General features: G+C 43.7%; 43 protein-coding genes and 2 pseudogenes. 23 read left to right on the top strand and 22 right to left on the bottom strand.

What is annotated here, in order from left to right:
• Positions 1–141: 141 nt before the first annotated feature.
• Positions 142–384, bottom strand: a complete 243-nt coding sequence (locus CWC03_RS06295) for a hypothetical protein (RefSeq protein ID WP_010373953.1) — start codon at positions 382–384, stop codon at positions 142–144.
• Between the two features lie 173 nt (positions 385–557).
• Between CWC03_RS06295 and CWC03_RS06290 the strand changes: the two genes are divergently transcribed.
• Positions 558–1,118, top strand: a complete 561-nt coding sequence (locus CWC03_RS06290) for a TIGR00645 family protein (RefSeq protein ID WP_138581028.1) — start codon at positions 558–560, stop codon at positions 1,116–1,118.
• A 120-nt stretch (positions 1,119–1,238) separates the two neighbouring features.
• On the opposite strand, the gene CWC03_RS06285 is transcribed toward CWC03_RS06290, so the two are convergent.
• Genes CWC03_RS06285 through CWC03_RS06275 form a run of 3 tightly spaced genes read right to left on the bottom strand, consistent with a single transcriptional unit; the run spans position 1,239 to position 3,693 of the window.
• Positions 1,239–2,492, bottom strand: coding sequence for a hypothetical protein (locus CWC03_RS06285; protein ID WP_138581027.1), 1,254 nt, complete (start codon positions 2,490–2,492; stop codon positions 1,239–1,241).
• Positions 2,489–3,322 carry an ABC transporter ATP-binding protein gene (locus CWC03_RS06280; RefSeq protein WP_138581026.1) on the bottom strand — a complete coding sequence of 278 codons (834 nt, stop codon included), beginning with the start codon at positions 3,320–3,322 and terminating at the stop codon, positions 2,489–2,491. Before CWC03_RS06280 ends, CWC03_RS06285 begins: the two co-directional genes overlap by 4 nt.
• Positions 3,322–3,693, bottom strand: coding sequence for a GntR family transcriptional regulator (locus CWC03_RS06275; RefSeq protein WP_138581025.1), 372 nt, complete (start codon positions 3,691–3,693; stop codon positions 3,322–3,324). The genes CWC03_RS06280 and CWC03_RS06275 overlap by 1 nt, the downstream gene beginning before the upstream one ends.
• An 89-nt stretch (positions 3,694–3,782) precedes the next feature.
• Between CWC03_RS06275 and CWC03_RS06270 the strand changes: the two genes are divergently transcribed.
• The 6 genes from CWC03_RS06270 (at position 3,783) to CWC03_RS06245 (ending at position 11,916) form a co-directional block, all read left to right on the top strand.
• Positions 3,783–5,267, top strand: coding sequence for an alpha/beta hydrolase (locus CWC03_RS06270; RefSeq protein ID WP_138581024.1), 1,485 nt, complete (start codon positions 3,783–3,785; stop codon positions 5,265–5,267).
• 3 nt (positions 5,268–5,270) lie between these two features.
• Entirely contained in the window at positions 5,271–6,005 is a 735-nt protein-coding gene (locus tag CWC03_RS06265) for an ABC transporter ATP-binding protein (RefSeq protein WP_010373966.1), read from the top strand.
• Positions 6,002–7,138, top strand: coding sequence for an ABC transporter permease (locus tag CWC03_RS06260; RefSeq protein WP_138581023.1), 1,137 nt, complete (start codon positions 6,002–6,004; stop codon positions 7,136–7,138). Before CWC03_RS06265 ends, CWC03_RS06260 begins: the two co-directional genes overlap by 4 nt.
• A 163-nt stretch (positions 7,139–7,301) precedes the next feature.
• Positions 7,302–8,195 carry a tRNA 2-thiocytidine(32) synthetase TtcA gene (gene ttcA / locus CWC03_RS06255; protein ID WP_010373971.1) on the top strand — a complete coding sequence of 298 codons (894 nt, stop codon included), beginning with the start codon at positions 7,302–7,304 and terminating at the stop codon, positions 8,193–8,195.
• 296 nt (positions 8,196–8,491) lie between these two features.
• Entirely contained in the window at positions 8,492–10,645 is a 2,154-nt protein-coding gene (locus tag CWC03_RS06250; RefSeq protein WP_138581022.1) for a TonB-dependent siderophore receptor, read from the top strand.
• Positions 10,646–10,719: 74 nt separating this feature from the next.
• Positions 10,720–11,916, top strand: coding sequence for a PepSY-associated TM helix domain-containing protein (locus tag CWC03_RS06245; RefSeq protein ID WP_138581021.1), 1,197 nt, complete (start codon positions 10,720–10,722; stop codon positions 11,914–11,916).
• Positions 11,917–11,971: 55 nt separating this feature from the next.
• Here the strand turns inward: CWC03_RS06245 and uspE are convergent, their stop codons facing one another.
• The 10 genes from uspE to ccoN form a co-directional block, all read right to left on the bottom strand.
• Positions 11,972–12,895, bottom strand: a complete 924-nt coding sequence (gene uspE / locus CWC03_RS06240; protein WP_138581020.1) for a universal stress protein UspE — start codon at positions 12,893–12,895, stop codon at positions 11,972–11,974.
• Between the two features lie 117 nt (positions 12,896–13,012).
• A complete protein-coding gene (locus tag CWC03_RS06235) occupies positions 13,013–13,747 on the bottom strand; it encodes an FNR family transcription factor (RefSeq protein WP_095729526.1) in 735 nt (244 codons plus the stop codon).
• Positions 13,748–13,931: 184 nt separating this feature from the next.
• On the bottom strand, positions 13,932–14,603 hold the full coding sequence (locus CWC03_RS06230) for a sulfite exporter TauE/SafE family protein (RefSeq protein ID WP_138581019.1): 672 nt from the start codon (positions 14,601–14,603) through the stop codon (positions 13,932–13,934).
• 1 nt (position 14,604) lies between these two features.
• Positions 14,605–14,805: a cbb3-type cytochrome oxidase assembly protein CcoS gene (gene ccoS / locus CWC03_RS06225; RefSeq protein ID WP_138581018.1), complete on the bottom strand. Its 201-nt coding sequence runs from the start codon at positions 14,803–14,805 to the stop codon at positions 14,605–14,607.
• A complete protein-coding gene (locus CWC03_RS06220) occupies positions 14,802–17,177 on the bottom strand; it encodes a heavy metal translocating P-type ATPase (protein WP_138581017.1) in 2,376 nt (791 codons plus the stop codon). Before CWC03_RS06220 ends, ccoS begins: the two co-directional genes overlap by 4 nt.
• Positions 17,178–17,183: 6 nt before the next feature.
• Positions 17,184–17,675, bottom strand: a complete 492-nt coding sequence (locus CWC03_RS06215) for a FixH family protein (RefSeq protein ID WP_138581016.1) — start codon at positions 17,673–17,675, stop codon at positions 17,184–17,186.
• A gap of 118 nt (positions 17,676–17,793) precedes the next feature.
• A complete protein-coding gene (ccoP, locus tag CWC03_RS06210; protein WP_138581015.1) occupies positions 17,794–18,759 on the bottom strand; it encodes a cytochrome-c oxidase, cbb3-type subunit III in 966 nt (321 codons plus the stop codon).
• Positions 18,756–18,941 (bottom strand): cbb3-type cytochrome oxidase subunit 3, encoded by a 186-nt coding sequence (locus tag CWC03_RS06205; protein ID WP_010373992.1) that lies wholly within the window; start codon positions 18,939–18,941, stop codon positions 18,756–18,758. Before CWC03_RS06205 ends, ccoP begins: the two co-directional genes overlap by 4 nt.
• A 5-nt stretch (positions 18,942–18,946) precedes the next feature.
• Positions 18,947–19,621, bottom strand: a complete 675-nt coding sequence (ccoO, locus tag CWC03_RS06200; RefSeq protein WP_099028746.1) for a cytochrome-c oxidase, cbb3-type subunit II — start codon at positions 19,619–19,621, stop codon at positions 18,947–18,949.
• Between the two features lie 12 nt (positions 19,622–19,633).
• Positions 19,634–21,067, bottom strand: a complete 1,434-nt coding sequence (gene ccoN / locus CWC03_RS06195; RefSeq protein ID WP_010373997.1) for a cytochrome-c oxidase, cbb3-type subunit I — start codon at positions 21,065–21,067, stop codon at positions 19,634–19,636.
• A 306-nt stretch (positions 21,068–21,373) separates the two neighbouring features.
• Between ccoN and CWC03_RS06190 the strand changes: the two genes are divergently transcribed.
• Both CWC03_RS06190 and CWC03_RS06185 read left to right on the top strand, forming a co-directional pair.
• On the top strand, positions 21,374–21,808 hold the full coding sequence (locus CWC03_RS06190; RefSeq protein ID WP_138581014.1) for a hypothetical protein: 435 nt from the start codon (positions 21,374–21,376) through the stop codon (positions 21,806–21,808).
• Positions 21,805–22,281: a transcription elongation factor GreAB gene (locus CWC03_RS06185; RefSeq protein ID WP_138581013.1), complete on the top strand. Its 477-nt coding sequence runs from the start codon at positions 21,805–21,807 to the stop codon at positions 22,279–22,281. Before CWC03_RS06190 ends, CWC03_RS06185 begins: the two co-directional genes overlap by 4 nt.
• Positions 22,282–22,478: 197 nt before the next feature.
• On the opposite strand, the gene CWC03_RS06175 is transcribed toward CWC03_RS06185, so the two are convergent.
• Positions 22,479–23,471, bottom strand: coding sequence for a GlxA family transcriptional regulator (locus CWC03_RS06175; protein ID WP_138581012.1), 993 nt, complete (start codon positions 23,469–23,471; stop codon positions 22,479–22,481).
• Between the two features lie 117 nt (positions 23,472–23,588).
• On the opposite strand from CWC03_RS06175, the gene CWC03_RS06170 reads away from it, so the two are divergent.
• Positions 23,589–25,487: a beta-ketoacyl synthase gene (locus CWC03_RS06170; RefSeq protein WP_138581011.1), complete on the top strand. Its 1,899-nt coding sequence runs from the start codon at positions 23,589–23,591 to the stop codon at positions 25,485–25,487.
• On the opposite strand, the pseudogene CWC03_RS23925 reads toward CWC03_RS06170, so the two are convergent.
• Positions 25,409–25,655: pseudogene (locus CWC03_RS23925) on the bottom strand (hypothetical protein). The gene CWC03_RS06170 and the pseudogene CWC03_RS23925 sit on opposite strands and share 79 nt — an antisense overlap.
• 317 nt (positions 25,656–25,972) lie before the next feature.
• On the opposite strand from CWC03_RS23925, the pseudogene CWC03_RS06165 reads away from it, so the two are divergent.
• Positions 25,973–26,113, top strand: a pseudogene (locus CWC03_RS06165) (transposase); the annotation flags it as partial.
• A 100-nt stretch (positions 26,114–26,213) separates the two neighbouring features.
• On the opposite strand, the gene fghA reads toward CWC03_RS06165, so the two are convergent.
• Positions 26,214–27,056 (bottom strand): S-formylglutathione hydrolase, encoded by an 843-nt coding sequence (fghA, locus tag CWC03_RS06160; RefSeq protein WP_138581010.1) that lies wholly within the window; start codon positions 27,054–27,056, stop codon positions 26,214–26,216.
• Between the two features lie 56 nt (positions 27,057–27,112).
• Positions 27,113–28,234, bottom strand: coding sequence for an S-(hydroxymethyl)glutathione dehydrogenase/class III alcohol dehydrogenase (locus CWC03_RS06155; RefSeq protein ID WP_138581009.1), 1,122 nt, complete (start codon positions 28,232–28,234; stop codon positions 27,113–27,115).
• Between the two features lie 95 nt (positions 28,235–28,329).
• Between CWC03_RS06155 and CWC03_RS06150 the strand changes: the two genes are divergently transcribed.
• Positions 28,330–29,205 carry a LysR substrate-binding domain-containing protein gene (locus CWC03_RS06150; protein WP_138581008.1) on the top strand — a complete coding sequence of 292 codons (876 nt, stop codon included), beginning with the start codon at positions 28,330–28,332 and terminating at the stop codon, positions 29,203–29,205.
• Here the strand turns inward: CWC03_RS06150 and CWC03_RS06145 are convergent.
• Together CWC03_RS06145 and rne are read right to left on the bottom strand one after the other, a co-directional pair.
• Entirely contained in the window at positions 29,192–30,850 is a 1,659-nt protein-coding gene (locus CWC03_RS06145) for a SulP family inorganic anion transporter (protein WP_171040212.1), read from the bottom strand. The two genes, CWC03_RS06150 and CWC03_RS06145, sit on opposite strands and share 14 nt — an antisense overlap.
• 148 nt (positions 30,851–30,998) lie before the next feature.
• Positions 30,999–34,388, bottom strand: coding sequence for a ribonuclease E (gene rne / locus CWC03_RS06140; protein ID WP_138581007.1), 3,390 nt, complete (start codon positions 34,386–34,388; stop codon positions 30,999–31,001).
• A 611-nt stretch (positions 34,389–34,999) separates the two neighbouring features.
• Between rne and rluC the strand changes: the two genes are divergently transcribed.
• Both rluC and CWC03_RS06130 read left to right on the top strand, forming a co-directional pair.
• Positions 35,000–35,950, top strand: coding sequence for a 23S rRNA pseudouridine(955/2504/2580) synthase RluC (gene rluC, locus CWC03_RS06135; protein WP_010374006.1), 951 nt, complete (start codon positions 35,000–35,002; stop codon positions 35,948–35,950).
• Between the two features lies 1 nt (position 35,951).
• The gene (locus CWC03_RS06130; protein ID WP_138581006.1) at positions 35,952–36,596 is read left to right on the top strand and encodes an HAD family hydrolase; all 645 of its coding nucleotides are present in this window, start codon (positions 35,952–35,954) and stop codon (positions 36,594–36,596) included.
• Here the strand turns inward: CWC03_RS06130 and CWC03_RS06125 are convergent.
• Entirely contained in the window at positions 36,588–37,184 is a 597-nt protein-coding gene (locus CWC03_RS06125; RefSeq protein WP_138581005.1) for a Maf family protein, read from the bottom strand. The genes CWC03_RS06130 and CWC03_RS06125 overlap by 9 nt on opposite strands.
• Before the next feature lie 119 nt (positions 37,185–37,303).
• Between CWC03_RS06125 and yceD the strand changes: the two genes are divergently transcribed.
• The 9 genes from yceD (at position 37,304) to mltG (ending at position 44,434) form a co-directional block, all read left to right on the top strand.
• Positions 37,304–37,828, top strand: coding sequence for a 23S rRNA accumulation protein YceD (gene yceD, locus CWC03_RS06120; RefSeq protein ID WP_010374009.1), 525 nt, complete (start codon positions 37,304–37,306; stop codon positions 37,826–37,828).
• Positions 37,829–37,838: 10 nt separating this feature from the next.
• Positions 37,839–38,009, top strand: a complete 171-nt coding sequence (gene rpmF / locus CWC03_RS06115) for a 50S ribosomal protein L32 (RefSeq protein ID WP_010374010.1) — start codon at positions 37,839–37,841, stop codon at positions 38,007–38,009.
• 11 nt (positions 38,010–38,020) lie between these two features.
• Positions 38,021–39,067: a phosphate acyltransferase PlsX gene (gene plsX, locus CWC03_RS06110; RefSeq protein ID WP_010374011.1), complete on the top strand. Its 1,047-nt coding sequence runs from the start codon at positions 38,021–38,023 to the stop codon at positions 39,065–39,067.
• 53 nt (positions 39,068–39,120) lie between these two features.
• Positions 39,121–40,047, top strand: a complete 927-nt coding sequence (gene fabD / locus CWC03_RS06105) for an ACP S-malonyltransferase (protein ID WP_138581004.1) — start codon at positions 39,121–39,123, stop codon at positions 40,045–40,047.
• 13 nt (positions 40,048–40,060) lie between these two features.
• Positions 40,061–40,807 (top strand): 3-oxoacyl-ACP reductase FabG, encoded by a 747-nt coding sequence (gene fabG, locus CWC03_RS06100; RefSeq protein ID WP_130164254.1) that lies wholly within the window; start codon positions 40,061–40,063, stop codon positions 40,805–40,807.
• Positions 40,808–41,023: 216 nt separating this feature from the next.
• Positions 41,024–41,260: an acyl carrier protein gene (gene acpP / locus CWC03_RS06095; protein WP_010374019.1), complete on the top strand. Its 237-nt coding sequence runs from the start codon at positions 41,024–41,026 to the stop codon at positions 41,258–41,260.
• An 86-nt stretch (positions 41,261–41,346) separates the two neighbouring features.
• Positions 41,347–42,585: a beta-ketoacyl-ACP synthase II gene (gene fabF / locus CWC03_RS06090; RefSeq protein ID WP_138581003.1), complete on the top strand. Its 1,239-nt coding sequence runs from the start codon at positions 41,347–41,349 to the stop codon at positions 42,583–42,585.
• A 98-nt stretch (positions 42,586–42,683) separates the two neighbouring features.
• Entirely contained in the window at positions 42,684–43,457 is a 774-nt protein-coding gene (gene pabC, locus CWC03_RS06085) for an aminodeoxychorismate lyase (protein ID WP_171040211.1), read from the top strand.
• Between the two features lie 5 nt (positions 43,458–43,462).
• Complete coding sequence (gene mltG / locus CWC03_RS06080) at positions 43,463–44,434, top strand: endolytic transglycosylase MltG (protein ID WP_138581002.1); 972 nt, start codon at positions 43,463–43,465, stop codon at positions 44,432–44,434.
• Positions 44,435–44,488: 54 nt separating this feature from the next.
• Here mltG and CWC03_RS06075 read toward each other — a convergent pair whose 3' ends face one another.
• Complete coding sequence (locus CWC03_RS06075) at positions 44,489–45,097, bottom strand: MarC family protein (protein ID WP_138581001.1); 609 nt, start codon at positions 45,095–45,097, stop codon at positions 44,489–44,491.
• Positions 45,098–45,273 lie beyond the last annotated feature (176 nt).

The raw sequence follows: 45,273 nt of genomic DNA, 5'->3' as shown, positions 1-45,273 counted from the left end.
CTAATCAATTTGAAGGGTGAAATAGCATATTAGCTTCGTTAAAAATTTCTCATTTAGAACAACTAAATAGCAAAATTTTTGCCTTGCTACTAAAGCTATTTCCCCGCTTCAAGATAGATCATTTACTTAATACAACTGGTATTACTTAATGTTTACGTCTTTGACTTTTTGATAGCCAGTTGCTTCTAGCTCGTCGTTAACGCAATTCAAAACATATTTTTTCATTTCAGATGCTTGCACATCATCATCTTTTGCCCAATCAAGGCACATTTGAGTTAACTCTTGAACCAAATCTGCAGGCGCGACTGGTAACTCTTCATCGGCTTGTACTTGTACACAAGCAAAAAGAGATAGAGCGATTAGTGATGAAACTAAGGTTTTCATTCGTGTTACCTGTTAGTTGAAAGAACAAGCATGTTTTAAAGCAAAATTTAAAATAAGGAAAACGAATTAATTTTCTCTTTAAGAGCAGAAAATTGATTCAAATTTACTTCAATAAATAGTGAGAAATATAAGCGTTGATGCTACATTTATGGGTTCAATCAAACTTATTAAAGATGGTGAAAATCAAAAATATGGAGCAAGAAACTAAGTCTTCGGGTGAGCAATTTAATCGTTATGAATATCTATTAGAAAGAACCTTATTTAAAGGACGGTGGCTGTTAGCGCCGTTCTTTGTTGGCTTACTACTCGCGATTGTGTTGCTATTACTTAAGTTCTTTAAACAGCTTTATATGATGACCATCAGTGCGCTTACAGCGACAAATCAAGAGCTACTCATTGGTATCTTAACATTGGTTGATACAGCTTTACTGGCCGGGTTGTTGATCATCATTATTTTTAGTGGCTACGAGAACTTTGTTTCTAAGCTTAATGTCGAACCACAAGAAGACAAACCGACTTGGATGGGGAAGGTGGGCTTCTCAGGGCTTAAAATCAAGCTGATCAGCGCCATCGTAGCGATATCTGCCGTAGAGTTACTCAAGGTCTTTATTCATTCTCAAGATTTAACCAGTGAGCAGCTTGCTTGGAAAGTAGGTATACACATTACTTTCGTGATCTCTGGAGTGTTGTTTTCGGTCACTGACTTTATTAATAGTCGAACCCACACCCATTAAATATAGCGATCATAAAAGAGTGATAACGATTTATACTCACTATCACTCCTTTATTCTTACTAGCATCATCTCTGATGGCTCAAGTGCTATAGCGCCACGTCACTACGAGCGACATCCTTCTTAATCAAACCTCTTATTACTGTAAAAAAGTAGTGAGATGGCTATCACAACGTAACCTAACAATAGGTAAAGGGTGGTTGCTGATTGCTCATGATTTAACAGGTAAGATTTAAAAGCACTATGCAAAATGACTACGAACATGCAGGAAAGCGACAAAGCAAGAGCGCTTTTAATCATACTTCCTAGCGCTACGCAAAGAACAAATCCCGCTACAGAGCCTGTAAATATCACTAAGTAGAAAGCCGCAGTCTCGAATGCGGAAAGAAAGCTACAAATTAGCAACACTAGAAGTTGAAACAAGGATAGGCAAAAACCAAGTTTAACCGCAGAGGCGTGGTAAGCCTGCTTTATCGCTTTAAGACTTGAATAAATAGGGAGTAGGTATAGTTGATCCCATGTCATTTTTGTTTGTAGCTTGGACCAACAGACAAAAATAGCGACCATCAGAACAAGCATATCGGTAAAGCCGATAACAAAATGGAGTGTGACACCAAAAAAGCCACTTGCGACAATGGCTAATAGCCCAGAGACAAGCAATATCTGACAGGTTTGTATCAACAGATTACCTGCAAAATAGCTCATTGGCATAAAAAACTGTCTAAACCCCTGAGTGAGGAAATCTGGTGCAAAGGTATTGCTCGGGAGCCACCCAGTTTGAATATTATTTATGTAGGTTTGATATGCCAAATGATGCCATTGGCAGTGGTGAGTCCGTGTCACTAACAGGTATATTCCCATTAACATGAGGGGAACGGCAAGCAGTGCTAAAATTTGCGGGGTATCACCAAAAAACATGGCGAGCACGAGTGCGAGCATAAAAACGTAACTATTATGTTTGAAATACACACTATTTCGAATACATAGTAAAAAGAAACTACCGCCAAAACTTGTTGCAAACAACATGGCATAGGCAACTTCAGGTGCGGGGCGGTTGAGAAGAACAAGGGCATTGAGTAGGTAGCCAATGACCAGAATTACCGTACCTTGCAAGTATATGTGCTGCTTAATTGCTGGGAATAGTAAGGCGCTTTCCTGTGCTTGTAGCTTCACCAACTGCCAACAAAAAGCCATCCATAAGGCGCTGATTGAAAAGATCAAACTAAATGCTTGTATATTTTGATCTTCTATCAAAGTTAACCAAGGTGAAGCGATAGACGCTAAGAACCCTGGAATGAAAAAGTTTGCCGAACCGCACTCTCGCAACCAAAATCCGGAAAACCCTGTCCACCAATTGCGCTGAGTTAATGTACTCATGCGTGTAACTCCACAAAGAGCTGCTCAAGGTTGCTATGGCTTTGCCGTAGGTCTGCTGACCAGTTTGCACTGTCGTGAGCTTGATAAATGCTAAACCGTTCAGATTGGTGAAGTACGTTTCCGGATGGCAGTTTGCTTGTAAGGTGATGCGGAACAAGCCTAATTTGTTCTTTTAGTGTATCTAATTCGCCAGTAACTAAAACCTTACCATTTTTAATAATGGCAATATGACTCGCGACGCGCTCAACGTCAGATGTAATATGCGAGGAGAAAAGTACACCAGAGCCGGATTCAAGCGCTAACTCGAATAAGTCCGACATAAATTCTCGGCGTGCAATGGGGTCGAGGCTTGACACTGGCTCGTCAAGGATCAGTAACTTAGGTCGATACGACATCGCCATTATCAGCGCTAAGCTTTGTTGTTGGCCAACTGAAAGGTTACTTACTAGCTTGCTTTCGTCTAACTCGAAGCGAGAAAGCCATTCTTGCTCAAGCGTAATATCCCAATCCGGATAAAAGCTACGGTGCAGTGCTAGGGCATCTTTGACTTTAAAGCCTTGATAGCCACAGGGTTGTTGTGGCACATAGCCAATTTGGCTTTTGCACGTAGGGCTCAGCTCGAGGTTGCTACTATTGAGGCAGCTAACCTCACCACTATTTTGTGCGACTAACCCAAGTGCAATCCGTAGAAGTGTTGTTTTACCGGCCCCGTTTCGTCCTAGTAAACCCATAACCATGCCAGGTTCAATAATAAGATTTATGTCCTCAAGAACCGGCTTGTCGGTAAATTGTTTATGTATTTTAGTGAATTGTAGTAGTGGGCTTGTCATTATTCTTGTCCCCAATTTTTATCAATCAATGATATCAATTCAGCCTTACTGATCCCAAGCTGTTTCGCATCACTAATTAAAATATCTAGGTTTTTATGGAGTAGGTTATCGGTCTGTTGTGTAGTTTGTTGCGGTGCAACGCGTGTCGGTTGGCCGCGTCTTCGTTCAAGCCAACCTTGGTCGACAAGTTGCCCGATAGCCCGAGAGACGGTCATCGGATTTACCGAGAAGTGCTCAGCTAGCTTTCTTACAGAAGGTAGCTCTTCTCCGGCTTGCGCTTTACCAGACACAATTAAACGCACTACCTGATCAAATAGCTGCTTATAAATCGGCTCTGCGCTGTTGGGGTTGACATGAATAAGATCTAGCATTACTCTAATTCTACTGTATTAATACAATAATACACTGATACACTCACTTAAAGTTAGCATACTGACCGTGAGTCAACAAGGAAATAACTATGAAAAAGCCATTTAAGTTTAAGAAAAGCTTAGTAAAGCTAGCGCTGCTTCCTCTCATTTTAGGAGCTGCATTGTCATCACAAGCGGCAACATCAACCGCAGAATTATCCGCTTGTTATGCAAAAGGCCTCAGTGACAGAGCGCAATGCGGAAAAATCTCGCAACCATTAAGTGAAACCAAAACAGAACAAAAAATTGATATTCACTTTATGGTTATTCCAGCGATAAAGCAGCTTTACCCACAAGAAGCGATTATTGCGTTTGCAGGGGGGCCTGGGCAGTCAGCCACCGAAATTGCAGCAAATTTTGAAAGGATCCTTAAATACGCGAGAGAAAGCAGAGACATTATACTTGTTGACCAACGGGGAACCGGAAAATCTAATCTTTTACAATGCGATATGGATGATCTTGAGCAACAATTTGCGCTAAATGATACTTTGTTGGGTCTCGATTTTTACAAAGAAGATGCCCTTAAGTGTAAAGAAAAACTAGGCACAGATCTTTCCGATTATACGACGGTTGCAGCAGCAAAAGACTTTGATGCGGTACGAGACGCGCTTGGCTATAGCAAATTACACTTATATGGTGGCTCATATGGAACACGCATCGCACTTGAGTATATGAGACAGTTCCCCGATAGTGTTGCATCGGCCGTGTTAGATGGTCTTGCACCCAATAACCAAAGTTTAATGGCGATTGGCGGCGCGGTAGAAGACTCATTGAACGCTCTCTTTACACAATGTGAAGCTGATAAAAAGTGTGCAAATAGTTATCCGAATCTAAAGCAGCAATGGCAGAGCTTGCTTAATCAAGTAGAGCAAACGCCGATAGAGGCGTCTGTTCTTCATCCAAGAACCAGCAAACCGCTCGCGATGACGATGACTAAAATGAAGTTATATAGTGCGATTAGGATGGCGCTTTACTCTCATTCCTTCCGTGCATTGGTGCCGCTTGCTATTAGTGAAGCGACTAAAGGTAACCTGGCTCCACTCGTTGGCATGATGGCACCAAATGAAGATGGTCTTGGATTGGCCATGGGAATGCATCAGGCGATTGTATGTGGGGAGGATTGGCCGCGATTAACGGCCGCGGACAAAGCCAAATATAGTGAAAACTATATGGGTAAGATGATGATCACAGGATTAGATGCGACGTGCCCAATTTGGAAGGTGAGCCCGGTGCCAAGTAGTTACTATGAACCTGTTTCATCCGACATTCCAACCTTACTGCTTTCTGGCGGATTAGATCCAGCAACGCCTGCAAAGTGGGCAGAAGTTGCAATGGAAAAACTAAGCAATGCCACACACTTAGTTGCACCAACGGCTACGCACATTGTCGCAGGGCAAAGCTGTGCTAATAAGCTTATTGCTAAGTTTTACGATGAAAAGACAGTGGGAGACTTTGATACTAGCTGTCTTGAAGAAGATACACGCAAACAATTCTTTATGAACATCAATGGCCCAGCAACCGCTGATAAGGAGTAACTCATGATCCAAGTAGATAACTTATATAAAAAGATTGGTGAAGTGAACGCGCTAGACGGGCTGTCATTTACCGCTCGTGATGGTCAAATTACGGGACTATTGGGACCAAATGGAGCAGGTAAAACAACTTGTTTACGGACCGTATTTGGCCTGCTCCAAGCTGATCAAGGTATGGCGTCTATCGATAGTATTGATGTTGCCAAAGAGCCAACTCGAGCAAAACAACAATTAGGATTGTTCCCAGACCCGTGTGGACTCTACGAGCGCATGACACCGCGTGAATATACCCAATTTTACGCTGAACTAAGTGGCATGGACGCAAAATCGGCCGCTGCCGCGACACAAGAAGTGTTAGAAAAGCTACAAATGTTGGATATCGCGGATAGACGCTGTAAAGGCTTTTCACAAGGTCAAAGAATGAAAACGGCGTTGGCGCAGGCAATCGTGCATAAACCAACAAATATTGTACTTGATGAGCCAACACGTGGTTTAGATGTAATGAGTACCAGAGTATTACGAGATTTGTTGTTGATGCTTAAGGCGCAAGGTCACTGTGTCTTGTTTTCTAGCCATGTGATGCAAGAAGTTGCAGCCCTTTGCGATCATGTTGTGGTCATGGCGAAAGGCAAAGTGGTCGCGGAAGGTTCTCCACAAGCTCTATGTGAGCAAACAGGTAAAGCCTCGCTTGAGGAAGCTTTCATTACCCTAATCGGTACAGATGAAGGAATTGCAGCATGATGAAATTAATCTCAGTTTTATTTAAAAAAGAAGTGTTAGACGCAAGCCGTGACAAACGTTCGGTGATGGCTGGCCTTTACTATTGCATTGGTGCACCTATTCTAATGTGTGTATTATTTACCGTCATGTTTAAGCAAATGGCTTCGCCTGATGCACTCAAAATCACCATTAATAACGCAGAGAATGCGCCTAACTTAGTACAATTTTTAGCGAGTAAAGAAATTGAACATGGTGAAGGCGAAGAGGTTAAAGCCATTACCTTGGAGATCAGCGATGATTACCAAGAAAATATGATGCAAGGAAAGAGCGCGACGGTATTTATCATCGCTGATAAATCGGAGCAAAAGCTACGTTCATCAATTAACCGACTAGAGCGTAACCTCATGTTATATAACAGTGAAGTTGCTTCATTGCGGTTAGTCGCGCGTGGTATCGATCCGACAATTGCTCGTGCGATTGATGTCCAAACTCATGACCAAGCGACACCAACCTCGAAAGGGGGCTTCGTATTAGGTATCGCAACATTATCTATTATTATTTCACTATTTTATGCGGCGATGGGTATGGCAATTGACAGTAGTGCAGGGGAGCGAGAGCGCAACTCTTTACAGCTTTTACTTAGCCACCCGATCAGTACCATGCATATTGTGTTAGCTAAAGTGGGGGCAATCGCAGGTTTCTCTATTATTGCCCTAGTGTTAACCACCATAATATCAAAGTTTGCATATAATATGGTGCCTTGGGAGATGATGGGCTTTACGGTGGTCATAGGTCCTAAATTTATTGTTTCAGCAATTATTATTGGCCTGCCGATAGCCTTAATGTCTGCCAGTTTATTGATATTTATCTCTTTCTTGGCTAAATCATTTAAAGAAGCGCAATCTTATGTGGCGATGGCGTTGTTCATTCCGGTAATGATGAGCATGGCTACGACCTATGATATTGCTACCGACATTATGCAATGGATGCCGATCGCAGCGCAGCAAAACGCCATGATTGAAATCATTAAAGGCAATGCAATACCAGTACCGCAACTATTATTGTCGAGCGCGGTCACACTGGGGCTGTTTGCAATTTTCACTTACCTGAGCAGTCGCATGCTAAAAAGTGAAAAAGTGGTATTCGGCCTCTAATTTATTAGCTCCCAACAATGGCGCTCAGGACGGCGCCATTTTTGTATTTTACCTCATCTCAATTTCACGTATAATCGGCGCCCCATAATTGATGTAGTAATGTACTAGCGCGATAACGCCCACAGTACACAGTTGAGTAAGTATGAATACGGCACCTAACACCATGACAGAGCAAGATAATCGCAAAGAAGTTTTAGAGTTTAATAAGCTGCAAAAGCGTCTGCGCCGTAATGTCGGCAACGCCATCAAAGATTATAATATGATCGAAGAAGGCGATGTGGTGATGGCTTGTATCAGCGGTGGTAAGGATTCATTCGCCATGCTAGATATTTTACTTAGCCTAAAAAAGGCGGCACCAATTCACTTTGATGTGGTGGCGGTCAATCTGGATCAAAAGCAACCTGGATTCCCAGAACATATTTTGCCAGAGTACTTCGAAACGTTAGATATTCCTTATTACATCATCGATAAAGATACCTACTCAGTCGTAAAAGAAAAGGTACCAGAGGGTAAAACGACTTGTGGCCTTTGTTCACGATTACGTCGTGGTACTTTGTACTCATTTGCGGAAAAAATTGGTGCGACGAAAATCGCACTAGGTCACCACTTAGATGATATTGTTGAAACGCTGTTTTTAAACATGTTCTACGGCGCAAGAATGAAAGCGATGCCGCCAAAGCTACGCTCTGATGACGGTCGTAATGTGGTGATCCGCCCGCTCACTTATGCGCGTGAAAAAGATCTTATTCAATACGCTGAACATAAGGATTTTCCTATTATTCCGTGCAACCTATGTGGTTCACAAGAAAACCTGCAACGTCAAAACATTAAATCTATGTTGGTGGAGTGGGATAAGAAAACACCGGGTCGAGTAGAGAATATTTTCAAATCAATTCAGAATGTTAGCCCAAGCCAACTGGCTGACACGGAACTCTTTGACTTCGAAAGTTTGCCTCTAGATAGAGACGGTGAGCGTGAGGCTTATGACTTTAATGAAGCAGTGGTTTCCTCGACAAACATTGATGAATCATTGTTTATTGATGTAACCAATATTTAATTTTCAACAATGATTTCCCGGGCTAGGTCTGATAGGCCTAGTCTAAAAGTCAATAATTGGTACTCTACAACTTAACTACTTTTGCTCTCCAACAGATTAAAAACTTTTCACTTTAAATTACCTGTTAACTCTACGCACCTAATTTATAGATACGGCCGGAGAAACGATCTCAGTATGAGATATCTTGCTCTTAATTTTGCAAAAAACGCAATTAAATGCATCTAAGTTATTTTAAGTGTAATTAATAATTGTTATCATTTGCTTGCGCTTTAATAATAACCAAGTTGTGGCTCTAAATGAAAACAATATCAAAACTATCCCTTATCGCTTTGGCGATTATGTATCCGTCTTTGCATGCGTCAGCTCAGCAGCTAGTGTCAGAAGATAAGCTTAAAGACCAAGATATCGAAAAAATAACCGTCGTTAGTCGTACATTAAATTTATATCGTAATGGTGAATCTTCAACGGGAAAGCTTGCGGTTGACCCACTTAACTCGACCCAAATGGTGACCTCTCTCAATGCAAATCTGATCCGTGACTTAGCAGCAAGAGATGCCAAAGATCTCTATCGTAATATCGCGGGGGTCAGCCAATTTAGTTACGCGGGGGTGACTGCACGTGGCTTTCGCCAAGAAGAAATCTATTTTGATGGTCTAAGAGGCGACCCATATGTGGGGTTTAATGTCCCACAGCTATTTAATGTCGAGCGTGTCGACTTTTTAAAAGGTCCCGCCGGTATGCTGTATGGACCCGGAGCACCTGGTGGATTATTTAACTATATAACTAAAAAGCCGCAATCTGAGTTTAGTGCCAATACTCGTATTATCGCGGGCACAGATAGCCGCTATGGTGCTTCTGGTGAGGTGACTGGTGAAGTAGCACAAGCGCAAAGCATTCGCTTGGGGGCGTTTTATGAACAACAAGATACTTACCGCGATAATAGTGCCAGCGAAGTGGCAATTGTGGATGCAGATTACGCTTATGATTTTGATGATGCTCGTTTGATTTTGCAATACACGCACTACAAACAGGACTTGGACGCGAATCGCTTACGCGGTGTCCCCGCTGGCGATGACGGTGAATTTCTAACCACACCATCGTGGAATCATAATGAGCCTACAGACTTTTTAAATCTAACCTCAGATGTATTGCAAGCGAGTGTTGTTGGGGATTTAAGTCCATCACTAAGCTACAACGTTGCGCTCCGCTATATCGATAATGAACAAGAACAAAATTATCATGAACCAAGAGCACTCATCGATAGCAATAAAGATGGTCAAATCGATTTGGTCGCACGTGAGTTCCGAGATCAACTAAGAGCCCAGTCTCAGCTATCTTTTGCTGCTAACTTCGTTTATGAAACACAGGTGTTTGGCGCTGAGCAGCGTACCGCATTTGGACTAGATATATATTCAGGGCAAGAAGATGCGTTGTTGGGTCGAGCGTCAGCCTCTAATGACTTTGTCATACGTTACCTAAATGGTACCTCGTTAGACTCGGATATTTTGCCTTTGTCTCTCTACAATCCTAATTATGGAAAAACGCAGGCAAATCAATACGATGTGAAGTTTGCGCCAGAAAGTACAACAAAACAAAAGCGTAATGGCATGTATGCACTCAACGAGCTCGCCTGGGAGAAAGTAACGTTTGTAGCAGGCGTTCGTTATGACCAGTTTGAAGACAATGCCAATGGCAGTAAGTTTGATGATACCAATGTCAGCTTCAGAATTGGTGGTATCTACAAGCTATCTGATGATATCTCATTGTATTCACAGTGGGCTGATTCTTATGAACCTCAAGGCGTGTCCAGTCAGGATGAAAAAGCGGGTGGCCCATTTGAGCCAACGACGGGTGATATCATTGAAGTTGGGCTTAACGCTGAGTTATTTGACGGAAGTACATTGCTAAAAGTCGCTGGTTATCAGATAACAAGGCAAAACTTGCTACAAAATACAGGTACAGATCCTGAGAAAGATGGGGTTGATAATTTAGCGCCAATCGGAGAAATCACGAGTAAAGGCCTAGAAATCGAGCTAATCACCGACGTGACCCCTGACTGGGTAGTAAGTCTGGCCTATGCCTATAATGATGCGACTATCACCGCTGACAATGGCGCAGGTGGGATCCGCAATAGTGTTGGCGATAAATTTGCCAACGCCCCTGAAAATCAGTTTGGGGTGTGGACTCGATATCAGATCCCTGAGTGGAATCTGGCTTTCGCTGTTGGCGGTAACTATGTGGATGAGCAGCTTAGTTTATCTGGCCAAACACTAAATTCCTATTTCGTCGCTGACACCTCCATTATTTGGGAACTAGATAACTACAGTGTGCTATTCAGAGTTGAAAACGTACTCGATAAAGAATATGCAGAGTCGGGCTTTTTAGAGCGCACAGGACACTTTCCTGGTGAGCCACGAAATGCTTTCTTGGAGTTTACCTACAACTGGTAATGCTTAAGTTGACCTGAGGCTCGGTAAGTTATCCGAGCTTATGGGAATGAAAGTCGACCTTTAAGAGGATCAAGATGGCAGACAAAGCTAGACAAAGAAAGCGGCTACGCAAGCTATATGATTTACATGCCTGGGTAGGCTTTCAATTAGCGGCGGTCATGTTTGTGATCCTCGCAACGGGCACAATTGCAACCGTTTCAAATGAATTAGATTGGCTTGTTTTTGACGAAATGCGTGCGAGTCAAAAGCCCGAAGAGATAAAAGAGCAAACGGCGGCATCGTGGAGAAACATGTATGCGTCGATAGCTGAGCGCTATCCTGAAGGCCGTATTATTACGTTAGGCACAATGGGAAGTGACTACTTTACCTATCGTGCAAGGGTAGCTTTCGAGGCTAAAAGTGATAGGTATGTTCACGTCGACCAATGGACCCATGAAGTAACAGGTGATATTCCATTACTCACAATACAGCGCTTTTTTAGAGACTTGCATCGCTACCTATTTATGCCGGCAATGCCCGGACTACCAATTGTTACCGCTTTTGCATTCATTTTACTGATCTCTGTCTACACTGGACTGAAAACCACACGAAATTGGAAAGTTGCGCTTTGGCGTTTGAGAGTGGTACAAGATACAAGAGTATTTTTGAGTGACCTGCATAAGGTTTTTGGCTTATGGGGACTGTGGTTTACTGCGCTTATAATAATCACGGGTATTTGGTATCTATATGAGTTTTCTGCACGGGTAGCGGGTGTGAGTTTGGAGCCTCCGGCTCCAAAAGTTGAGCATATTACAGTGGTAGAAAACATTAACATGCTCTCTGCAAAGAGGTTTGAAAGCGCTTTTGAGAAGGCGCAGCTTGCCATTCCCAATTGGACGATAACAACAGTGCAATTGCCAAGAGCAGATAATGTGGTGCTGCGTTTTCAAGGAATGAGTGCAAACCCTTTACTTCGGGATAGAGCGCACAAGGTGTATATGGACCCAACAACGCTAGAGGTTGTAGCAATACAGCACCCCAAAAACATGGCGTGGGGAAATTATCTTAACGAGTATGCGGATCCATTACACTTTGGTTATTTTGCGGGGATCACTTCTAAGCTTATATGGTTTGTGTTTGGCCTTGCATTAACCGGGCTGTCGTTTACCGGCGTGATGATGACATACAAGCGCACTAAGTCTAAAAGTATAACGAGCGCACAGTTGGCAACGTTGCCGATATTTTGTTTATCAGCATTTTACTTTTACTTCTGGCTCGCCAGATATACATAAAGGGGATGTGCGACTATGTATTATAGCCGCACATTAAATTAACTTGCGCGCTGGCTCAGTCTTCTAATGGGGATTTATAGCCATCTGGCTTTAGTGCTAAGACATCACAGTCTAAGCTATCAATAACATGTTCAGCAGTATTGCCAACAAGCGCTGCACTCAGTCCAGTGCGACCAACAGTGCCAATTACCACCAGTTCAGCATCTTTGCCTTTGGCAACGTAGGGAATAACGTCCTCTGGTAAACCTTCTTTGATGATACAGTCGTTTCTATCTATTGAATAAGTTTCTGCGAGTGCAAACGTTTCGTCTTCATGGTGCTTTTTCACGGCTTCATTGTACTGCGATGGGTTAAACTCAGGAATTTCAATGGCAATATTAACAGGCGTTGCTGGATAGGTGTTTACAAGGCTCAATTTTGCATTGGCCAGCTCACATAAAAATTGAGCATCTGTAATGATACGTTTATTGAGTTGTCGGTGTTGCTCATTATCGCTGACAGAGTTTACAGCTGCAATAATGTTGCCTTGATCTGGCCAAGCGTGATCCTTAACCAGCAGTAGAGGAGCAGGGCATTTGCGAATTAAATGCCAGTCGGTTGGAGTGAAGATAACTGACTTTAGCGTATCGTGCTGATGGGTGGATTTAATGACCAAATCATAATCATGTGCAAGCACGGTTTTAATGATCGCTTCGTAGGGGCGATTGTGCCACAACACTTTAGTTTGGATACTCACATCGGAAAAGCCCTTAACCATTTCAGCAAGCCATGCTTCTCTGTCTTTGATCACCGCTTCACGCATTGCTTCACGCTCGTCTTTAGACAACATCGTGGTCATTTCATAGGAGAAGTCATAAATTGACATAAATGCAGTAATGGCTGCACCGGTACGCTTGGCAAGATTGATAGAGCGCTCTAAGCTATTTTGACGCTCTTTAGTTGGATCAATTACGGTGAGTATACTTTTGATTTTATCCACGACTATCTCCTTAAAACGGTATACAAATAAGATCAGAAGCTTTTCACCTCTGACCTTATTGAGTGTAACCGATCCTATCTAAGGATAAAGTCTTAACGATAAATAGTTTGTTCTAAATCAAGATGCAATCGCGGCAGTTTCAGCTAAGGCTGCAGCATCAATAATGGTAATAAACTTGCCTTCGACCTTGATTGTTCCGGCTTTTTGGAAACGGCTGAGTAAACGACTAATGGTTTCCACGGTAAGACCCAAGTAGTTACCAATTTCACCGCGCGTCATTGTAAAGCGGAACTCTTTACGAGAAAAACCACGCTCGCCAAAGCGGTTTGAAAGGTTATAGATAAAAGTTGCTAAGCGTTCTTCAGCAGTCTTTTTATTCAATAATAACAACATTTCTTGGTCGTAATTGATTTCACTGCTCATCAATCGCATGATCTGTTGCCGTAGCTTTGGCAGCTTACCGGCTAATTCATCGAGGGTGTCAAAAGGGATTTCGCACACCATGGAGGTTTCTAAAGCTTGTGCGAAGCTCTGGTGCTGCATTTTATTAATGGCATCAAAACCCACAAGATCGCCCGCAAGGTGAAATCCGGTGATCTGCTCGTCGCCTTGTTCAGACAGTGTGTAGCTCTTAAATGAGCCAGATCGAACGGCAAAGATGGCATTTAATGGCGTACCTGACTCGAAAAGAAAATCCCCTTTATGAAGCGGCTTTTTACGTTCAATGATCTCATCTAGCTTGTCCATTTCGCTGCCATTGAGTGAAAATGGGAGACAAAGCTGACTAATGCTACAGTTGTTGCAGCTAATTGTGCATTGGCTCTTTGAGCGGTTTTGATTACTTAAGTCCATAAAATTTCCATAAGTCTATGACGCACGTGAAGGCAACCCAGTATCAAAGCATAACGGTTTTGATACTACAGGTCACCACAAACTCATATGACACGCAAAAGAAGCTTGATTATCAATTGGAGCTCCTAATCTCAAAATGTTAATCACTCTTCTTAAATGATGAGTCTGCTTAGATAAGGATAGGTTAATGTACTAACTTATCAGTTGCAATAATAATTAAATAAACACCATACCAAATCAATAAATTACCCATAATGATACGAGTAACTACATGATTTATAAACTTTTGAAGTAGTTGCGCTGATTGCCCAATGGCGATAAGCGCAGGCATTGTACCCGTCCCAAAAGCGAGCATAATGAGGGCCCCTTCGAAAGGTGATTGGGCTTGTAATGTCCACGTTAAAGCTGAATAAACCAGGCCACAAGGTAGCCATCCCCACAGGGCTCCGTAGCAAAGAGCTTTGGTTTTTGTATTGACAGGGACCAAATGGCGATTGAGCTTAACAATATGTTGCCAAATCAAGCTTTTAGCAAACGACTCTAACCATTTTAAAGTGCTGGCTAAGCGCATTACGTAAATAGCGACAAGCACCATAAAAATCCCACTCATCAATTGTAGCGTATTGGCGATAGCTGTGTTTTGTTTTGCAAGACTTGCTCCAAGCAGGGCAACTAGACTGCCGGCAAGCGCATAGCTAGAGATACGTCCGATATTGTACAATAGGGTAACAGCCACTGCAGAAAGTTGTTTGCTCGCCAGTTGCAGTGAGCTGGCAATACCGCCGCACATCACTAAGCAGTGACCACTTCCCGCAAGCCCCATTACAAATGCGCTTAGCAAACTTATTTCATTCATGCTAGTTGTCGTTGTTACTCTTGTCAGTCTTCGGTTTCTCGGACTTATCAACCGCTTGCACTTTATCATCATCGAATAAGATGCTGTGACCCTGTTTATTCAAATCTGAAAATTGTTCGCTTTTTACTGCCCAAAAGAAAATGCCAATAGCAATAATGACGAATAAAATGGCGATAGGTATTAATACGTAGATGATACTCATAGCTTTAATAACCTTAATGAATTACCGATCACGATGATCGAGCTAGCTGACATGCCAATAACTGCTATCCAAGGTGGAATGAGGCCAAGTGCAGCGAGTGGCAAAATGGAGCCGTTATACAAAAGTGATATGGTTAAGTTTTGCTTTACTATTCTGCGCGTTTGTTTCGCTACTTGCTGAAGGGCTAGAATGGCATTCAAATCGCTATTTAACAACACCACATCAGCGGTATTCTTTGAGATATCAGCGCCGGTATCCATCGCAACTGACAAGTGAGCGCTATTGAATACTGGGCTGTCGTTGATGCCATCACCAACCATAGCGACAATCTCGCCTTGTTTGGACCAAGCCTCAACGGTTTGTTGCTTAATCTCTGGTGTGCAAGCGCTTTGGTAGCTATCTAATGCTAACTGCTGCGATAACTCTTTGCCTGCATTGGAGCTATCCCCAGTTAGCATGTGGCATGTAAGGCCAGCTTGTTGTAGCTGTTCAACAACTGTTTCAGCATTGCTTTTTACTTTGTCATTGAAGTAAAAATCTGCAACTGCGTTGTTGTTAATGAATAAGGTAGCTTGAGCAAATGACGCGTGGTTATCAAACCAATGGCTCTTCCCAAGGGCAATAGTGACTCCCTGCCAGTGACCGCGGATCCCTGAGCCGGCCACAACTTCGACGTCTTGGACTAGGTTTTCGGTTGGGGTGATATGTGCAAATGCGCGAGCGATTGGGTGCTCTGAAAAGCGCTCTAACGCTGCTGCGAAATCCAAGACTTGTTGCTCGTTGTATTCCGTTTGCAGTAACTCAATGTGTTTAATTGAGAAACGTCCTTCGGTAAGGGTGCCTGTTTTGTCAAAGGCAACACGCGTTAATTTGGTTGCCGTTTCTAAAACATGGGCTTCTTTAATCAAAATTCCTTTTTTCGTAAGTGACGCAACGGCGCAGGTAAGCGCGGTTGGTATCGCAAGGCTTAACGCACAAGGGCAGGTTGCTACTAGCACTGAAATCGTGACCCAAAAAGCCTTATCTGGTGAAATTGGGTACCAGCCGATGGCGGTAATTGAGGCAAAAATTAATAGACAGGCAACAAACCACTGGGCGACTTTATCGGTGATTTCCACCAACTTAGGGCGTTTGGTAAGTGCGTTATGCTGCAGTCGAATAATCTGGTTGAGCAGGGTATTTTGCCCAATTTTATTGATCTCTAACGTAATTACACCGTCATGATTCACGGTTCCTGCATACACTTGATGGCCTTGATATTTCTTAACTGGCAAATGTTCGCCTGTCATCATCGACTCATCAACGGTGGTATGGCCTTTGATCACTAAGCCATCCGCAGGAATAGTTTCTCCAGCCTTAACTAGTATCAGATCGTTCAGTTTTAGCTTTTTGGCAGCAATATGTTGTTCATTGTTATTCTCATCAACCTTTCTGGCGGTCAATGGCAGCAGCTTTTGCAGGTTTGCAGTAAACTCACTGGCTTTGAGTCTGGCCCTGAACTCAAGGTATTTACCTAACAACAGCAAGAAGGTAAACATACAGATGGATTCAAAATAGACTTCGCCGACTTCCATAAAAGTAGCGTAAGTGCTGGCGCCGTAGGCTCCGAATATAGCAAGTGAAACAGGGAGATCCATATTCAGTTGTTTAGCTTTCAGTCCTTTAACTGCATTGGTTAAAAATGGCATTGCCGAATATAGAATAACAGGAGAGGCAAGCACGAGGCTTATCCAACGAAAGTACTGTTCAAAGTCCTCTTCCATGCCAGAAAACATGCCAAAGTACATGGCAAATGCAAACATCATCACTTGCATAGTCATGAGGCCAGCAACGCCTAAACGACGGATATATGCTTTCGCCACGGCTTGCTTTTGTGCAGCTTCTTCATCGGCTTGAAACGGGTAAGCCTTATAGCCGATTTCCATCAAAGATTTAATGATATCGCTTAACTTAACGTGCTTATCTTGCCATACAATCATGGCGCGATGGGTGGAGGTGTTAACATCAACGCGCACGATACCGCCGAGCGCCAGCAGTTGTTTTTCGATAAGCCAAGCACAAGCGGCGCAGCTTATTCCTTCAACACTGAGAAGTACCTCTTTGTGTTCACCGCTAATTTCGACGAAGTCCTCTTGGATCTCGTCATTATCATAGCTGAGTAGCATTTTGAGTTGTTCAGGTACAAGCTCTTCAACTTTACCTGCACTTTCTGTGCGGTAAGTATAGTAGTCACTCATACCTTGAGAAATAATGGTTTCGGCAACGGCCTGGCAGCCAATACAGCAAACCGGTTGTGCGTTACCCTCAAAGGTAACTGAGCCTATAAACCCTTTAGGAATAGGCTCCAAACAATGAAAACACGAATTTGCCATGGCAGCTTACTTATACTGTGGAGTGACCGCGATAATACCATCATGAGGCAGTTGGATCTTTTCTTTCATTTTCCAACTGTTGTCCATTGGTTCTATAAATACGGTAAATGCACCGCTATGTGGTTCATCAAATAAGCCCGTAAACTCACCGCTGGCGTTTTTAGTCAGCGTGACTGTAAAATCGTATTTCTCAATAGTACGGTGATAAAAAGAGAGCTTTAATGCGTGAACTTTAGAAGCATCGCCCTTAGTAAACTTAAAGATGACTTTCTGCTCTGCTACTTGCAGGTCACCATGTAAATAGAGCGCTTTTGCTTTATCAAACTTACTCAACTCTAGATTGATTGCTTTACCTTTTTTGTAGTAGTCATCAACGACCATATCTGGGCCATTACCGACTGCAAATGTAATGAGGAAAACACAGGCAACAACAGTAACGAGTGGGAAAAAAATTAAAAACCAAGGCCAAAAATTCTTATACCAAGGGGTAGGGTTCATAGTTGCTCACATGGCTATAAAACTTGCCCATATTCTACCGTAAATTGCGGTAAATACCTAAAAAAAAGCCTCCAAATGGAGGCTTTTTTGATCTCAAATAATGTTCTAAAAGCGAGGCCTATTGGTCTTGTGACAAGCTATAAACATACGCTGTTAGAAGGTGTACTTTATCTTCACCTAAGATATCTTTCCATGCTGGCATTACACCTGCACGACCATGGCGAAGTGTGTCTTCAACTGCACGCTGAGAACCACCGTATAGCCAGATATTGTCGGTTAAGTTCGGTGCACCAAATGGTAGATTATGTGCAACAGAACCTTTACCATCCATACCATGACAAGCTGCACACATTGCAAACTTAGCTTTACCAGCATCAGCATCTTTTTGGTTAACAGTTCGTCCAGAAAGGCTTAGTACATAAGCGGTCATTTCCTTTATGCCTTGATCACCAAGTGCATCTTGCCAACCAGGCATTGCGGCAACACGACCGTGAAGTAATGTCGCTTTAATTGCGTCTGGCGTGCCGCCATATAACCAGTCATTATCAGTTAGGTTAGGAAAGCCTGAGCCACCACGAGCATCAGAGCCATGGCACTGAGCACAGTTTTGCGAGAATAACCGCTGACCGATTTCAAGGGCTTCTTCATTTTTTGCAAGTGCAAGTACGTCTTGTTTTGCAAATTCTTGGAAGATAGGACCAAAGCGAGCTTCAGCTGCTTCGACTTCTTTATCAAGCTGTACCCACTGGCCATTTTCATGTGCTTCAGCAACCGCTTTCTTAGACTCTTCCAAGGTAGTAATACCTTGGTTAGAGCTCGTCCAGTTCAAGAAGCCTTTAAAGTTACCAAGACCTGGGTAAGCAGCAAGATAATATACTGACCAAACAAAAGTCGCGAAGAACATGTAAGTCCACCACTTTGGTAGTGGATTATTTAATTCCTCAATTCCGTCGAACTCGTGACCACAGCTTTCGCCTTCTTTGACACCTGTGTAGTTTTTCAGGTTCCAAATCAGCAGGCCGAAAATCAGAGCTAGACACGCTAGGGTTAGTACGATAACCCAAATACTCCAAAAGCTAGTCATTTTTCAGACTCCTTTTCCTCGTTAGAGATAGTGTTGTTGTGTTTTTTTTCATCTTCAAAAATGGCATTAGCAGCGTCGTCGAAACGGCGCTTAGACCGCTTGCTATATGCCCATACAACAATCACTATAAACAGTACCAAAATTACCAGAGTCAAAATGCCTCTGTATGTGCCGTAATCCATAACAATTACTTCAAATGTGTGCCAAGTTGTTGTAAGTAAGCGATAAGTGCTTGCATTTCTGTTGCACCTTCGCCACCGTTCATCGCGTGGATTTCATCCACTTGCGCTTGCAGTTCAGCATCATCACCGTAGCCTTTGCCATTGTAGCGGTCTGATGACTTATCAATACCAAATGCATCACGGAACACTTGTAATTTTTTCAGAGTATAAGTGGTATCTACTTTAGTGCTATCAAGCCAAGGATAGCCTGGCATGTTTGACTCAGGTACCACCGAGCGAGGATCCATTAAGTGTGCGTAGTGCCAGTCGTCAGAGTAACGCTGACCAACACGTGCCAAATCAGGACCTGTACGCTTAGAACCCCACTGGAATGGGTGATCCCATACAGATTCACCGGCTACAGAGTAGTGGCCATAGCGTTCAACTTCATCACGGAATGGACGAACCATTTGTGAGTGACAGTTGTAACAACCCTCACGAACATAAATGTCGCGGCCTTCCATTTCAAGCGCAGTAAGTGGTCGTAAGCCTTCTACTGGCTGAGTGGTATCTTTTTGGAACATTAGAGGAGTAATTTCAACTAGTGCACCGAAGCTAATCGCGAATACCGTTAGGATAGCCATCAGGCCAACGTTCTTTTCAACGATTTCGTGTTTGTTTGTTGAGTTATTATTGCTCATACTCAATACCCCTTAAGCCACTTGCGGGTTTGCATCAGTGGCAAGTTGACCACTTTTTGCAGTAACCGTACGGAATACGTTGTAAGCCATTACCAGCATACCAACTACGATGAATACACCGCCTAGGAATCGCATGATATAGAAAGGCTTAGAAGCTTCTAGTGACTGAACAAAGCTATACATCAATGTACCGTCAGCATTTACCGCACGCCACATTAGGCCTTGCATAACACCAGAGATCCACATTGCAACGATATAAAGCACAACACCTACTGTATGTAGCCAGAAATGCGTGTTAACTAGCTTGATACTATACATGTTACCGTGACCAAATAGGGCTGGGATTAGGTGGTAAATTGCACCGATAGAAATCATCGCAACCCAGCCTAGTGCACCTGAGTGTACGTGACCTACAGTCCAGTCTGTGTAGTGTGAAAGGGCATTTACAGACTTAATAGCCATCATTGGGCCTTCGAACGTAGACATACCGTAGAAAGATAGAGATACAACTAAGAAGCGCAGTACTGGGTCAGTACGCAGTTTGTGCCAAGCACCTGACAACGTCATGATACCGTTGATCATACCGCCCCAAGAAGGAACGAATAGGATAACTGACATCACCATACCTAAAGACTGTGTCCAATCAGGTAGTGCTGTGTAGTGAAGGTGGTGGGGACCTGCCCAAATATATAGAGAAACAAGAGCCCAGAAGTGAACAACCGATAGACGGTAAGAGTACACTGGACGACCTGCTTGTTTTGGTACGAAGTAGTACATCATACCTAAGAAACCAGCGGTAAGTAGGAAACCGACTGCGTTGTGACCATACCACCACTGAACCATCGCATCTACTGCACCTGCGTAGATTGAATAAGATTTAGTAAGTGATACAGGAATAGCCATACTGTTTACAATGTGAAGTACTGCAACAGTGATAATGAAACCAGCGTAGAACCAGTTTGCTACATAGATGTGTGACACTTTACGCTTGATAAGAGTACCAAAGAATACGACAGCATAAGTAACCCATACTACCGCGATTGCGATATCAATTGGCCACTCAAGTTCAGCGTATTCTTTTGAAGAAGTAATACCTAGAGGAAGCGTGATAGCCGCAGATACGATGATGGCTTGCCAACCCCAGAAGGTAAATGCGGCAAGTTTGTCAGAGAACAGGCGCGTTTGACACGTGCGCTGAACAACATAGTAAGAGGTTGCAAATAGTGCACTTGTACCAAATGCAAAGATTACTGCGTTCGTGTGTAACGGACGAAGTCTAGAGTAAGTTAACCATGGAATGTCGAAGTTTAACGCAGGCCACGCAAGTTGCGCTGCGATAAATACACCTACACCCATGCCAACAATGCCCCAAATCACTGTCATGATAGCGAATTGGCGTACAACTTTATAATTGTACTCAGTTTGTGATGCTACTGTTTGGCTCATTTTCTGGATTCCGCTGCAATTTATTGCGATTAGAAATGAATTACCTGAATTACAGGCCCTAGTTATATTTCTTCAGGCCCGTCATGTTTTAACTCAAAAGATGAGTAAAAACCTAACCAGCCCGAGAAACCTTTATTTTTGCGAGGAAATGATAATTTTTTTGCTTATGAAAAGATACCTAAAACGCCTAAAATTATGACATCAATCAAGTTTTCACACGCTTTTTGTTCGCTTCTTAAACAACCTAGCATTTGCCCTGAAACTTGCGTACACTGCGCAGGATTCAGAAGTGACGGTAAATCCCTCATGATTGCAAAGCAATTAACAATCGGGTTGCTAGGTGTTTTCCTCGTGGCCTGTTCAGACCCGACTACTATTATACATGAAAGTTCAGAAAAAAGTGAAAGTTCAGTAACAAGAAATGTCTGTAATTTTTCAGCGCCCTGTGATTTAACCCCACAAGTGCAGATTTATCTGGGCTCAGAGCTGGTTCAACCTGAAACAGAATTTACCATTGGGCTAAAAAGTGCGACTAAAGTAGAGGTCGTCTCGGCATGGCTTGAGGGAGAAAATATGAATATGGGGAGAATCCCGGTGTTCTTTGACAAAAATACACTGATAGCAAAAACCATGGTCGGTGTATGCACGGATAAGGCTATGCGTTGGATTTTGCGTTTAGCGCTAACCGTTAACGGCCAGTCTGTTACTACCAGTCATCCAATAGCTGTAAACTACCAATGAATAAATCTGTTTTTATCGAATATCTCAAGTTTGCACTTGAACAAAAGCTGATTGAAGCCACCGAAGCGGCAAACAGTGCACGTGCTGACGCTACCCATGAACAAAGTGCAGCCGAAACACAATACGACTCGTTGAGTATCGAGTATGGCTATTTAGCCGAAGGACAAAGTGAACGCGTTGATGCCATGCATTTGGCAAAACAAACGATATTCAATCAATTGACTTTAGCTGTGGGTAATATAATCACACATAATGCATTAGTTGAAATTGAAGACGAGCAGGGCGATTGTCATTGGTTCTATTTTGCACCTTGCGAAGGCGGGTTAAAAATCCAAACTAAAGAAACACCTGTGCTGGTGTTAACGTTTGATGCCCCCCTTGGCAAGCGGCTAAAAGGGTTAACCGTAGACGAAGATATTTCGTTTTTCTTCAAAGGCCAACAGCAAACGTTAACTGTGATGCAAATACTGTAGAGTGGTTTTATTTAGAGCCTGTTTATCTTTCAAGTTTGTTTTTGCAGCAGTTTGATTGGTATTTATACAGGGTGGAGCCTGCGTAGCATAGTTACTCTATGTGAGTCAGGCGATAAAGACTTTGTGCTCCTGCAAAGTCACCTTACCCCACATCCTTGAGAAGAAATGCTAATCAAGCGCTGTCCTCCCTAGTCTTACTACGAGAATAATTTCTTTCTTACTATTGCCCTGTATGTGCTTGGTGATTTTCCCATTAATTGCCGAAATACTCTGCTTAATTGCCCTTGTGAATTAAATCCACAAGCAAGGGCAATATCTTGAATGGAGAGGTTACTGCTCGCGAGCAGCTCTTTGCACATCTCAATACGCACCTGTTGTAAGTAGGCAACGGCGGTTTGTCCTGTTGCTTGTTTAAAGCGGCGGTTAAAGGTGCGATAGCTCAAATCAAATTGCGCCGCGACAGTGGGTAAAGAGATTTCCGATGCGGCATTATTTTTCAGCCAAAATTGAATTGCAGCGATTTGCTCATCAGCATGACGGTCCACAGCACCCTCTAAGTAGCGCTGTTCTTCGTAAGGCTTACGAATTTCATGAGAAAAGTTTTGCTGCACATGGTGTGCGGCTTCTATCCCGTATAGTAACTCAATAATATGAACAATTACATCGGCCAGCGCATTTAAGCTGGCTACAGTGTAGATCCGCTCTGATTGCGTGATAAAGTAATCCGGTTTTAACTCAACATTGGGATATAGCTGAGAAAATTGTTTGGCAAAATGCCAGTGGGTCGTTGCCGAATGCCCATCAAGCAGGCCAGAACTTGCTAAAAAGCAAACACCCGTGCCAACACCAATCAGTGTGCTTCCAGCGTCCCATGCATCCGCAAGCGACTCACTCAGCGCTTGGTTTTGTCTTACAATTGGCCTTGGGTTTCGCCATATGCTTGGCACAATAATGTAGTCATATAAAGGTAATGAGCTAACGTCACTTTGTGCCTCAAGCCTCATGTAATTATCGGCCTTGACTGCCTCGCCTTGGCTGCTGCAAAGGAGAACTTCTAAAGGAACATAAGCCTCTTTTAAATGTACTTTAGCAAAGGCTTGTCCGGCTTTGAGCATCTCCAGCGGTAAGGTGACACTGGTAACGAGCATATGCTTGTAAAGCACAATGGCGACCTTGGTACAGGATCTCATCTGCTCCGACCTCTTTGTTTTGGCGAAAAATGATTTATGTGTGGCGTATTTTGTAAAAACTTAAATTCGAATGCAATTAAAATCAAGTCATTATCTTAGTTCAGAAGTAGGAACGACATGACAGCATTGCCAATTATTGTAGGAATGGGGGGGATTAACGCCGCGGGGCGCACCTCTTTCCATCAAGGCTACAAACGTATTGTACTTGATAAGCTAAATGCTAAAGACCGACAAGAGACCTATTTGGGCCTTGCGAGTTTAATGAACTTAGTGCGTTATGAAGATGGTCAGCTGATTGACCAAAACGACCAAGTCGTTCAAGAGGTGGAGATTGAGTCGCGTTTTGGTGAGCAGATTTTAGCGGGAACGTTGATCCGTAAAATTGAAAAAAACCATTTTGATGTAGATGCGACTCCTTGGCAGCAAAAGCTCACAATGAAAGCAAATGATGACAGCAAGATAGTATTCAGTTGTCGTAAGCGTGACTTACCAGAGCCAGTTCCTGCAGCTTGGCAAGTGATTGAGCTTGATCCAAAAACGGTTGAAGTAACCATTGCGGACCAGATTGAAGTTAAGCACGATAGCTATAGAGACAATCCAATTAAAGCCGCAGGTCAATTACCAACGGGCTTTGAGCCGTCACTCATGTATAACAGCCGTTACCAACCACGCGGCCTTCAGGCGACGATTTTTGCTGCCACCGACGCTATCCGCTCAACGGGTCTTGAGTGGGATAAAGTGATGAATAGTGTTCGCCCAGATCAGATCGGCACATACTCCGCCTCTGTGGCAGGGCAAATGAATGATGAGGGCTTAGGTGGATTAGTACGTAGTCGTTTACGTGGCGACCGAGTAAGCACTAAGCAGTTGGCGTTAGGACTCAACACCATGTCCACTGACTTTATCAACGCTTATGTTACTGGCAGCGTTGGCACAACATTTACGACATCAGGTGCCTGTGCGACGTTTCTATATAACCTCCGCGCTGCAGTGAATGATATTCAGGCTGGCCGTACTCGAGTGGCGATTGTAGCCAGCGTTGAGTGTGCTATTACACCAGAGATCATTGAAGGCTTCGGTAATATGGGCGCACTCGCAAATGAAGAAGGTTTGCGTAAACTTGATGGTACTGAGCATGTAGATTATCGCAAAACAAGTCGTCCTTTTGGAGAAAACTGTGGCTTTACCATTGGTGAAGGTGCGCAAGTGGCGATTTTGATGGATGACGGCTTGGCGCTTGAGCTTGGGGCGCAGATTATGGGCTCTGTGGCCGATGTATATGTCAACGCCGACGGCGTGAAAAAGTCGATTACGGCACCTGGACCTGGTAACTATATTACCATGGCAAAATCGGTCGCGTTGGCTCAGCAAATCGCAGGTACTGAGGCATTAGCAAAACGCAGCTTTATTTTGGCACATGGTTCAAGTACACCACAAAACCGGGTTACTGAGTCGCTTATCTACCACAAAATTGCAGAAACTTTTGCGATTAATGGTTGGAAAGTGGCGGCGCCAAAAGCCTATGTTGGTCATACCATCGCGCCGGCATCTGGCGATCAGCTTGCGATGGCACTTGGGGTGTTCGAATACAATATTATGCCAGGGATCACCACGATGAATGCAGTGGCTGAAGATGTTCACGCAGAGCATTTAGATATTCGTACCGAGCACTATGAGTGCGAGCCAATGGATATCGCCTTTATAAATTCAAAGGGCTTTGGTGGTAACAATGCAACGGCAACGGTATTTTCTCCGAGGCTCACGAAGCAGCTACTAAGCAAGCGTTATAGCCAAGCTGAGTTTGCAAGTTACGAGCAACAACTTGCCATTACAACACAAAGACAAATTGCATATCAGCAAGCGGCCGATTATGGTCAGTACGAGCTCATTTACCGTTTTGGCAATGGCATGATTGATGAGTCTGAATTGAATTTAAGTCAGCGAGAGTTAACCATTCCTGGGTTCGAGCAAAGCATACAGCTTTGTCCAACGAATCCATACGGCGATTTAATCTGATGATTTGATACAAAGAATAGGGCATGTTGACCTTTGCTGTTTGATTTTTGTTCTCCTGAGTGTGTTTTGGTCGCGGCGCTCGACTTGCCGCCTAGTAATTTAGGCAAAAGTTGAGCAACAATGAACAACGCACTTAGGTGAACCCAAAGGGCAGCGATTGATTGGCATTTCTACTGTGTTGCCCCACAAGGATGTGGGGTAAAGTGACTTTGCAGGAGCACAAAGTCTTTATCGCCTGACTCACATAGAACAACTATGCTACGCAGGCTCTGCCTAGTATAAATGGTAATCAAACTGCTGCAAAAACAAACTTGAAAGATAAATAGGCACTAATGTTAAGCAAGCAAGGCGTACAGGGAGTACGCCTTTTTTATTTTCGGCCCTAAACCACCTACTTCAGTAGGTGGTTATCATCATTTAGGCTTTGCCTGAAAAAATACTCATGTTAATTCCTTACTTGATTTTTAGCGAAGTCATATAAGGAAAAACAAGTTATGGGAAACCATTTTTGGCAGAGAGGGTACTTCGTAGATACTGTAGGGATAAATGAAGAAATAATAAGGCGGTATGTCAGGCACCAAGAAAAGGAAGAGGTGCAAGAGCAGGCGCAGTTAACACTTCAGTAAACAACGCCCCCTTCTAGGGGGCTAATGCAAAGCCACCTTCTTTAGAAGGTGGATCTTTTACTTTTAGCTTAGTGCTCAAATGCGCAAACAGTATTCAGGTTTATCTCAGATATTTAGCATGAAACTCAAGGTGATGTTCAATAAAGCTCGAGATAAAGAAATAGCTATGATCGTAACCTTCATGCATGTTTAGCGTGATAGGGTAGTTTGCTTTTTCTGCAGCTTGTTCGAATAACCAAGGTTTTAGCTGCTCGTCTAAAAACTGGTCACTTGAACCTTGCTCAATGAGTATCGGGCGTTTTGTTGGTCCAACATAGTGCGACAAGAGTTCGGTCGCGTCATATTGTTGCCAGCGCTGTTTGTCGTCACCTAAATATCCTGTTAGCGCTTTTTGACCCCAGGGGCAGTTACTTGGGTTAACGATTGGGCTAAATGCTGAGATACTCGTATAGGCGTCAGGGTTTCTAAGCCCAATAATTAATGCACCATGACCACCCATGGAGTGGCCACTAATGGCTTTTTGCGGGCTAACTGGGAAGTGCGCTTCGATTAACTGAGGCAGCTCTTCAGTCACGTAGTCATACATTTGATAATGTTGACTATATGGCGCCTGTGTCGCATTGACGTAAAACCCTGCACCTAGACCAAAGTCATAAGCACCATTTTCGTCATCTGCAACGCCTTCTCCGCGCGGGCTTGTATCTGGTGCGACAATAGCGATGCCAAGCTCGTTGGCTTTTTTAAACGCGCCTGCTTTTTGCATGAAGTTTTCATCGCTGCAAGTTAAGCCTGAGAGCCAATATAGAACCGGGACTTGTTGTCCTCCATTGACGATTTCAGGTAAAAAAATGGCGAAGGTCATTTCACACTGCGTCGACTGGCTGGTATGTTTGTAGCGCTTATGCCAACCGCCGGATACTTTGTTGCTGGAAATCAGTTCCATCAAGTGCTCCTTAATTAAGTGAAATAGGACGCAACCTGTGCGTCCTTGAACGGGTACTAGTAATGGATCACAGAACGGATACTCTTGCCTTCATGCATTAAATCAAAGGCTTCATTAATATCTTCGAGCTTCATGGTATGAGTGATAAAGTCATTGAGTTTGAATTCACCAGCCATATAGCGTTCAACAATCTCAGGAAGCTCTGAGCGACCTTTTACGCCACCAAAAGCACTACCGCGCCATACGCGACCAGTAACCAATTGGAATGGGCGTGTTGAAATTTCTTGTCCAGCCCCAGCAACACCGATGATCACCGACTCACCCCAGCCTTTGTGACAGCACTCAAGGGCACTTCTCATGACATCCACGTTACCGATACATTCGAACGAGAAATCCACACCGCCATCGGTCATTTCAACGATCACTTCTTGAATAGGTTTGTCGAAGTTTTTCGGGTTGATAAGATCGGTTGCCCCAAGCTTTGTCGCCAGCTCAAACTTATCTTCATTGATGTCGATACCGATGATCCGACTCGCGCCAGCCATTGCCGCGCCAATGATAGCGGACAAGCCGATCCCACCTAGGCCAAAAATGGCGACGGTATCGCCTTTTTGCACTTTAGCGGTATTCATTACTGCGCCCATTCCTGTTGTAACGCCACAGCCAAGCAAGCAGATCTCCTCAAGAGGTGCTTCTTTGTTTACCTTAGCCAAGGAAATTTCTGGCAGTACAGTGTACTCAGAGAACGTTGACGTGCCCATGTAGTGATAAATTGGTTGGCCATCTTTATAAAAGCGGGTTGTGCCATCAGGCATCAAGCCTTTACCTTGGGTTTCACGGATCTGCTGACAAAGGTTCGTTTTACCAGACTTACAAAACTTACATTCGCCACACTCCGGTGTGTACAATGGGATCACGTGGTCGCCAACGGCAACACTGGTAACGCCTTCACCAACCGCTTCAACAATACCTGCGCCTTCATGACCTAAAATGGCTGGGAATACGCCCTCAGGATCGTCGCCAGACAGGGTGAAAGCATCGGTATGACATACGCCCGTTGCGGTAATTTTAACTAAGACTTCGCCTTTTTGCGGTGGCATAACATCAACTTCTTCAATACTAAGCGGTTGACCTGGACCCCAAGCGATTGCTGCTTTAGATTTAATAAATTCAGACATGGTTTGTTCCTTTCTTAAAAGTTGATAGCAGTATAACTACATTATGATTTTTGATAATCTATAAAAATTATAAAGACTTTTACGTACATGTAATAATGGATAGATGGATTGGCATTGATGAGTTTGTTGCGGTCGCGAGTAATGGCTCATTTAGCGGGGCTGCAACTCAGTTAAATACTTCGGTTGCACAAATTAGTCGCCGAGTGAAAATGTTAGAGGAGCGGCTCAACATACAACTTTTGACGCGCACCACCCGAAAATTAGCGCTGACTCAGGAAGGAGAAGTATTTTTATCTCACGCAAAGCATTTGCAGCATGGATTAGATGACGCCACTGCTGCGATTCGTCAACGTGATAGACAGCCAACAGGTAAACTTAAGCTTACCGCACCGGTGATGTATGGCGAATCTTATGTCATGCCTGCCGTGGTTGACTTTATGCGTTTGTATCCAAAAGTAGAAGTTGAAATGCATTTGACGAACAACCAAGTCGACTTGCTCGATAAGGGCTTTGACTTGGCCATTCGCCTCGGTAAGTTACAGGATTCATCACTGCGCGCTAAACGGCTAACCACACGTAAAACCATGGTGTGTGGCGCGAATATCTATTTAAATCAATTTGGCCAACCACATACGCTCGCTGAGCTTAGCAATCATAAATGTTTGATTGGTAATAGCAGCGAATGGCGCTTTGTTGAGCATGGTAAAGCGCGGCAAATTAGAGTGGCGGGGCCACTGCGTTGCAACAGTGGTTGGGGGCTTTTGAAAGCAGCAAAGCAAGGCTTAGGTTTGGTACAGTTACCACACTATTATGTGCAAGAGGCGCTAGAGAGAGGTGAGTTAACAGAGGTACTAACCAGCTTTAGACCTGAAGAAGAGGGCGTCTGGGCGCTGTATCCACCCAGACAATTTGTCGCCACCAGCTTACGGTTATTACTGGATCACTTGAGTGCGCACTTTAATAAGTTTTAGCCATAGTATCAATGGCTTGACTGAGTGCTATTTCACGACTATCACAAAATGCGCGGTCGCCTAGACGGTCATGAATGTTTAAGCGCTTCAGTTTGTCGGTGGTTTCCAAATTCGGTGAGTAGATAAATACACTACAGTCAGCATCGAGTGCATCTGTAATTGCATTTTCAATGGCCAAGCCTACGGTGACATCAATCATAGCTACGTCGCTTAGATCTAATACCATGGCTTTGTATTCACTAATCTTGCGGTGTTGTCTTGCGATTGCTTTTGAGACGCTAAAAATCATTGGACCGGAAAGATAAAAGAATAATAATTTACCGTTGGCTTTATCTAACAGCTCGCTTTCTTTTTTCGTAAGAGGCACATCTTCATCGCTATCACTGTCACTAATTGCTTTTACGTGATTGGCTTGCACTCGGCTTAATCTCTCTATGATCATTACATTAGAGATAAATACGCCAAGGCCCACGGCAACAATCAGGTCAACAAAAACGGTAAGGAGCATTACGCCATACATAATCGCCATTTGACTGACACTAAGCTTATGAGCACGCTGGATAAAACTCCAATCCAGAATATTAAAACCAACATACACAGCAATACCAGCAAGCACCGCCATTGGGATTGGCTCGGTCAGGCTGCCCGCGATAAAGACCACGGCCATTAAAATTAGTGCCCTGAATATGCCAGCGATTGGCGAGCGAGCGCCCACTTGAATATTGACCACAGTTCCCATCGTTGCGCCAGCACCTGGCAATGCACCAAAAAGGCCAGCTATCATATTGGCAATACCTTGGCCTCTAAGTTCTTTATCAGAATCATGTTCGGTTCGCGTTAAACTGTCGGCTATTACTGCTGTTAGCAACGTATCTATACAACCCAAAGTGCCCAGTACCAGTGCGTCGATTAGCATTTCAACGAATAGCTCCGGTGATAATACTGGAAACACAATACTTGGCAGGCCACTTGGAATTTCTCCAATGCGGCGAATACTATCTGTATCAAAGATAATGATTGAAAGCAGTGTAACGGCGACGAGTGCGACCAGCTGAGCGGGGACGTATTGACGCCATTTACTTGGCATTTTAAATAATATTGCAAGTGTGATCGCTCCGAGGAACAACTCAGAAAAGTGTAAGTCCATCAGCAGGCTAGGCAAGTTAGACAAAGTGCCAACAACACCACCTGCAGGCGCTTGATGTCCAAGTAAAGGAGCGAGCTGCAGAATAATGAGGATAACACCAATGCCAGACATAAATCCGGAGATGACGCTGTAAGGCATCAAGGTAACATATTTACCTAACTTGAGCGTACCAAGTAAAACCTGAAAAGCACCTGCCATCATGACAACAGTAAAGCCCATCGCAAGACCATTTTCGGGGTACTTGCTCATCATGGCGGTGAGTACTGCTGTCATGATAACAGTCATTGGGCCGGTTGGTTCAGAAATGAGGGAGGTCGAACCACCGAACAGCGCGGCAAATAAGCCAACTAAAATTGCGCCCCACATCCCAGCTTCTGCGCCAGCGCCAGAGGCAACTCCAAAAGCGAGTGCGAGTGGTAAAGAAATAATTGCAGTGGTTACACCACCGAATAGGTCACCTTTTAAAGAGGCGTTTTTAAATCTCTTAAGTGTGATCATACTTTTGACTTTAACGATCAAAGAATTGACGGCATTCTACTGATAAATAGCACGGAGTGCTACGAAGGACTGGTATTACCATTTGTCTGCTCAGTAAAATTCGGACACAAAAAAGCCAGTCTAAAAAGACTGGCTTTTCAATTACTGCTTAGTCAACCTGAGCAGGAGAGGCCATCTTGGCGCTCGCTCTACCAGTTGGTGACTTAGAACCAACACCCAAGCCACTATTTGTTACAGCCTGACGCTGTTCTTGTGGCATTGCTGATGGTGTTTCCCCCACGACATCCTCAATCACGCTTTGTGCTTTTGTCATTGGCGCGGCAGCCGTTTGGTTGAAGCGTACACGGCTTTGTACTGAATTACCGTTTACTATCTGTTGAGTAGGTGCTTCAATAGCGTCAGCGGCTGGTGTCTCTTCAGCTGAAGATTCAGTAGCTGCTTCAGCGACTGTTGTTTCCACAACCGCTTCTGTTGCTGGCTCTTGAACTTCTGCAGTTGCCTCAGTGTCAGAAGCCTGAGTTTCTTCTACAACTGCAGTTTCAGTCTCAGCTTCAACCTTCTCCTCTGTCATTTCAGCTTGCTCAGTATCCACTGTGTCAGCGATTGGCTCAGCGTTGACCTCTTTTGCTTCTTTTGGCTGTGTAGCTTCTACTTCTTCTGCGACTACTTCGTCAGCAATTGCGGATGTTTCAGGCTGTGCAGTTTGTTGCAATGGCGCTTCAGCAGTGGTTGCCTCGACTTCGTTTGCAGGCTCCACTTGTTGCGCTGCATTTTCGTCAGCATGTACTTCGGCTGGCGTAGTTTCGACATGCTGCTCTGCATCAGTTTGTGTCTCAGAAACTGTCGCTTCTGCTGCTGGTGCATTGTCTGCTGTTACCGTTTCAGGTGACAATTGAGTCTCAACTGTACTTGCTTCTTGCTGCACTTCCGCTTGAGTTTCACTGTCAGAAGATTTCGCTTTGAGCTCAGCTTCGTATTCTGCAGCGGCTTGATCTGCTACGGGTACAAATGCAGCAGCTTGACCTTTTTCGGGCGTATCCTGACGACGGCGACGTTGACCTGCTGCTCTCAGATGACGCGGAGAACGTCTAGAGCGAGTGCGGCCTTCTTTATTTTCGTCATCGATTTGCGATTCTGAAAGTTCAGCAGATACCACCTCGGTAACATCGTTTTGTTCGTGGCGCTCAGTGTTAGCAGTTTCTTGCTGCTTTGTTTGAGCGTTTACGTCAGCTTGTTCAGAACGTGATACTACTTGTTCGTTAGTTGCAGACTCTTGTTCTGATTTGTCAGCGACAGGTTTCGCTTTTCTTTGCCTTGGCTTTTGTTCAGCTTTAGACTCAGATGCCGTTTTCGCTGGTTGTTCAAGCGGCTTTGCTTCTACTTTCACTTCTTCAGTGCTAGCTTGCTCTGAGGTGTTAGTATCCTGCGCATTGGTTTCTTCCACACGTACCTTCTTGCGAAGGTTACGTCTTTGTCGGCGTGGTTTTACTGTCGCTTCTTTAACTGGCGCGTCTTTAGCCTCAACCGTTTCGGCGTTCTCGTTTACAGATCCCTTTGCTGGACGGTTTGCTTTGTCCTGATCTTGGCGTTTTCTGTTATTTGGACGACGGCGTTTGCGGTTATCACCTCGTTGCTCGTTACTGTTGTTTTCGTCTTTCGATTCAACCGTTGTTTCTTTTTGTTGATCGTTACGACGGCGGTTATTGTTACGACGACGATTGTTATTATTGCGACGGCGATTATCACGGTTGTTATCGCGTGATGATTTTTCTTCAGAAGGCTTGTTTTCTTCTTGATTATCGCTGTCACTAGCAAATAGGCTCTTGAACCATTGACCAATCTTTGCAAACAGGCTGGTGCCGTTTTGAGCAGGTTGTGCTTGTGGCTTGCGCGTTTGTGGTTTTGCTGCTTGAGCTGGAGTAGGGGCTGGCGCAGGCGCCGGTGCATCAGGCATAACGACACCTTTTAACACAGGCTCCTCTTTCACAATCGCTTGAGCTCGAGCAATTTCAACGACTTCAGGCTCAGGTGCAGTGATCTGCTCATAGCTCGCAGCTTCAGTTGTCTCATCTTTACGCAATCTAACCACTTCATAGTGCGGTGTTTCTAGGTGTTGGTTAGGAATGATAACAACGTGGCACTCGTGGCGCTTTTCGATGCGTTGCACAGAACGACGCTTCTCATTTAATAGATAAGCACCAACAGCGACAGGCACTTGGGCGTTGACCTGAGCTGTATTATCTTTGATCGCTTCTTCTTCGATTAGACGCAAGATAGACAAAGCAATGGATTCGTTTGAGCGAATGGTGCCTTGGCCGTCACAGCGTGGACACGTATGTTGGCTCGCTTCACCTAAAGACGGACGCAAACGTTGACGCGACATTTCTAATAAGCCGAAACGAGAAATCTTACCGATTTGCACGCGAGCACGGTCAGTACGAACGGCTTCTTTCAAGCGGTTTTCTACTTCACGTTGATGGCGAGGCGGAGTCATATCGATAAAGTCGATAACGATTAATCCACCTAAGTCACGTAAACGTAACTGGCGTGCAATCTCGTCAGCGGCTTCTAGGTTAGTATTCAGTGCAGTCTCTTCGATATCACCACCTTTCGTCGCTTTTGACGAGTTGATATCGATAGAAGTGAGTGCTTCTGTTGGATCAATAACGATAGAACCACCTGAAGGCAAACGCACTTCACGCTGGAAAGCTGACTCAATTTGACTCTCAATTTGATAATGCGTAAATAACGGCACATCGTTTTGATAAAGCTTAACACGATTGATGAAATCTGGACGGAAACGCTCGATATGCGCCTTCGCTTCTTCAAAAACACGCGGTTTATCAATTAGGATCTCACCGATATCACGACGTAAATAATCGCGAATTGCACGGAAGATCACGTTACTTTCTTGGTGAATTAAGAAGGGTGCTTTACCGCTATTTGCCGCATTTTGGATTGCGTCCCAATGAACAAGTAACGCCTTAAGGTCGTACTCTAGTTCTTCGAAAGATTTACCCACGCCCGCGGTGCGAACGATAAGACCCATACCTTTAGGTACGTTTAAGCGACTCAATGCTTCTTTTAGCTCAATGCGCTCGTCACCTTCGATACGACGTGAAATACCGCCAGCCCTTGGGTTATTAGGCATTAATACCAAGTAACTACCAGCGACGCTGATAAACGTTGTGAGTGCCGCGCCTTTTTGACCACGTTCTTCTTTATCAACCTGAACGATGACTTCTTGACCTTCTTTGATCACGTCTTTGATGTTAGGGCGACCATTGAATGTATAGCCATCTGGGAAATACGTTTTAGCGATTTCTTTTAAAGGAAGGAATCCGTGACGCTCGGCGCCATAATCAACAAATGCGGCTTCTAGGGATGGTTCGATACGGGTAATTTTACCCTTATAGATATTGGCTTTTTTCTGTTCGTGACCAGGGCTTTCTATATCTAGATCGTATAGACGCTGGCCGTCAACCAGTGCCACGCGCATTTCTTCTTGCTGCGTTGCATTGATCAGCATACGTTTCATATTGTAATTCTCTACTTAATTTATTCACAGCGCCTGATACGTCTTGCCAGCGACAGCGTGTTACACCTTGGATGTTCCTATTAAATGATGCAGTCTCACGACTGGGGGAAAGGGAACATATTCACAGTTTCCGCTTTAAATCAGGGTAAAATCACTGATCCATCGTTCGCTTTTTGCACGTTTATTCGTTTCACAAAGTCGTCTTGCACGGGGTAAGTTGAGCTTGGTTTACCAAGCTTGGTTATCACCATCTTTTGACTTTATTGCTTTGTGATTATTCACGAGTTGCGGCCTGCTATGCACGGGTATTACTGCAACTGTGGTAAACGTATCAGACAAATTTTAATTTCTTGCTTTTTGGTTTATTCGTCGTGTCCAGTCATTAAACGAAATATTACGCGCTTCGCACTGACTGTTCGCACGTGTTTATCTTAGATGTATGATAAAAGCTTTGGAAATATTAGCTCTAATCTGTATGATCTGCCATCCAAGATGTGCATCACGACATTGTTTTTGCGATAAAAAGCACCTCGCAAAAATTTGCGGCCTGATTATCCCACTAATAATGTCGAGATAGCAACTAAATTATTACTCAAATCAGTGATTAGGCAATGTCAGAGAAACCCGCATTACAAGTTAGCTTCGTTACCGTGACTGAAGACCAAGAAGGTCAAAGGATCGATAACTTTTTAGTTACGCATTTGAAAGGGGTGCCAAAAAGCGCCGTATATAAAATTCTTCGTAAAGGGGAAGTGCGCGTAAACAAAAAGCGGGTGAAGCCTGTATATAAACTACAAATCAATGATGAAATCCGTATCCCACCTGTGCGTGTCGCGGAGAAAACCGAGTTTGTGCCTAAAAACCTAGACAAAGTCGCAAACCTAGAGGATGCCATTCTCTATGAAGATAAGTATCTGATAGTTATAAATAAGCCAGCCGGTATGGCGGTACATGGTGGCAGCGGCCTAAGTTATGGCTTAATTGAAGCGTTAAGAGCATTACGCCCACAAGAACAAAGCTTGGAGTTGGTGCACCGTTTGGACCGCGACACATCAGGTTGTTTGTTGATTTCAAAGCGCCGCGCTGTGCTTAAAGGACTTCATGAGCAGCTAAGAGAAAAGACCATGGAGAAAAATTATCTAGCGCTGGTTTCAGGGCAATGGGATGCCAAACATAAAAATGTTACCGAACCGCTGCGTAAAAATACCTTAAAGTCAGGTGAGCGAGTGGTACGAGTGGATCACGAGCAAGGCAAGCCTTCTCATACTCGTTTCAGAGTTGTCGAGCGTTTCGAGTCCGCAACTTTAGTGCAGGCATCACCGGTTACGGGCAGAACGCACCAGATCCGAGTGCATACTCAATGTAAAGGACATCCAATTGCGTGTGATGATAAGTATGGCGATCAGGTGTTTGATGCCAAAATGCGTGAAGTGGGATTAAATAGGCTATTTTTGCATGCCAAAGAACTCAGATTTATGCACCCGAAAACAGAAACGACACACCATGTAGAGGCGCCATTGGATGGGGCTTTGGAAGCATGCTTAGTTAAACTAAGGAAGTAACATGCGCTACAAGTGTGTAATTTTCGACTGGGATGGTACTGTCATGGACTCAGTGCCAAAAATCGTAAATACTATTCATCAAGCTGCTGAATCTTGTGGAATTGCACCAGTAAGTAACCAAGCGGCAAAAAGTATTATCGGCCTGTCTCTCGATAAAGCGATATTGACACTTTTTCCAAATCATGAAGACAAATTAGCGTCTTTAATTGATGCTTATAAATATATCTATAAGTATCAAGACAAAACCCCAGCGCCTTTATTTGAAGGCGCTGAAACGCTTTTAAAGCAATTACATGGCAGTGGTGTCAAAGTTGCGGTTGCAACAGGAAAAAGCCGAATCGGCCTTGACCGTCTGATGATAGAAAGCGGGTTGAATGATGTTTTCGTTACGACACGGACTGCATGTGAGGCGGAGTCTAAACCGCATCCCGACATGTTGCTTCAGATTTTGGCTGAATTAAATGTGAAAGCTACAGAGGCTGTCATGATAGGCGATACGCTAATTGATATGGATTTAGCGAAGAATGCAGGCATTGATGCGATCGGTGTCACTATGGGTGTTGCAACAAGGGAGCAGTTATCGCAAACATCGGCTGCGCATATTTGCGATAACTATCAAGACTTATCTGACCTATTGTTAGCCTGATTGCTCAGCGAGCACATCAATACCGAACTCGAGTAATGTTTTAGTGAGTTGAATAAGGGGAAGACCAATTAGGGTATTCGGGTCTTCTCCTTCAAGCTTATCAAACAGACAGATCCCTAATCCTTCGCTTTTAAAGCTTCCAGCACAGTTGTAAGGTGTTTCCGCATCACAATAGTTACTGATCTGGGCTTGGGTAAGTTGGCGAAAGTAAACGTGAAACGGTACCACTTTAGTGATCGTTTTGCCGCTTTCAATGTCGAAAACGGTTAAACCAGTCAAAAAAGTTACGCGATTATTGCTAAATAGGCTTAGTTGCTTAATCGCGTTTTCTTTATTATGCGGCTTTCCTAGGATTTCACCGTCGAATAGCGCGACTTGGTCTGAGCCAATCACCACACCTTGTTGATATATTGCTATCGCTGCTTTGGCTTTTAATTCGCTTAATCGTGCAACAAGTTGTTGTGCTGATTCACCTTCGAGTGCTTGCTCGTCTACATCCGGTGAAAAAGATACAAAAGGAAGCATTAATTTTTTCAAAATTGACTGCCTAAATGGCGAACTTGAGGCTAGAATAAGGGGCGTTTTCATGAGATTTTTATCTTTGTGACAACATTGCCAACAGGATAATGCGCAATAACGCGAAAAACAAAGGGAAAGTGTATTTTTACTTTGACTAACACAGTAACTATCTATATGATGCAGCCCCTATGCAAAAGGTGAAAATTCCCATCACTATTGATCCATGCAGAGCAGCGCAACGTCGAGCATCTTATGACGGTGTTGTAATGCTTGAAGAACTTTCTCGATTGCAGCAAGTTGTGCGTGATCAAAATAGTGAAATAGCGGTAGACATTCATTTCAACATCGACGAACAAGGTTTGGTTGTTGTGCAAGGCAAAGTCCGAGCCCATCTAACTGTTGTATGTCAGCGTTGTAATGATGAATTAGGGTTGGATTTGGAACAAGACTTTGCGTATTCGCCAGTCGGATTAGGTGCAGAGTCGGATGATCTTCCCGAGCGTTATGATGTGTTGGAACTGGATGAAGAGGGTGAAGTTAATCTAAGACAAATCGTCGAAGATGAGCTACTACTCGCAATTCCAATAGTCCCGACGCATGATGAAGCACTATGCTCTTATTCTGATAAGCCAAAGAGCTTTGGTGAAATTGAAGCAGAAGATAGCAAACCAAATCCATTTGAAATTTTGAAACAACTTAAGAAAGATTCTTAGGAGAAGGCTAATGGCGGTACAAAAAAGCAAGAAGTCACGCGCACGTCGTGGTATGCGTCGTTCACACGATGCGATCAGTGGACCAGCTCTAACTGTAGATCAGGTTTCTGGCGAGACTCATCGTCGTCACCACGTGACTGCTGACGGTTACTACAAAGGCGTTAAAGTAATTTCTAAGTAAGAGATTACTTTATGCTGACCGATCTAACCATTGCGTTAGATATGATGGGGGGCGATTACGGCCCCCGTTCATCTATCCCCGCAGCAATCGCTGCTGTGCTTAAGCACCCAAATCTAAATTTAATTCTCTGTGGTAATCAGCAAGTTATTGAAAGTGCTTTGACTAAAGCTAATATGCTTGATCATCCACGCCTCAAAATTAAACACTGTAAAGAAGTCGTCACTAACGGTTGTGAACCAGCCTCTGCACTGAGAAATAAAAAGCAGTCTTCAATGCGTATTGCACTTGATTTGGTGAAGTCTGGCGAAGCACAGGCTTGTGTTAGTTCAGGAAATACCGGTGCGCTCTTTTTTATGGCTCACTATGTGTTAAAAATGCTGCCCGGTATCAAGCGTCCTGCGTTGATTTCAGCGGTCCCAACAGAGAAAAAACAACCCGTTTATCTGCTTGACCTTGGTGCAAATGTGCATTGTGATCCTGAAACCCTATATCAATTTGGTATTATGGGCTCAATCGTTGCCGGAGAGGCATTAAATATTCCTTCACCTAAAGTATGTTTGCTAAATATTGGCTCTGAAGAAATCAAAGGCCATGATGGTATCAAGCAAGCTGCAAAATTAATGAAATCCTCATCTGTTATTAATTATCAAGGTTACTGCGAGGGGAGCGATATGTTCTCTGGCAAGGCAGATGTTATTGTGTGTGAGGGATTTGTTGGCAACGTTGCCTTGAAAACCTGTGAAGGGATTGCCAAACTCATCATGCATAAGTTTAGCAAAGCGTTAAAAAAGCACTTTTTTTATAAAGCGTTGGCCTTTTTACTTCGACCCGTTATAAAAAAATTGTATAGAAGGGTGAACCCCGACCAGTATAACGGCGCAAGTCTGGTAGGATTGCGCGGTATTGTTGTGAAAAGTCACGGGAATGCTACAACGAAGGCATTTTTAGCCGCGATTGAAGAAGCTGCGCAAGAAGTACAGCGTAAGATCCCTGAAAAGATCCAAGCAGTGTTTGCTCAGGTCGACACAGAAAAACAACCGTCAGGTCCGCATCCCTAACACTGCTAAGTGACATGAGGACGTGGCGACAACAGAGAAAATAAGAGCACAATATGTCACAAAAAATCGCATTATTTTTCCCAGGACAGGGCTCACAAAGCGTGGGCATGTTATCTGAATTATTAGCATCTTCTGACATCGTTAAAGCGACTTTCGCTGAAGCGTCAGAAGCACTCGACTACGATTTAGCCGAACTTGTGCTAAATGGTCCTGAAGAAGAATTAAACCAAACGCACCGTACTCAACCAGCATTATTGACCGCAAGTGTTGCTATCTTTAGAGCGTGGCAAGAGAAAGGTGTTGAAGCTGAACTGACCTTAGCAGGCCATAGTTTAGGTGAATACTCTGCATTGGTATGTGCTGAAGTATTGACCCTTGCAGATGCCGTTAAGTTAGTTGAAAAACGTGGTTTATACATGCAAGAAGCAGTTCCTGCTGGCACCGGCTCAATGGCGGCAATTATTGGTTTAGATGATGACGTGATTGCCAAGGTGTGTGCCGAATCTGCACAGGGTGACGTTGTTTCCCCGGTAAACTACAACTCACCAGGTCAAGTGGTGATTGCGGGTCACGTTGAAGCCGTAAATCGAGCTTCTGAAGCGTGTAAAGAAGCAGGGGCTAAGCGTGCATTACCACTTGCAGTTAGCGTTCCATCTCATTGCGCATTAATGAAACCTGCGGCTGATAAATTAGCCAAAGATCTTGAAGCACTCGCTTTTTCAGAGCCAAAGTTTGATGTGATCAACAATGTTGACGTTGCTGTTGCAAAAGATGCAGCAGCAATAAAAGATGCGCTTATTCGCCAGCTTTATAGTCCAGTAAGATGGACTGAAACTGTACAAGCGGTTGCGAAAGAGGGTGTTACAAAAACTTTTGAGTTCGGTCCTGGTAAAGTGATTTCAGGTCTTGTCAAACGCATCGACCGCTCAGTGTCGTGTGTGTCGGTAAATGATTTAGCTGCCATTGCAGCAGCAGAATAATAACGAGAGCATTATGAGTAATTTATTTTCTTTAGAAGGAAAAGTAGTACTAGTAACGGGTGCTAGCCGTGGTATTGGTAAAGCAATCGCTAACGCCTTAGTGGCGCAAGGTGCAAAAGTTGCGGGTACTGCAACGAGTGAGTCTGGTGCAGAGCGTATCTCTGAGTATCTAGGCGAAAATGGTAAAGGCTATGCACTAAACGTGACAAATGCCGACTCAATCGCAGCAACTTTGGATGCAATCAAAGCAGACTTAGGTGATATCGATGTGTTGGTAAACAATGCTGGTATTACTCGTGATAACTTGCTGATGCGCATGAAAGATCAAGAGTGGGATGATATCATCGATACAAACTTGTCATCTATTTTCCGCTTATCAAAAGCGGTACTTCGCCCAATGATGAAGAAGAAAAATGGCCGTATCATTAACATTGGTTCAGTAGTGGGCACTATGGGTAATGCGGGTCAAGCTAACTATGCTGCTGCAAAAGCAGGTGTAATTGGTTTTACAAAATCATTAGCACGTGAGGTTGCATCTCGTGGTATTACGGTAAATACTGTAGCACCGGGCTTCATTCAGACAGACATGACGGATGAGCTAACTGATGAGCAAAAAGCAGCGACTTTGGCGAATGTACCAGCAGGTCGTCTAGGCCAGCCCGAAGAAATCGCAGCGGCTGTGGTTTATTTAGCATCAGATGCAGCAGCTTATGTTTCTGGTGAAACTTTGCACGTAAATGGTGCGATGTACATGGTTTAACCCGCTGAGATCACAAATCAATTGAAATTTTTGTGATCTTGTCGACAACGTACTTGAAATCGTCGTGAAAATAGGCGATAAAAAGATCCAAAGCTTTGTAACAGGTTTGACCAGAAAAAAAAGTACGGGTCAATCCTTGAATCCCAGAATGATGCGTCGTAAACTGCGCCGCAATCTGAAAATTAACGCAGTAGCGTTTAAATAAAGGAAAGAAGAATGAGCGACATCCAAGAACGCGTAAAGAAAATTATTGTTGAACAACTAGGTGTTAAAGAAGAAGAAGTTAAATCAGAAGCGTCTTTTGTTGATGATTTAGGTGCTGACTCTCTAGACACTGTTGAGCTTGTAATGGCGCTAGAAGAAGAGTTCGATACAGAGATCCCTGATGAAGAAGCTGAGAAAATCACGACTGTTCAGGCAGCTATCGACTACGTTACTGCTCACGCTGAGTAACTAGCTTTTCTATTAGGGCAGCACTCGCTGCCCTAACTCTTTCTAGACCCCCCAATTATTATAATAATCCCTTTTTGGAGGACACCGTGGCTAAACGTCGAGTCGTAGTAACTGGCTTAGGTATGTTGACGCCGCTGGGTAATGATGTTGCATCTACCTGGCAGGGCTTATTAGAAGGCCGTAGTGGCATTCGCAATATCACGCATTTTGACACAGAAGGTTTCGGAACTAAGTTTGCTGGTTTAGTTAACGACTTTGATGTCACTGAGTACATTTCCCCTAAAGATGCTAAAAAAATGGATGTCTTCATCCAGTATGGTATCGCTGCAGGTGTACAGGCTTTAAAAGACTCAGGTCTTGAAGTTAACGAAGAGAATGCCGCTAGAGTTGGTGTAGCCATCGGCTCTGGTATCGGTGGCTTGACGCTAATTGAAGAAAACCACGTTAAGCTATTAAATAGCGGTCCACGCAAGCTTTCTCCTTTTTACGTTCCTTCTACCATTATTAATATGATCTCTGGTCATCTTTCCATCATGCATGGCTTGAGAGGTCCAAATATTTCAATTGTGACTGCATGTACAACTGGTCTTCATAATATTGGTCATGCGGCTCGTATGATTGCATACGGCGATGCGGATGCGATGGTTGCAGGCGGCGCTGAAAAAGCGTCAACCCCAATTGGTATGGGCGGTTTTAGTGCAGCTCGTGCGCTCTCTACGCGTAACGATGATCCACAAGCTGCTTCTCGCCCTTGGGATAAAGACCGTGACGGTTTTGTACTAGCTGATGGCGCGGGTGTGATCGTTCTTGAAGAGTATGAGCATGCTAAAGCACGTGGTGCTAAGATTTACGCTGAACTGGTTGGCTTTGGTATGAGCGGCGATGCATATCACATGACATCACCGCCAGAAGATGGTGCTGGCGCTGCACAAGCCATGGTTAATGCATTGAACGACGCAGGGGTCAATGCTGAGCAGGTTGGCTATATCAACGCACACGGCACTTCCACTCCAGCGGGTGACGTTGCAGAGACGCATGCTGTTAAGTCGGTATTTGGTTCTGCAGCAAAAGATGTGATGGTGAGCTCGTCTAAATCAATGATGGGTCATTTACTTGGTGCCGCGGGCTCTGTTGAATCAATTATTTCGATTCTTGCGCTGCAAGACCAAAAAGTAACGCCGACCATTAACTTGGATAACCCAGATGAAGGCTGTGATTTAGATTATGTGCCTCATACTGCCCGTGATGCGAAACTAGAGTACACTTTGTGTAATTCGTTTGGCTTCGGTGGAACAAACGGTTCATTGCTATTTAAAAAGGTGTAGATAAGCCTTAGTAATCTAATAGCAAAGTAGGTTATGATAAAAAAGCTCGGCAATGCCGAGCTTTTTTATGTTGTGAATACCCTTAAAAGGAAAGTGATGTGGATAATCAGCAGTTTTTTTCTAACACTGACAGAGGATTGGCCTATGGCGATGGCTTTTTCACCACTGCGTTAGTCCGTGATGGAGATGTTGATTTGTGGCCACTTCATAGAAACCGATTGGTGGAATGTCAGCAGCGCTTGGGCTTTCCTGAGTTACGATTAGATAAAATTGAGTCTTTGGCTCAAGAGCAAGTTAAAGATAAAGCGGAAGGGGTACTAAAGATCCTTATCACTCGAGGGTGCGGGGGCCGCGGTTACCAAGCCCCTGAGGCACCAGAGCCGAGTGTAAGTATTCAGGTCTTACCTTTTCCTTCACACTATAAAACATGGCAGCAAAATGGGATTGAGGTCGCATTAAGCCGAGTTAAACTGGGTATTCAGCCATTACTAGCTGGATTAAAGACACTGAATCGGTTAGAACAAGTACTTATTAAACGAGATGCACAGACATTGGTTTGCGACGATGTTATTGTGATGGATATCAATGATAGGGTGATTGAAGCGTCAGCGGCAAATATCATCATGATTAAAGAAAACATGCTGTATACACCAGATCTTAGTGGCTCAGGCATTAAAGGCGTATTCTTAACCGCACTTGAAAGTAGGCATGATATTAGGGTAAAAAAAATTGCTTTTGACGAGTTAAAAGCAGCTGATGGCGTATTTATTTGTAATAGTTTAATGCAGTTGGTACCTGTAGTAATAATTGAGAATAAACATTTCGATATCGCCTACTTACATGAATTGAAAAGGCGATTTTTAGGGAAGTAATATAAATGAAAAAACTGTTTATCATAGTCGCATTTTTGATAGCAGCAGCGTCCTGGTGGTTATCTCAGCAAATAAATAAGGTTAAATTTGAACCACTTAATATCTCTGAGTCATTAGTTGAGATAAAGACTGGGCAAACATTTAATCAGCTCTGTCAGCTATGGCAGCGTAGCGGGGCATTATCTAACTGCTTTCCTTATCAACTTTATAGTAAGTTAGAGCCTAAATTATTCGCGTTACAAGCGGGCTTTTACGATCTTAAAGGGCTAACGGTACTAGAGGCTATCAGCAAAATTAGTCGTGGAGAGCAACACAACTTTAGCTTTACAATCATTGAAGGGATGCCCATTTGGGAAGTCAAAAACAAGCTCCTCAGCGCCCCTTACTTAACGCAAGACATTGATAAGCTGGCAGCACAACTGAATATCGCGCAAAGTTCAGCTGAAGGGTGGTTGTACCCCGACACCTACCACTACCATGGAAATGACTCAGCGCTGCGCTTACTTAAACGCGCCCATACCAAAATGCAGAGTGTGCTTGAGCAGGAGTGGCAAAACAGAATGCCAGATCTTCCTTTAAACACGCCTTATGAAGCCTTGATCTTGGCTTCGATTATTGAGAAAGAAACGGGCGTAGTCGCAGAAAGAGATAAAGTAGCCTCCGTTTTTATCAATCGCTTACGTAAGGGCATGCGTTTACAGACAGATCCAACCATTATTTATGGTATTGGTGAGCATTTTGATGGTGACATTAAACGTGAAGATATCCGTAAAAAGACGCCATATAATACTTATCGGATTGATGGCTTACCGCCGACCCCCATTGCAATGCCGTCTCGTGCTGCTATCCATGCGGCACTTAATCCAGCAACAACGGATTATTTTTATTTTGTTGCGTCAGGAGATGGTGGGCACCACTTTTCGAAAACGCTGACAGAACACAATAAAGCGGTGAAGAAATTTATTTTGAAACAGTGACTTTTGAAAAGAGCTAACGTTGAAAGAGAGGGCTAACCCTCTCATAACCCTCTATTACAACATAAAATATTCTTTAATACCCGCCAATACACTAGATACTGCGACTGAAGCTAAAACAAGTCCCATTACTCGGCTGACGATACTTGCGCCACTATCACCAATCCATTGGTGAATTTTTGTCGCAACCAGTAAAAATAGCAACACGATAGCCAATACGCTGAGCATAATCATCGAGGTTTGGAGTTGTTCAAATACATTGTTTTCGCTGTTTTTAGTAAGCAAAACCGCTGCCAACATTGCCCCAGGACTTGCGATAGAAGGCATTGCTAAAGGGAAAATAGCGGTGTCGGATGCTTTACTATTTAACTTCATCTCCTCGCTTGGCTTACCCTCGCCAAAAATCATTGTCATGGCAAAGATGAACAGTACGATGCCGCCAGCAATCGCAAATGCAGGTAAAGGAATACCAATAGCGTTTAAAATGAGCTCTCCTGCAATAATAAAAAACAGCAACACAATGGCTGCAACCAATGTCGCTTTTACCGCTATTTTTCGTTTTGTCGCAATATCAAAGCCAGTGGTGGTTGCGATAAATACAGGAATAGTGCCAATGGGGTCGATGACCGCGAAGAAAAAAATGAACGTTGAGATAAAGTGTTCCATAGTTCCCTATTATGAAATAAAGGTTGTTCACAAATTATACCAGTTGTATTAAGTAAATGATCTATCTTGAAGCGGGGAAATAGCTTTAGTAGCAAGGCAAAAATTTTGCTATTTAGTTGTTCTAAATGAGAAATTTTTAACGAAGCTAATATGCTATTTCACCCTTAAAATTGATA

It is taken from the genome of Pseudoalteromonas sp. S2755, assembly GCF_005886535.1.
GTDB lineage: Bacteria > Pseudomonadota > Gammaproteobacteria > Enterobacterales > Alteromonadaceae > Pseudoalteromonas.
This window is presented reverse-complemented; position numbering and strand designations above follow the sequence as displayed.

Bases quoted from the DNA above. Each gene is read 5' to 3' on its own strand.
- CWC03_RS06285 (WP_138581027.1), bottom strand. From the start codon at position 2,492: ATGAGTACATTAACTCAGCGCAATTGGTGGACAGGGTTTTCCGGATTT.
- ccoN (WP_010373997.1), bottom strand. From the start codon at position 21,067: ATGAGCCAAACAGTAGCATCACAAACTGAGTACAATTATAAAGTTGTA.
- ccoS (WP_138581018.1), bottom strand. From the start codon at position 14,805: ATGAGTATCATCTACGTATTAATACCTATCGCCATTTTATTCGTCATT.
- CWC03_RS06190 (WP_138581014.1), top strand. From the start codon at position 21,374: ATGATTGCAAAGCAATTAACAATCGGGTTGCTAGGTGTTTTCCTCGTG.
- rne (WP_138581007.1), bottom strand. From the start codon at position 34,388: ATGAAACGTATGCTGATCAATGCAACGCAGCAAGAAGAAATGCGCGTG.
- CWC03_RS06205 (WP_010373992.1), bottom strand. From the start codon at position 18,941: ATGGATTACGGCACATACAGAGGCATTTTGACTCTGGTAATTTTGGTA.
- CWC03_RS06185 (WP_138581013.1), top strand. From the start codon at position 21,805: ATGAATAAATCTGTTTTTATCGAATATCTCAAGTTTGCACTTGAACAA.
- rpmF (WP_010374010.1), top strand. From the start codon at position 37,839: ATGGCGGTACAAAAAAGCAAGAAGTCACGCGCACGTCGTGGTATGCGT.
- ccoO (WP_099028746.1), bottom strand. From the start codon at position 19,621: ATGAGCAATAATAACTCAACAAACAAACACGAAATCGTTGAAAAGAAC.
- fabG (WP_130164254.1), top strand. From the start codon at position 40,061: ATGAGTAATTTATTTTCTTTAGAAGGAAAAGTAGTACTAGTAACGGGT.
- CWC03_RS06270 (WP_138581024.1), top strand. From the start codon at position 3,783: ATGAAAAAGCCATTTAAGTTTAAGAAAAGCTTAGTAAAGCTAGCGCTG.
- CWC03_RS06175 (WP_138581012.1), bottom strand. From the start codon at position 23,471: ATGAGATCCTGTACCAAGGTCGCCATTGTGCTTTACAAGCATATGCTC.
- CWC03_RS06230 (WP_138581019.1), bottom strand. From the start codon at position 14,603: ATGAATGAAATAAGTTTGCTAAGCGCATTTGTAATGGGGCTTGCGGGA.
- CWC03_RS06280 (WP_138581026.1), bottom strand. From the start codon at position 3,322: ATGACAAGCCCACTACTACAATTCACTAAAATACATAAACAATTTACC.
- CWC03_RS06075 (WP_138581001.1), bottom strand. From the start codon at position 45,097: ATGGAACACTTTATCTCAACGTTCATTTTTTTCTTCGCGGTCATCGAC.
- CWC03_RS06265 (WP_010373966.1), top strand. From the start codon at position 5,271: ATGATCCAAGTAGATAACTTATATAAAAAGATTGGTGAAGTGAACGCG.
- ccoP (WP_138581015.1), bottom strand. From the start codon at position 18,759: ATGACTAGCTTTTGGAGTATTTGGGTTATCGTACTAACCCTAGCGTGT.
- CWC03_RS06170 (WP_138581011.1), top strand. From the start codon at position 23,589: ATGACAGCATTGCCAATTATTGTAGGAATGGGGGGGATTAACGCCGCG.
- rluC (WP_010374006.1), top strand. From the start codon at position 35,000: ATGTCAGAGAAACCCGCATTACAAGTTAGCTTCGTTACCGTGACTGAA.
- CWC03_RS06150 (WP_138581008.1), top strand. From the start codon at position 28,330: ATGGATAGATGGATTGGCATTGATGAGTTTGTTGCGGTCGCGAGTAAT.
- CWC03_RS06260 (WP_138581023.1), top strand. From the start codon at position 6,002: ATGATGAAATTAATCTCAGTTTTATTTAAAAAAGAAGTGTTAGACGCA.
- CWC03_RS06215 (WP_138581016.1), bottom strand. From the start codon at position 17,675: ATGAACCCTACCCCTTGGTATAAGAATTTTTGGCCTTGGTTTTTAATT.
- acpP (WP_010374019.1), top strand. From the start codon at position 41,024: ATGAGCGACATCCAAGAACGCGTAAAGAAAATTATTGTTGAACAACTA.
- CWC03_RS06235 (WP_095729526.1), bottom strand. From the start codon at position 13,747: ATGGACTTAAGTAATCAAAACCGCTCAAAGAGCCAATGCACAATTAGC.
- fghA (WP_138581010.1), bottom strand. From the start codon at position 27,056: ATGGAACTGATTTCCAGCAACAAAGTATCCGGCGGTTGGCATAAGCGC.
- CWC03_RS06125 (WP_138581005.1), bottom strand. From the start codon at position 37,184: ATGAAAACGCCCCTTATTCTAGCCTCAAGTTCGCCATTTAGGCAGTCA.
- plsX (WP_010374011.1), top strand. From the start codon at position 38,021: ATGCTGACCGATCTAACCATTGCGTTAGATATGATGGGGGGCGATTAC.
- CWC03_RS06290 (WP_138581028.1), top strand. From the start codon at position 558: ATGGTGAAAATCAAAAATATGGAGCAAGAAACTAAGTCTTCGGGTGAG.
- CWC03_RS06245 (WP_138581021.1), top strand. From the start codon at position 10,720: ATGGCAGACAAAGCTAGACAAAGAAAGCGGCTACGCAAGCTATATGAT.
- yceD (WP_010374009.1), top strand. From the start codon at position 37,304: ATGCAAAAGGTGAAAATTCCCATCACTATTGATCCATGCAGAGCAGCG.
- CWC03_RS06275 (WP_138581025.1), bottom strand. From the start codon at position 3,693: ATGCTAGATCTTATTCATGTCAACCCCAACAGCGCAGAGCCGATTTAT.
- mltG (WP_138581002.1), top strand. From the start codon at position 43,463: ATGAAAAAACTGTTTATCATAGTCGCATTTTTGATAGCAGCAGCGTCC.
- CWC03_RS06295 (WP_010373953.1), bottom strand. From the start codon at position 384: ATGAAAACCTTAGTTTCATCACTAATCGCTCTATCTCTTTTTGCTTGT.
- ttcA (WP_010373971.1), top strand. From the start codon at position 7,302: ATGACAGAGCAAGATAATCGCAAAGAAGTTTTAGAGTTTAATAAGCTG.
- CWC03_RS06250 (WP_138581022.1), top strand. From the start codon at position 8,492: ATGAAAACAATATCAAAACTATCCCTTATCGCTTTGGCGATTATGTAT.
- CWC03_RS06145 (WP_171040212.1), bottom strand. From the start codon at position 30,850: ATGATCACACTTAAGAGATTTAAAAACGCCTCTTTAAAAGGTGACCTA.
- CWC03_RS06155 (WP_138581009.1), bottom strand. From the start codon at position 28,234: ATGTCTGAATTTATTAAATCTAAAGCAGCAATCGCTTGGGGTCCAGGT.
- fabD (WP_138581004.1), top strand. From the start codon at position 39,121: ATGTCACAAAAAATCGCATTATTTTTCCCAGGACAGGGCTCACAAAGC.
- CWC03_RS06130 (WP_138581006.1), top strand. From the start codon at position 35,952: ATGCGCTACAAGTGTGTAATTTTCGACTGGGATGGTACTGTCATGGAC.
- CWC03_RS06220 (WP_138581017.1), bottom strand. From the start codon at position 17,177: ATGGCAAATTCGTGTTTTCATTGTTTGGAGCCTATTCCTAAAGGGTTT.